Below are 50,375 nucleotides of genomic sequence, written 5' to 3'. Positions count from 1 at the left end.
CTTCTTCCCCACGACACGCGTGCTGACAKCTGACCTGCCACTGAACTTTCATCCAGCTGCGACTAAAGTCCCCGCGGTTCTGAATACGCCAAGTGGCGCGGTGGGAGCAACCGGCGGAAACGCGAAGCTTTCAACTTGCGCAGCGTTGGAGCCGGTTGCGGCGATGGACCCGGCATAGTCTGCCGGGGTCTGGTATCCGATCGATGAGTGCGGCCGGAAATGGTTATAATCCTCCGCCCACTCGGCAATGGAACTGCGGGCATGATCGAGGCCGAAGAACAGACTCTCGTTGAGCAGCTCGTCCCGCATGCGCCCGTTGAAACTCTCTACATAGCCATTCTGCATGGGCTTTCCCGGCGCAATGTAATGCCATTGGATCTTGTGATCCTTCGACCAGGCGAGGATGGCGTTCGAGGTGAACTCCGTGCCGTGGTCAGAAACGATCATGCCGGGTTTGCCACGGCGCTCGATGAGTGTCGTCAGTTCCCTCGCCACGCGACGCCCGGAGATCGAGGTGTCGGGGATGGCGGCCAGGCATTCGCGCGTCACATCGTCGACGACATTGAGAACACGGAAGCGCCTGCCACAGGCGAACTGGTCATGCACAAAGTCCAGAGACCAGCGAGCGTTGACTTTCGCCTCGACCAGGATCGGCGCACGCGTGCCGACGGCACGCCGCCGGGCTTTCCGCTTGCGAACGGAAAGTCCTTCCTCGCGATAGAGCCGGTAGATGCGATTGACCCCGGACGGTTCTCCGTCCCGCCGAAGCAGGACAAACAGCCGCCGATAGCCGAAACGCCGCCGCTCATTGGCGAGGTTGCGCAGCTTCGTCCGCAACTCCACCTCCGGGGGTCGGCACGACCGGTAGCGGATCATCTTGCGGTCGGCGGATATGATCTGGCAGGCCCGACGCTCCGACAGACCCATGACGGCCTTCAGATGCGTGACGGCTTCACGCTTGGCAGCGGGCCCTACCATTTTTTTTGGAGAAGCTCGCGAAGTGCGGCTGCATCCAGCATCTGTTCGGCCAGCAGCTTCTTCAGCCTCGCATTCTCGTCCTCAAGCGCCTTCAGCCGCTTCGCCTCGGAGACTTCCATGCCGCCATATTTGGCTTTCCAGTTATAAAACGTCGCTTCTGAAATCCCGTGCTTGCGGCAAAGATCAGCGGCCTTTGCGCCTGCCTCCTGCTCCTTCAGCACCGCAATAATCTGCTCTTCCGTAAATCTCTGCTTCTTCATTCGTCCGTCCTCTATGGGCCGGACTTTAATCCATTCTGGAGGGAATTCTCAGTGGCAGGTCANCAATAATCTGCTCTTCCGTAAATCTCTGCTTCTTCATTCGTCCGTCCTCTATGGGCCGGACTTTAATCCATTCTGGAGGGAATTCTCAGTGGCAGGTCACAGCTAGCGGAAAGTGGCCGAGGTTCATGCCAGGCATGATCGATGAGACAGATTACATCGTAGGCCGGAACACTTACGACATCCGACTTGACGTGATTGACCGTATGACGCCGAGCACCGATCGGTCAGTGCTTTATGAATCAACCTTCTATGTCGGCGAAAAAGACGATCCGCGAGCATCCTGGCGTATCCAGAACAAGGTCTTGGACAAGCAGAACAAGGCCGCCGGCACACGCGATCATTTATCTGAAGACAAGAAGCGGATTCGGATCGAAGTGACACTCGGTCCTGATGGCTGCCGGGAAACAGGACTTCACGCATTCGATGGCCTGGCCGACTTCAATTTCGCCAGGCTCCAGAAAAACTTCTTCCAGTTCATGAAGCCGACATTCGGGGTGTTCCCGCCTTATGGAGCTCGCGCGCAATCGTCGGCTGTCAAAATGCGTATAGAAGAAACCAGGAGGCAAAGATTCCTGAACGCCGGCGTGCTGGGTCTCCAGATTAGAGAGGATGCCAAGGAGGATTTTAGAAAGTTGGAGATGCCGAACTTCAAGAGCTGGCACAAGACGAAAGGCAGCAAGATGCCACGGAGAAACCGGACCGGCGTCGGACCATACGGAACGATGGTAGCTTATGAGGAACTGACGCGCGTAGTCGAGTGGGCGCTTGCTGGTCTTCAAAGGAAGGTGAAGAGGGAGATGGGGAAGTAGGAGAAAGGCACAGTAAGCCTGAACCTAGGTCCGTGCTAAGGGTCTAAAGACAAGTTATTAGGTCGGCTGCCCGGTCTCAAAGCAGATTTCCTGCACCACAGGCGGTCCGGACGATTTTCGCGCCTGTGACTTCGGGAAAAACTTGTTCCGCATGGACACCTGGGCGCAGGGTATTGCGCGTATGCTGAGAGAACACTGTTGCGGTCTGACCGCTGATCTACTCGATTTCGATTTCGTCTTCAGCGGACACAAGCCAAGTCGAGAGGCACTCGACCGTGGCTGAAATCTTCTCTGGCTTTCGTAATGCACACTCCCAGACCGTCGCCACCCGCCATCCGTTCGCGAGTAAAGCCGTGCGAACCATATTGTCGCGAACTACATTAGCATCGAACTTCGCCATCCAAAAATCGGAGCGTGTTGACGGGTTTGTAGTATAGCGACAGCCTTGGTGGCGATGCCAAAAGCAGCCGTGTACAAAAACGACAGCATGGTATTTGGCAAGGACAATGTCCGGCTGCCCGTAGACATGCTTTGAATGAATCCGAAAGCGAAAGCCGCGGGCATGAAGTGCACGCCTCAGAGCGAGCTCGGGCTTCGTGTTCTTTCCCCCTATGGCCGACATCATTCGGGAACGGGTCTGCTGGTCTACGATATCGGTCCTCTGGGCCCTGGTATTCGTCCGCGAACCTAGTATACACCCGCAGGTAAAAATCGTCAGGAGTCTAGTTTGCCTTCCACTTTCGGCATAGTTGATCTGTTCGCTGGCCCGGGAGGGCTCGGTGAAGGCTTTGCATCGCTCGTCGAGAACGGGCATGCGCCGTTTCGGATCGGCATCTCGGTCGAGAAGGAGGCATCGGCCCATCGGACCCTGAAGCTGCGATCTTTCCTGCGCGAATACCAGTCTCGCCACGATACACTGCCCACCGAATTCATTGAGTTCCATGCAGGGATTACGGCGGAACCAGACTGGTCAGCCATCGACGCCGAAGCGTGGCGACATGCAGGCAATGAGGCTCGTGCACTGGAGCTCGGAAGCGAGGCGGCTGCTACCGCAATCGATGGCGCCATCGCGAAGCTGAAGGATGAGTACGATGACACAATTCTGATCGGCGGCCCCCCCTGCCAGGCATACTCCCTTGTCGGGCGCGCTCGAGCCAAGGGCAAGATCGGCTATGTTCCCGAGGAGGATGCACGGCACTACCTTTTCCGCGAGTACATCCGGGTGCTGGACCGGCTCCGCCCTGCTGTCTTCGTGATGGAAAATGTCAAGGGCATGTTGTCCTCGACGGTCGAGAGCCGCCTGGTCTTCGAGATGTTGCTGGAGGACCTTTCGTCGCTCGGCACTGGCAAGGACCACCACTATGAACTGCGGGCGATCAGGGTTCAGAATGGAATGGCCAGCCTGCAGGAAGCAACGCAGCCATCTGACTTCATCGTTCGTGCAGAGCAGTTCGGGGTTCCACAGCGACGCCACCGGGTTATAATTGTCGGGGTCCGCTCCGATCTCGCAGACAATGCCGCCACGGCCAAGATAGCTCTTTCCGACTCGACGCGAACGGTCAGCGACGTCATCGCGTCGCTGCCTGCCCTTCGAAGTGGCATCAGCCGCGGCCGCGACGACGCGGCATCATGGCAGCGGGAGGTTGCCGACGCTGCGAGGCGACTGGGCGACATCTATCGGGATCGCAGGGATGACTCGCTGCACGAAGCGTTTGCGAACTTGCCGAGGCGGCTGACGCAAGATTTTCCGTACCCTAGAATGGCGTCATCGTTGCCAGAAGGATACGGCAGATCGAACGATGAGCTGCTGCGATGGCTCGACCGGTCGGATCTGAGGGCGTTTGCGCAGCACGAGACACGTGGACACATGGTTTCGGACCTTGGAAGATACCTGTTTGCCGCGGTCTTCGGGGCTGTCCGCGGCTACAGCCCGAAGGCTGCCGATTTTCCCTCGGCTCTCAGCCCCGATCATCGAAACTGGGATAGCGGCGTCTTCAATGATCGATTTCGCGTACAGCTTTCCAACGAGGCGTCAACCACCGTGACGAGCCATATATCTAAGGACGGCCACTACTTCATCCATCCTGATCCAATGCAGTGCCGAAGCCTAACCGTGCGGGAGGCTGCGCGGTTGCAGACGTTCCCGGACGACTACCTCTTCCTGGGAAATCGGACACAGCAGTATGTCCAAGTTGGAAATGCAGTGCCGCCGTATCTCGCAAGGCAGATTGCAAAGTTACTTTTAAGTTCTTTAACGCAGTTCCAATGAGCAACTTGAGGTTTGGCAGGTCTTAGGCAGCTGTTCTTTTGACGGGCATTTAGTCTAGAGTTGGGAGGCGAATCGTTTTTCAACTCTAGGGATTGCAATGGCCTCTCCTCAAATCGACACCTTCGCCACTCAGCTCCGCCAGAGACGTGCAAATTATGGCACCCTAGAAGACACCGCAGCGTCGTGCCGGCGCGAGATGGAAGGTATGTTCGGCCCCTTCGGGCCGGAGATGGTCGCGAATCTCGAGGCTGCTTTGGAGATAGTGAGAGCTGAGATCCAAGACGTCGAAGTTCTGCGCAGACACTCGATCGTCGATGCGCCAGAGGATTGGTATCGGGGGCCAGGCGCCAACAGCCACCATTGGTCCGCGCTGCACGAGTATCTCAAGACCAAGAATTGGGACCTCGACACGATCGGCTCTTTGGACCGGGCCTCGACTGAAGTTGTCTCGCTGCTGGGCAACCCCGGAAAGGACAAGTTCGCTTGTCGCGGCCTTGTGGTGGGATATGTGCAGTCTGGGAAGACTGCCAACATGACCGCAGTCATGGCGAAGGCCGTCGATGCCGGCTACAACATGATAATTGTCCTGGGCGGCGTGACCAACAAGCTGCGCAAGCAGACTCAAGATCGCTTCGAAAAGGATGTCCTGCGCCATCGCACCCTCTGGCAACTCTACACGACGAGCGATCCCGCTGGGGATTTCGTCCAGCCTGCAAATGGGGGCTTCGTGATGCCGGCAGAGGGCCATGCCCAGTTGATCGTCATGAAGAAGGAGGGGAGCCGTCTCAAGCAGTTAAGGCGTACGATATCCAACACCCCCGCGGTGGTCCTGCGGAAACTCAAAGTGCTCCTGATCGACGACGAATGCGATCAGGCCTCGGTGAACTCCGCACGCGGCGAGTTTGACATGACCCGGATCAATGCCGAGATACGGCATGTCTTGGCAGCTCTGCCAGCGGTCACCTATGTCGGCTACACCGCGACGCCGTTCGCCAACGTCTTCATCAACCCCTATCCTTACGGTAACGACAAGGATCTAGATGATCTCTATCCGCGCGATTTCATCACCGCGCTGGAGCGACCGATCGGCTATTTTGGTGCGCGCGAGGTCTTTGGAAGCGACAGCGCGGAGGCGGATAGCGAAGAGCGGGACATGATCCGCACCCTCTCAGAGGACGATCCAGATGTCCTGAGACCGACTTCACCGAAGGACAAGGAGAGCTTCCGTCCCGAGATAACGCAGAGCCTCGAGGACGCAATCCTATGGTTCCTCACCAGCTGCGCAATTCGCCGAGCCCGTGGTCAGGAGGGCGAGCACATGTCTATGCTGGTGCATTCCTCACCATTTGTGCGTCAACACGAATACATGTCCGAGCTTATCAGAAACTGGGTGGAGCAAAGAAAATCCGACCTGATCTCAGGGGTTGGCGGCCCCACCGCGAGATTGCGAGAGGTTTTCGAGCGTGAACGGGAGCGCACTGCCCCGGCCGGCTATAATCGCATTCCGGAAGATTTCGACGTGGTCCTCGCTCATGTCCCCGCGGTCCTTGATGCGCTCTGCTATCCGGTAGAGAATGGCGAAACGGACGAAGCCCTGCGCCTTGATTATACCGGTGATCCGATCACCTGCATCGTGGTCGGGGGCACAGTGCTCGCCCGCGGCCTCACGCTCGAGGGGCTCTGTGTCTCGTTCTTCCTTCGGACGTCAAAGCAGTACGACACCCTGCTGCAGATGGGGCGCTGGTTCGGCTATCGCCGCGGCTACGAAGATCTCCCACGGCTTTGGACGACCGAGGACCTGGCCTCCAAGTTTCGTTCTCTCGCCGTGATCGAGGAGGAGATCCGCGAGGACATCGCAGTCTATCGCGAAAGCAAGCTCACGCCACGCGACTTCGCGGTGAAGGTGCGTTCGATACCCGGCATGGCCATCACGGCGGCGACCAAGATGAAGCACGCCTTCCGCACCAGCATGAGCTTCTCCGGGAAACACGTCCAGACCATCCGCTTCGACCATCACAACAGCGAGATCGTGGGCGGCAACTGGGGCGCCGCGTCGCAGCTCGTGGATGCGATGCTGGCAACGACTGTGCCCGATCCGAAGGCCCGGGGGCTGCTGTTCCGAGGAATTTCCTTTCAGGCCGTACGGCGCTTCTTGGCCGCAACCGAAATCTCGGATGAGCACATGGACCTCAAGAAATCCCACCTCATTCGCTATCTGGACGAGGCGGGGGGCTCTCTTGGCGAGTGGAATGTCGCGATCATTCAGACGAAGTCGACTACACAATCCGCCAAACCGCTCGGCGATCTCGGCAAGGTTCCGACAATGCGACGTTCTCGGCTGGGGGAGGCATCGCCCCGGTATGCCGACATCAAAGCCCTTATGTCCAAGGACGACATCCTGATCGATGCCGCCCAGAAGCCGGACAAGGAGGACTGGACGGCTTACAAATCATGCAGGCCCACAATCCCGTTGCTCCTCTTGTATCTGATCGATGCGAAATCCGAGCCGCAAGAGCAGAGGTCGGGTGGTGACAAGCCCTCGTCCCGTGTTGCACTCGATGCCGTCTCGGATGTGGTCGGGTTCGGAATTGTGTTTCCCGGTCAGAAGGATCGCTCGGGCGGCTATTTCTCGGTTGATATCGAGGCCCCTGCGGTTGAGGAAACTGAGGAGAGCCAGGACCAGATCGAGGAGGTGGAAGGCGCAGATGCCTGATACCGGCAGAATTGAGAGGGAATGGATCGAGATACGCGCCTCGGGCCGAGGCGATGGAGTTTTGGAGGTTCCAAGCCGGGCTACGGCGGTCACGACCGGCTACGGTCAGGTCCGTCTGGCAATCGGCCCGCTTGGCGAGCCGCGGCTCCTGGTCCCTGTCGGACGTCCGGCTGGAGGTTCGGCGACCGCAAGCGGCCACAATCTCCTCCTCACGCGGTCCTCGTTTCGGTCGGGTGGAAAGCTCGAACATTTTATTGACATCACCCTCCGCAACCCACGGCTGACCCGTGTCTTCACGGAATTGGTCGAGGAGATCCTGAAACGACTGGAGAGTGGCGACGGCCCGGAAACCGCTGTCCACGGGACCATCCAAGACTTCCGAAATCTTCTCGCGCGCGCTCCAGACGGAGAAATCCCCCTGACGAAGCTCTGCGGGCTGATCGGCGAACTCGTCATTCTCGAGAGATTGACAGCCATACTGCCCGCGGCACTCGACGGATGGACCGGCCCGGCTGGACAGCGCCATGACTTCCGGCGTCACGATATAGCTATTGAGGTCAAGACATCGCTCCGCTCCGACGCCTCGCGCGTTACCATTCATGGGCCGGAACAGTTGTTGCCTCCGCTGAATGGTCGCTTGCACCTCGCGCACGTTCGGATCGAGCCCGTAGGCGACGGTGAGCTTTCCATTGCCGCACTCCGTCGCGCCATAATCGAGCATGGCGTAGACGAACTCGTACTCGACGAGCGCCTAGACGAGCTCGGGTGCCGTGATCCGGAAGCCGAAGAATGGAATGCCAAGAGTTTTGCGCTTGAGGGGATCGACATGTACTCGCTATCGGCCGGATTCCCGTCCATAACTCCAGCATCCTTTCCTGGGGGCGTCCTGCCCACTGGTATTGTCGCACTGACCTACGAAATCGATCTCGCGACGGCTCGCGCGCATCTTATGGACCAGAGACAGGCGCAGGCCCTCTTCCTGGAGTTCGCCGCATGATCCCGCTCGATCTGCATAGCGAGAAATTCGCCCGCACGGGGAATATGGCCGGCGAGGGTTTCCGTCGCCTCCTGGGACGCCCTGCACTCGGCCTCTTGCAGACCGTGATACGGGAAGCCTTGCAGAACTCGGTTGATGCCGCCCCCAAGGGCAACGGGGTCGAGATCCTGCTGCGCTTCAGGACCCTCGAGGGAGAGGAGCTTGTCCGACTGCGCGATCTGTTTTTCCAGGCACTGCCGCCGAAAGAAGCCGATGCAGCAAACGGGGACGAACAGAGCGCGAACTTGCGCGACATCCTTCAAGAGGACCAGGTTTCCCTCCTCGAGATTGCCGATTTCAACACATTGGGGCTTGCCGGGCCGACCCGTGCAGATGTCGCAGCTGGCGATCAGAGGCTGGATTTCGTCAATTTCCTGCGCAATATCGGTGCCGCACGCGACACTCATCACGGAGGCGGAACCTACGGATATGGCAAGACCTCGCTCTATGCGCTGAGCCGCGCCTCCACCATCATCACCGACACTCAGACCACCTGCGACGGGATTCCCGTTCGTCGGGTCATGGGGTGCCATCTCGGCGATGCATTCGAAGCCGACACCGACGGAGAGCGTGGCCGTTTCACCGGGCGTCACTGGTGGGGCCGCCACGATGCCGAAGGTGGGGTCGAGCCGCTTGAGGGCGCAGAAGCAGTCGCACTTTCCGAAACGCTGGGGCTTCCGCCGCGTGACGAGAGCCGAACCGGCACAACGATAGCGATCGTGGCTCCGCATGTCGATCGGGGGGAGGATCTGCGCGCCGAACTGATGGAGTCCGTTCTCTGGAATTTCTGGCCAAGGATGTGCGGGTTCACGCCTGCGGAACGGAAGATCAACGTGCGGCTCGTATTTGAAGGCGAACAGGTCGAAATCCCTGCGCCTGAGGACTATCCGCCGCTAGACCTTTACGCCGCAGCACTGCGGAACGTGCGCGGTCAAGGAAAAGGGGAAGTCACGACAATCCGCGGCGGCAGACCGATCGCCGATCTCGGCCTCCTCTCGATTGTCCGAGGTCTGCGTGCATCTCGCAACCTTATGGCATTGCGCGATGGAAGCCCCATGCGCGAACAGGCGCATTCCATTGCACTTATGCGTCCCGTCGAGCTGGTTGTTCGATATCTACCTGGCGAGGCCTTCGTCGACCCGCACTTCGAATGGGCAGGTGTCTTCATTTGTTCGGAGGAAGACGAGATAGAAAAGGCTTTTGCCGTGACCGAGCCACCGGCCCACGACGACTGGATTCCGGACATGCTTCCGAAGGGGCGAGCCAAGACCTACGTCAACGTGGCGCTCAGGGAACTAAAGCTGACGGCGGCAACCTACGTCCAGCCGAAGGCCGCATTTGGTACAAACGAGGATCGTGGACCATCCATCGCCAGGACTGCCGCCAAGCTGGGAAGACTTCTGTCCAGGAGCTCCGGAAGGGGACCAGGGCGGCCGACTTCCCCGGGCGGTGTCGCGAGCAAGAAGAAGATCACGATTTCCGCCCCCCGCTTTGCGGGCTTGGAATATCGCGAAGGCCAGCGTGTCGCCAAGTTCGAGGCGGAACTGATAAATGATGGTAGCCAACCCGATCTCGTTCTACATGCCAGCCCGCAGCTGGTGCTGGACGGCTCCTTCACCTCGGTCGACGATCTGCCCGGTGACATCAGGATCAACCTCGTGGACCTCTTCCTCAACGACAAAATAGCCGGATCGAACGGGATCAGAATCGGGAACACCCAAGGCATGGTCTCGTGTCGGGTCACCATGCCGGACGATGCAGCCGTGGGAATTCGCTTCAGTTTCGAAGAGGAAGATTCTGTATGACCGCAACTTTTGCCCTTCCCTTTCTCTGCCTGCCGGACGAAGCAGTGACGCTCGGACGCTGGATGATCGGCCAGCCCGGAGCCTTGCTTTTCCCGATGAAGCTCATGCTCGACGAATGGGACTATGCAGCCGACATCGAGCTCCGTGGCTCCATTTCGGTTGACGTGCGGGCCGCCGCGAAGATGCTCGCGATCCCCGAGGACGAGCTCAAGCTCGCGGTCAATTTCAAGATCGGCACGGGACGTGGGCGCTTTCCCAGAATCGTGACGCGCGTGAGTTCTCAGCTTGTCGATGCTGCAACCGATCAACCGACAGAGTTGCATGCAGTCATTCCAGGAAACACCCTGTCTGGGCGCCTGCATGCTCGGATCGACGTGGTGCTGGCGACTCCTGCCGCAAACGGCTCGGTGCTTTCTCCGAGCCGCGTCGGGTCTCGCCTCTGGTCGCACGAAGGCTCTGTCGAGCTCGAGGATGGTGGAGACAATCGTTTTCCGATCGAGGTCGTCTCCTTTGCAGAGACCTTCGCCAACCACCGTCATGTCTCGGCGCCCTGGTACCTGTCATGGCGACCGGGCGGGCTCTCCGCGGATTTCGGTGGCTCGATCCGCCTCTATGTCAACTCCGATCATCAGGGACTGGCGGAGCGGGTCGTGAATGGCGACGTGCCCACTCTCCAAGCTATCCTCGGTGATGTGATGGTTCAGATGGTCGGGTCCACCCTCGACATGGAGGATCTTGGCGAACAGCTAGATGGATCTGAAGAGGGTTCGGTCGGCGCCCAGATCGCGGGCTGGCTGAATCTAGCCTTCCCGTCGCGCGAGCTGGCCGAGGTCCGGAGCATCCGACGTAGTCTTCCCGGCCAATTCCACGCCAGCATTCATGCCGCCGCCGAGCTGAGAGATTTTGAATGAGCAATGTCAGGCTTCTCCCCCGGTTGAACGACGTCGGCGTGATGCGGTTCATGGAAGATCTCGAGCGTCTTACGCTCGAAAATTCGGAGCTCATGGACGTCGACAGACGCCGGAGCGAGTATGAGGCATGGATCTGGTATGCGCCGAGCGGCGGCTCGGTTTCGCCCGAACTGGTCGAAGATATTCTAGCTCAGATGACGGCGATCGCTCAGCAGCACGGCTATCCAGGTCGGGCATCAGACAAGCAGAAGAACGGTTTCGATGTCGACGCGGCGAAATGGCTCGCCGGGCATCCGCGACTGTCCTCTCCGGACCTGTTGCGCGATGACACCTGGGCGTTCCTGTCCTGCATCTTGCTGCAAGAACTCGTCGTATGGCGCTATTCGGCGAGACAGAGTGCCCGCTTCGCCGGAGGTGTCCGCAACACGTTTCAGAGACTCTGGATCCGGGGGCGCACCCTCGATCTGGGCGAAACTGCCGGCAAGAAACGCTGGCATCTGCTTGAGGGCCTCAGCGAGGATGCGATGGTTCAGATCTTCGAGCGCGCCTCCATTGCGTCGGATGTGCAGCTCTCGAAGGCTATCGCGATCGGCTGGCTCGACACTGCCGACCGTATCGGTCGAGCGCAGATGGAGGATGTCATGCGGCGCGCCACAAAACTTCTGCGGTTGCGCAATCAGATCATAGATCTGACTTTCATGTCCGTGGAAGACCTTGGCAAGGAGGTTGAGGCCGTATTTGCAAGATCATCCGAAGGTATTACAGAACGGGAGCATCTCGGTGATGGTTCGGGACAGAAGGACTCCGTCATGTCCTGGATCACACGCGCTATCCGGAGCGCCAAGAAGGGCGGTTCGATGGTGCAGAACCAATAATTTTGTTTAGTGTGAACGGCAGTTACTATGCCGCGACTCATGATTTATTAGAAATGACCGAAATAAAGCGACCCTCAGTCGGGGTTCACAAACTCTTGCAAGAAGATCGATTGATCCGGCCTCCACCAGAACTCCTTCATACTGAACTACGTAAGAACCCATGGCTGCTGAGTGCCATTTCACACAGGAAAGAGGTGTTTCAAAACAAGTCCAGGATAGGCAATTGCATTCACGAGCTCAGATCGCTGGTCCAGCATGCCTTGCGTCAAGACGCCATATCCTCGGGTCACGCGATTGCCGCTGACATGGCCGAAGATGAAATTGAACTGCTCATCGAGGTATCCGGCACGCCTCAGCGCATCAAAGGCCCCATGTCGGAAGGAGTAGAGGGAAAGCCCCCTGCCCTTCTTCAGGCCAATCTTCTCCAGGTATCGTCCAAAATCGCGACTGAAATCGGAAATCATCTGACCGCGTGAGTTGCGAGTGGCGAATGGGAAAACGCGCGAATGCCCGGCTTTCCGGATGTCCGTGAGATAATCCAGGAACCCGAGTCTGACGAGCTCATTGTGAACCGGGACCACACGACGCGATCCGTCGGTCTTGACGCTCTTGATGTCCTCATCGCTATCGTCGCTTGTTTCGGTGATATCAAATATCCAGGTGTCGCCCTCCTGGCGAACATCTGTGAGGAGCAGTTGTGCGATCTCCGCCGGCCGAGCACCGGAATAGAGCATGATCAGCGGAACCCAGAAACGATGATCTCTGATTAGAGCCGTCCCTGGCTTATTCCAGAAACGGGGAGTTTCGTCGCTCTCGCATCCGGTGAAGAGCGGGGATCGAAAGAGAATATTCATCTGATCCGTCGTGAACGGAAACACCTTCTTTCGCTTATCCTTTGCGAGGAACATCCCTTCGGTCGGATTGCTCTCAATGTAACCGTGGGCTGCGAGCCAATTGCAGAAAGCCGCGAGGCTGGACAGATATCGGTTCACCGTGCGCGGGCTCAGCACCGGCTTCCCCACCGTCTTGTTATGCTCGACGATCTGATCGATTTTCATACCCTCAAAAGCCTTGGTCTCTGTAGCTTTGACGGGATAGAGCATCAGTAAGGCTTTCCATTCCCGCACTGCCTTTTTATCGACCCGTGATACCGGAAAGGTAACGCCGACATGCTGGACAAAGGTGCCAATGTCGCGTCGCGCCTGGGCAATGGTGTCCGCGGTGATGCTCTTCGGATTTTCGCGGGCGTAGATCTCGAAGAGCTCCATGATGCTTTCGCCAGGTGCTGCAAGTTCCCGCCGTTTCGCGATCACCGGCTTGACGATCGAATCTGTAGGCACACCGGAATAGTCGCCGCCATCTCGCTCCAACGTGCGTTCAAGTGCCTGGATTTCGGCTCGAATCATTAGAGACGCGAGCTCTCGGAATTCCCCGGAGCCATCATCAATCAGCAGGCGATGTCGCTCGATGAATTCACGAGTCGCACCCTCGATCAGTTTATCGTCGCCACTGCCCAGGTCGCGCTTAAGGGCCGCAAGACGGCGCCTCCTCAGGTTCGCATCGTCCTCACGCGCTCGCTTCATTAGCTCGAGATCGGCATATCCATTGATCATGCCGACCATGTCGCCAGAGTGAATCTCACCGAGGTCGATGCGTCGCCAGATTCGGGCAACCTCCTCTTCCATCGCGGAGGCGGTCGGCATGGCACGGCGTTTCTCCGCATCCTCAAGAAGCTTGGTCTCGTAGTGCTCCCAGACGGCAACGGCCTTGTCCTCGTCGGTGACATTCCGCCGCGCTCGGAGTTCCTCGAAGAGCGCCTCCCACTTCTGCAGTTCCGGATAGAGCCGCTGCTTGGCGACAGCCTCATCTTTGGTTCGCAGCGACACTTTTTTGTCCTCGCCAGGGAAGTGGTCCTTCAGGTCGACAGGGAAATAGATGCGCGCATAGTAGGTGCCGCCTTCGCGACGGATGAGATTGGAGCGTCGGGCCATTGAGAAGCTCTCGGAACAGGGAACCGGAACACGTTACCGGAACACCTCTAGACGGGAAATGTTAGTTAATGCAATATGTTGAGCAGGAACAAGGCACTAGGAAAAGTTGGATTATGTTCCAGGTTCCCCAGCCAATCTTCTCTCTTTAAATCCTTGATTTTCAGATCGCGCTGGATGTCGCTTTGACGCCATTGGCGGCCCGATACGGCGCCGAAATCCCTGCCCACCGTAAGCTCCGTCACCTCTGAGGTAGGAATATTAGGATATTCTGCCCCATGGTCGCTTGCCTATGCGTGGCAAATGGAGTGGGATGTGGTCAACTCGGCTGACGTTGGGCGATGGCGAGAATGAAGGGGTCCGATTCGCGAATTCAGCTCGGCGGCGAAAGGCGCCAGGTGACGGCGGTTTTCTACGATATCGTCGGTTCGACCGAGCTGTTGCTCAGCAACGACCCGGAGAAATACCTCCGCTCCATCGCCAGTCTCCACAACAGTTCGGAAGACATCATTCGTCGCCATGGGGGCAATCTTAGCCGGCGGCTTGGCGACGGCGGATGCGGCTACTTCGGCTATCCGGCGCAGGTCGAGGACGCAGCCGAAATGGCCGTCCAGGCGGCTCTGGAGCTCATTGAGATGGCGACCCGGCAAAGCCACCGCCCGCGCACGGTACCCTTCAAGTTGCGCGTCGGCGTCGCAACCAGCGTCGTCGTCCTCTCCTCCGACGGCAAGGATATTGTCGGCACCGCACCGATACTGGCGGCGCGGCTTCAGGCGGAAGCGCAGCCTGATACGGTCCTTGTTGCCGAGGCAACCTACCAGCTCACCCGAAACAGGTTCGACTATACTTTCTTGCGCGACGCCGCTCTCAAGGGCTTCTCTGAACCGTCGGCGTTGTGGCAGCCTCTTGCCAGAAGCCCTGGATCTCTCCGCGACCGGTCGAACCCGGCGCGCGGCGCGCCGATGGGCGGGCGCGAGAAAGAGCTGGCGCGGCTCACGATCGAGTGGAACGCCGCATGCAGCGGCACTGGCAGATCGGTCGCCGTGACCGGTGAAGCCGGTATCGGCAAGTCCCGGCTCGTCGCCGAACTGCGCCGCTCGCTCGGGCGCGAAAACGATGCCGATATTCTTCTGCAATGCGATGCACGGATGACCGGCGAGCCCATGCAGCCGCTGATCGGCTTTCTGGAAGCAAGCGTGGGAAAGGATGTCCTGCAGCGCGGCAACGCACCGCAGCTGCGGGAGGCCCTGCACGGCATCGGGCTTCCCGTCGACGAGCGCGCGGCGCGCGCGATCGCCACGTTTACCGGCGGCGATTCGCGACGCAAGGCCGGCAATATCCAGGTTGCCGATCTCTCCGGCGAGGCGTTCCGAAAGGATGTCATCCGGGCGGCCGTGCAGATCCTGTGCGCCGGCGAGGCGGCCAAGCTCATCGTGATCGAGGACGTGCACTGGGCCGACAGCATGACCCTGACGATGCTCGAGCACCTGGTGAGCCACGCTCGCCATCGTCCGGTTCTCGTGGTCCAGACCTCGCGTGGACCGACGGCGGTTGCAGCCGCCGAAAGCCTGCCCCTCCAAGGCCTCGGAACCGCGGCGATGAAGAGCCTGGTCGCCTCCGTATGGGGCGGCGCGCCACCGGCAGGCCTGGTGTCCTTCATTCTGCAGCAATGCGACGGACTGCCGCTTTATGCCAAGGAACTCGCGCTTCTGCTTCGCAGCCGGCATTCCGTAGCGCCCGCCGCCGCCAGCTGGACGAAGCTGCTCGTCGAAGAAGGCGTTTCGTCGCTGAACGATCTCCTAGCCGTCAAGCTCGCGAAGGTTGGAAGCGCGCGCCGCGTTGCCCAACTGGCAAGCGTCATCGGCAGGGAGTTCAGCGTCAGCCTGCTCAATCGGCTGCTCGATGGCGCAGCGGCAGCCTCGCTCGAAGCGGACCTTGCCGCACTCGTCGCGCATGGCGTGATCGAACAAGGCGCCACCTCCAACGACGCCTTCCAGTTCCGCCACGTGCTGCAGCACGAGGCGACCTATGGCAGCCTGCTTCGCACCGACCGGCGCAGGTTCCACAAACGCATCGCCCAATTGCTAAGCGAGGAGGACGTGCCGAGCGTGCCGCCAGCCGTGGCCGCCTGGCAATGCGCCGAAGCTGGCCTCCATCTCCAGGCGGCGCAATTTGCAATGAAGGCGGCGGAGGCGTGCGTCCTGCGATCGGCGATGCGCGAGGCCCGCCAGTCGCTCGATCTTTGCGCCCGCGAGATTGCGGCGATGCGGCGGCACGTGGATCGCCGTCCGTTCCTGCTGGACCTGCTGCAGCTTCAGGGCGTCGTGGCGACGGCGCTCGAGGGCGAAGGGTCGCAACTGGCCCGCCGGACCTACGCGCGCGCCATTTCACTGCTCAAGCGCGACGGCTCCGCCAACCGCGAAGAGCGCCTGCCGCTTTATTGGGGCTGGTGGTTCACCGCTCCGAACATTTCTCTGCAACAATCGCGGGCGCGCGTGCTGGTGAGCGACATGGAGGGCGCCCGGGATCCCGAAACGCGGCTTCAAGCTTATCATTGCGGCTGGGCGACGAGCTTCCATGCAGGCCATCACGACTACTGCCTGGACTGCGTCGGCAAGGGCATCGCCCTATATGACGCGGAACGGGCGCTTCGCAATCGCGCCTTCTACGGCGGCCACGACGCCAAGGTCTGCGGCCTTGGCGAAAGCGCCTTGTCCTACCTTCTGACGGACGCACACGAACCGAGCGAGGCGGCCATCCGGCAATGCCTGGAGTGGGCCGACAGGACGGAGCATGTCGGCAGCATGGTGCATGCGCTCTACTACGGAATCGTGTTGCGTCGCTGCCAGCAGCGATATGAAGACGTGCACAGCCTCGGCGAACGCATGCTGGCGCTCGCCGACGAAAATGGCCTGGTGGCGAGCCAGGCGCGCGCCAATATGTACTGCGGCTGGGCGGAAGCCATGGCCTCGTCACCGGAGCGGGGCGCTGCGCGCTTCGAGGAAGGGCTGCGCCTCCAAAAGCTCACGGGGACCGACGACAATCTGTCGATCCACAGCGACATGCACTCCGAGATCCTGGAACGCATGGGAGATCCCGGAGCGGCGGTCGTCCCGATCGAGAACGCCATCGCGCTTGGCCGCAAGAGCGGCCAATGGTTCTGGCTTGCGGAGCTCTACCGGCGAAGGGCGCATCTGCGGCTGGCGCTCGGCGACGCTCCTGCGCGGGCACGGCGCGACCTGCGATATGCCTTGCAATCGGCCGAGACGCAGGGCGCCGAATGGCTGGCCAAGCGCGCCGGGCACGATTTGCGACATCACTTCGGCTAGTCGGCGATGGCGAGCGTTTCGTTCCAGGACCGATCGCTCGAGGGCGTGCTGAACGCCCCCTCCCCAGCCCCTCCCGACACCTGGCAAACCGTGGAGAAAATTCTCGCCCTCCGACGGGATTTCGGGATCACCCGCCTCGGATCGGTAACCGGGCTCGATCGGATCGGCATACCGGTCGTGCAGGTGGTCCGCCCGGCCTCGCGCTCGGTTTCGGTCAATCAGGGCAAGGGCCTCAGCTATGCCCAAGCCGCCATCTCCGGCCTGATGGAATCGCTTGAAGGATGGGCATCGGAGCGCATACCGGCGGAGCGCGTGTGGCGGGCCAGCCTTGCGGACATGAATGCCGACGGGATGTGGTCGCATCTCCATCCGGCTGCAACGCCGCCGGCCGACAGCAACGATCTCGCCTGGATTTCAGGCTGGGATCTGATCTCCGGCTCTTTCCGGCCCGTGCCGCTGGCGGCGGTCGACACAAATTACGTCATCCCCTCTCCGCATCCGCACTGGCTTCAACGCAACACCACCGGGCTTGCCGCAGGCACGAGCCTGCAGCAGGCACTGATTCACGGCTGCCTTGAGATCCTCGAACGCCACGCGCATCATCTGGCCACCCGGCGGCCGCACTTCTTCGACCGCTACCAGATCGGTGTCGACACCATTGGCGGAGGCAAATCCGGCGAAATCCTTGGCCGGCTGCGCCAGGCGGGGCTGGCTGCGGGCGTATGGGCGTTACCAAGCCCGAGTGGCCTGCCCGCCTATTGGTGTCATGTCATGGAAGACCCGGCGCGGGTTCCGCTGGCCCCCTTGCCGGCGTCTGGCTTCGGCTGCGACATCGATCATGACCGCGCCCTTGCCAAGGCTCTTATCGAGGCGTGCCAGTCGCGCCTCGGCGCCATCGCCGCGACCCGGGAAGACGTGATTGGCCGCTTCTACGCCCCACCGGAACGAAGCGAACTGATCGCCTGGTTCGAAACCCTGTCGCGCGGCGGTCTGCCCTTTCCCGAAAATGAGCCTGCGCACGGGGGCGAAAACCCGTTACCGGCCATTCTCGAGGCGATGGTCGCCGCTGGTGTCAAAGCGGTCGTCGTCGTGGTCCTGTTCTCGGACGAAGCGCTCCCTCTGCATGTGGTCAGAGTGGTTGCCCCGCCCCTGGAGGTGAGCATTGAGGAGTGAAACGATCGTCTTCCTCGGACCAACGCTGAGTGCCGCCGAGGCGCGAGCACAGCTCGATGCGACCTATCTTCCGCCAGCCGGGCAAGGGGACGTCGTGCGCGCCGTGCTGAAACATCGTCCAGCGGTGATCGCGATCATCGATGGCGAGTTTGCGCAGCGGCCGGCGGTTCGGCATAAGGAGATCCTCTGGGCCTTGGCAAAGGGCGTGTATGTCTGCGGCGCATCCAGCATGGGCGCCGTCCGCGCGGCGGAACTCAGCGACGAAGGAATGATCGGCTATGGCTTCGTCTACCGTTGGTATCGGCGCACGAGGCTTGCCGACGACGCCGACGTCGCTGTGGCGATGGCGCCGCCCGAACTGGGTTCAAGAGCTCTCACCGAAGCCCTCATTGACATCAGACTGACACTGAAACAGTCTGAACGAAGGGGCATCATCACACACGAACTGCGCGTTGCACTCGAACAGGCGGCACGATCGCTTCATTATTCCGAGCGCAGCTACAGCACCATCCTCGACAGTGTCAGGAATAATAACAACGACCCTGATATTGAGCGATTAAGACGTCATCTCGCAATCGGATTACCGAGACAGAAGAAACTTGACGCAATCGAACTACTAAAGGCGATCTCCACCTTTAAACTTCGGCGCAAAGGCCCGGACAAGAGCAACGCGTTCGAGATGACCGAGGCTTTTGCATACGATCTTCAATACGCTGAGCTGCTCGATGAAATATTCCGAGCGGATTAGTACGAACAAGTTAATCGAATTTTACAATCACAGGTGATATTGAAACCGCGAGAGAGGCCAACATGGATGCCGCCGCTCACACGTCCGACGCCGACCCGGGCAGAGCCGCTTCACCGCGTCTCGGAACGCGCTTTCTTGTCTTTCCGCAACCCCCATACATTCCAGGTTACGAGAAACCCGAGGTGGTCTGGCTCGCCCCTTCGGCAGGCGGGATTACGGCCGGCCCGTCCGACCGGCGCATGTATGTCGCCGATCCGCTCGAAACCAAGAGGCCCTATGCCTACCCTATCCTGCCGCCCTATGCCGGCGCACTCTGCCCGCCGGTGGAACCGGACGCTGACGGACATTTCGATTACATCACGCCGGACTCGCCTGCCTTTCTGGCGACACACAGCTTTGCCTGCGCACGGCGCGTGCTGGATATCTTCGAGGGCTATGTCGGGCGCGAAATCAGATGGTTCTTCGAACCGACCCTGAGCCGGCTGGAGATCATTCCGCACATTGCCGACTGGGACAACGCACAATCGGGCTTCGGCTTTGTGGAATTCGGGGAAAGCGAACCTGCGAGAGTGACGTCGCGATTCGCGCTCAATTTCGATTCCGTCGCCCATGAGATGGGCCACCTGATCCTTCTCAGCGAACTGGGCCTGCTTGAGGGCGACGGCGCCGGCAGCGAGTTTTTTGCCTATCACGAAGCGGTCGCCGACTTCGCATCGCTGCTCGGCTTGCTGCATTTCGATACAGCCGCGGATCGCATCCTGCGCCGCACCGGCGGCAACCTTTTGATCAACAACGAACTCGATCGCTTCGCCGAGCTCAGCGACGAAAGGCAGATCCGCACCTTCAACAATTCGCTGCGCGCGGGCGACGTCAGCCATGAAGTGCACGATCATTCCAAGCCATTTGCCGGAGGGCTCTTCGACTGCTTGGTCGAGGTCTATCAGACACTGCTCTTCGAGCGAGGACTGTCCGACCTCGATCCTCGCCAGTTCGGCAACCTGCGCCAGCAACTGGCGCCAGAGCTCATCGAAGCGACGTTGCGCCCATCAAGAGCGGACTACGAGCTGAAGCACTTTGCCAGCAAGGCTGCCCTAGAAGAGGCGCGAGACATCGTCGGCGAGAGCGTCGTTCGCTCCTGGCGGTTTCTGGAACCCGACGACGTCACCTTCGAAGCGGCAGCGGAAGCCTTTTTGACGGCCGCCGATCGGGGACGTGGTCGAGCCTATGTCGAACAGTTTGAAGATTGCATGCGATGGCGCGAAATTCTTTGGTGAAACAGAGGGAGAACGAGATGGACTACGAACATGTACCGGCACCGGCAACTGGCAGATACAAAGCGGACGAGCTTGTTCTCTACGGCGTCAAGCTCAACGCAAACGATGACTATGGCAGGTTCGATATCGGTGAAGGCCATAGTACCGAGCTTCGGGTCCAACTGTTTAAGGACGGTGGCGGCCTCAAGGCGGGCGACTACTCTATCGTCTTGGCCTACGGCTACGCATTCGACGGGCATTGCTACAGGCTGGATTCCCATCGAATCTTCATCGTGACAGGCCCGAAGGCCGAAGCAGCGGTCGGTTGCGGCTTCGATTCGATCGCAGGTGCATCCTATCAAATGTGGCGCATTCGGGCATCGACAGAGTTGATTGAAATCGCGACTAGCTTTGGCGATGCGCAGACGCTCATTCTAGACGCGAACCTGCCCGGAAAGCGGTCGCCGACCTCATATGCGATCACCCAATCGATGGCGCATCGCGACCGCCGACTAAACCGCGACTAGCCGGACTCTCTAACGGAGAATGTCATGTCGATCACCTCAACCGTGAAATTTAAGCAGGACTGCAACAATTTAACGATGATAGACGAATTGCCCGGCAGCTACTGCGTGGACGACAAGTTGGAACCTATCGTCGGGCGCAGCGTCAAAAAGGACACAAGCCTCAAATTCTCGGCTGATACAAACAACGGCATCGCAGACGTGAGGATCACTGGGGACATCAACGGAACGCCGCATGACGACAGGTACGATCTGGAGGACCTAAGTAAGGGAATCACTTTCCCCAAGTAGGTGTCGGTACGCACTCGGTCGAAAGCAGCACGCTATTCATCAGGTGGCTAAGGTCGACATTGGCGGCCTCGGCCAAACAAGCGCATGATCACACCTCTCCCGAAACGATCAGGCGGAGGAAGACTCATGCTCGATACCGATAGAAAAGCGGATGCAGCCTATGCGATCGAGTACATCCAGGAACATCCGGAAGCCGGACTTTGCCAGGAGGGTCGGCGCTGGTGGATTACCCCAAACGCCAACGAGACGGATGGGCGGGTTTTTTCCATGGATACGGTGGAGGCCATACGGCTCCGGGATGATGCGCGCCTACGGGCCGTGCCTGACATTGCGCATGCGGGTCGGTCGCTCTGGGTTATGCGGGACATGACATAGTGACCGTGCAGACGCGTTCGGCCGTGAGCTTGCTCCTTACAGCAGCCGCCGTCCTGCCAGATTGCGCATCAGCGCCGCTGCGCCAAAGCTCCAGGGCGCACATTCGGTCGAAAGCCTGACCGTGTTGGTCAGCGACCCGAGTTCGGCACTGGCGATCGTCACCACGTCGCCGAGCTTGTGGGTGAAGCCCTGGCCGGGCTCGTCGCGGTCTTCGACGGGCGCAAAGAGGGTGCCCATGAACAGCATCAGGCCATCAGGATACTGGTGGTGCGGGCCAATCGTCTGAGCGACGAGGTCGAGCGGGTCGCGGCTGATTTCGGCCATCGAACTGCGGCCGGTCAGGCGGTAGCCGTCCTCGCCTTCGACCAGGAGCGTCAGTTCGGCCTTGCGGACATCGTCGATCCCGTAGGTTTCATCGAAGAGGCGGATAAAGGGACCGACGGCGCATGAGGCGTTGTTGTCCTTGGCCTTGCCGAGAAGCAGCGCCGAGCGCCCCTCGATGTCGCGCAGGTTGACGTCGTTGCCGAGGGTGGCACCCCTCACCTGGCCGCTCGAGGAAACCGCAAGCACGATCTCCGGCTCCGGATTGTTCCAGCGTGAGGCCGGGTGCAGGCCGACATCGGCGCCCGGGCCGACCGCCGAGAGAACCTGCGCCTTGGTGAAGACCTCCGCGTCCGGGCCGATGCCGACCTCCAGATACTGCGACCAGACGCCCTCTTCGATGAGGGCTGCCTTGACGCGGGCCGCCTCCGGCGAACCGGGCTTCAGGTTTCGCAGACTGTCGCCGATGACGGCTGTGACGCGGGCGCGGATCGTTTCGGCGCGCGACGCATCGCCCGCCGCCCGCTCCTCGATGACGCGCTCGATCATCGAGCGCGCGAAGGTGACACCACAGGCCTTCACCGCCTGCAGATCGCAGGGCGCAAGGAGATGCAGGGCGGACGGATCCGCCTTCTGTCCGAGGCAATCCTCGAGCGCGACAAGCCGCTCGCCCTGGGTGGAGCGGACGTGCGCAACGGGATCCGGGTGTTCGAGGAGGTCGCGCATGGTGGGCGCTGCCTTCGAGGTGATGTCGAAGAGCGCGCCGTCACGGATCACAACTACCGACGGGCCGCCGACATCGGCTCGCCAGGCGCGACCGACAAAGGTGCCATTTTGAAATACCGGATCCGCCATGCCGTTCTACCCTCCCGTGAGCGCTACCATCATGCAGCGGAAACCTCCGCTGTAAAGCGGGCGACGACGATCGAACGTCCCTTGGGTTGTAGCGGTCGGAACATTGCAAATTTTCACGCGTTTACGGTTACGGCGCGCCGATCCGAGCGCGCCCCGCCGCTCTGTCTCGCGAGCGCACGAAATCCGGCGCCCACCGCTGCCCCGGGAAGGTTCAGGAGCAGCCGGCCGAGGCCACGAGGAGATCAAGAAAGGATCAACGCAATGAACCAGCACGAAGAGTTCAAGGAAAAGCCGGTCATCGACCCCGTGACTGGGCAGCCGCTGCCCCAACCCACTGCGCAAACGCACCTCAGCGACGTACCTGTCGAGCCCCCCAGACGCAGCAGCTGGCCAATCATCATCATCCTGCTCGCCGGCTTGGTGCTGGCGTTGATCGCCTGGCTGCCGGCCGAACTGAGCCGCGACACCGCCAACACGGTAGCGCCGCCGTCGACCACCGACCAGCCGGCAACCGGAACGACGGGCCAGGCCACACCGCCGGCCGATACGGGCACGGCTCCCGCCGGTGGAACGACGACCCAGCCGGCCCCGGAAGCAACGCCGCAGCAGGGAACACAGGGCGCTAGCCCGAACTCGACCCCTGGCACGACACCCGAAATGACGCAGCCGGCGCCGTAAGCAGGACGGAGCACGCGCAAACCGGTGGGCCGGAGGCTTTTGATCTCCGGCCCTCGCGTCGTCGTTCACCTGAACAAAAATCATGAGGCCGAATGACGGATCGGCTGTGTCCGTTAGACGTCGTTCGTCAGTCCGGCCGGATGTTTGCGGATATCATCGCGTCCCAGCCGGCTGCGGCGCAGTCGGCGATCGCGACCAGGGTTTCCCGCGTGGCGCCGTCGCGCGCCTGGATCGACATGCCGTGCTGCAGCGAGGCGACGTAGGCGGCAATCGCGGCGCAGTCGACACCCACAGGCAGTTCGCCTTCCTCGACTGCGCGCTCGAAACGCTGCTCCAGAGCCATCTGCTTCTCCAGCCGACGCAGCTTCAGTGCGTCACAGACCTCCGCATCACCACCCGCCATCTGCGGTGCCGACAGAACCACCATGCAGCCTCTCGGCTCGCCACGCTGTGTAAAATTCTCGGCCGTGCGTCTCAACAGGTCGTGCACCGCCGCCTTTGCGGTCGGAACCGTCTCCAGTTCATCCCAGATGCCGGCACCGTCGGTGCGGCCGTAAAGGTCCACGGCCTCGATGAAGAGCTGCGCCTTGCTGCCGAAGGCAGCGTAGAGGCTCGGCGGGTTCAATCCCATGGCCCGAGTCAGATCCGACAGCGAGGTATTGTCATAGCCCTTGTCCCAGAAGAGCTGCATGGCGCTTGCAAGCGCCTCGTCTCTCGAAAAATTGCGTGGCCGCCCGCGGCTCATCTCGGCTGATCCTTTTTTTGTATCGATCAATACATAAATCGCTTGACAGCGGATGGCAAGTCGTTTCCCCTTATATGTATCGATCACTACAGATTTGGAGAAACCAGTGACGAGTTTGAAAGACAAGGTGGCCCTGGTGACGGGCGGCAGCCGCGGCATCGGTGCAGCGATCGCAAGGCGCCTGGCGAGCGACGGCGCAACCGTGGCGGTGACCTACAGCCAGTCGAAAGAAAAGGCCGAGGCGCTCGTGGCGGAGATCACGGGGGATGGCGGCAGCGCACTGGCGATCCAGGCGGACAACCGCGATCCGGGCGCGGTTGAAGCCGCCGTCAAGACGGTCGCGGAAAAACACGGTCGCATCGATATCCTCGTCAACAATGCCGGCATCTTCGACGCCGGAACGGTGGACGAGGTGACTGAGGAGGATTTCGACCGGACGATCGACGTCAATGTGAAGGCGGTGTTTCTCGCCACGCGCGCCGCTTCGGCGCACATGCCGGATGGCGGGCGCGTCATCAACATCGGCAGCAACCTCGCCGCCCGCGTCCCATGGCCGGGCATGAGCCTTTATGTGCTGAGCAAGAGCGCGCTGATTGGCTTCACCAAAGCGGTGGCGCGCGATCTCGGGCCGAAGGGCATCACCGTCAACATCGTCCATCCTGGCTCGACCGACACGGACATGAACCCGGCCAACGGCGAACATGCCGGCCCGCAGCGCGGACTGATGGCGATCCCGCGTTTCAACGAGGCGAGCGACGTAGCAGGCGTCGTCGCCTGGCTGGCGGGGCCTGACGGCCGCAGCGTAACGGGCGCCGAATTCACCATCGACGGCGGCACCAACGCCTGATCAGGCAAGGAACAAGGCCGGAAACGCAGCGTCCGGCCTTTTCCTACTTCGTGATGCTATGGCTTCGGACCGTGTCAGGCCAGGAAACGCTCCGGCCGGTAGGGCGCGATGTCGATGACCGTCTTTTCGCCGGTCATGGCTTCCGCCAGCGCCCGACCGGTGACCGGCCCAAGCGTCATGCCGTGATGGGCATGGCCGAAGGCAAACCACAGGCCCTCGTGGCGCGGCGCCTTGCCGATAAGCGGCATCATATCCGGCGTGCAGGGACGCGCGCCCATCCAGGGTTCTTCGTCGCGACGTTCGGCAAGCGGGAAGAATTCGCGCGCCACCCGCTCGGCCCGCGTCAGCTGCACCGGCGTCTTCGGCGCATCGCGCCAGGCAAATTCCGCACCCGTCGTCAAACGGATGCCGCGCAGCATCGGCGCCAGGAAGTAGCCCTTTTCGGCATCGAGCACCCAGTTGTTGAGCTGCGCGCCGTCCTGCATGCCGTAGTGCATGTGGTAGCCACGCTTCACAGCCAGCGGGAAATGATAGCCGAGCTTGCGGGTAACCGTATCGGCCCAGGGGCCGAGCGCCACGACGACTTCGCGGGCTTCCAGCGGCCCTTCCGGGGTGGCGACGCGCCAACCGGGACCTTCGAGTACGTGTTCGGTCGTCGCCGCATCGCCGGAAATCAGCCGTCCGCCCAGGGACTGGAAGTAGGCGAGATAGGCCTTGTTGAGGCTGTGCGGATCGCGGATCGACCAGGGATCGCTCCAGCGCAGACCGCCGACGAGATCGGCCTTGATCGACGGCTCCAGCGTCTTCAGCTCGCTCGTCGAAAGCTTCTGGTGGTTGACGCCGAAGCCCGCCGAGAGCTTTTCCGCTTCCTTGTACGCGGCGTCGCGTTCCTTCTCGGTGCGGAACACCTTCATCCAGCCGTCCTTACGGATGAGGTCGCCGGCTCCGGACGCCTCGATCAGATCCTGATGTTCGGTGATCGAATGCTCGATCAGCGGCGCATAGAGCTGGGCGATGCGCCGGTGCTGGGTAAAGCCGGAATGCCACCAGTAGCGGGCGAGGAACGGCACCAGGCCCGGAAGGGCGCGGAAATGGTAATGGGCGTCGATGGTGTTGTTGAGCGCGTAGCGGAAGAGTGCGCCGAAATCATGCGGGAAGCCGTATGGAAAGACGCCTTCGCGCTGGATCAGGCCGGCGTTGCCGTAGGAGGTTTCCTCGCCGGGGCCACGACGATCGAGCAGCACCACCGACTTGCCGCGGCGGGCGAGATGGATGGCGGTGGAAATGCCGACGATGCCGGCGCCCAGAACCACTACGTCAGTCTTCATCTCAGGCTGCCCCGTTGCTCGATCAAGACAAACCGCGGCTTTGCTGAAGCCGCGGCACCAATATCACTTCTTCTTCAGCGCATTCATGATTTGCTCGAGATAGCCGAGCAGTACGGCCGAGACGACAAAGGCCAGATGTATGATCGTCGCCCACATCAACTGCTCGCTCGAATATTGCTGCGCGTTTAAGAAGATCTGCAGCAGGTGGATCGAGGAAATGGCCACGATCGACGACGCAACCTTGATCTTCAGGCTGCCGGAATCGAGCTTGCCGAGGAAGGAGACCTCCGCATCGCCTTCGTCGAAGCGGCTGACGAAGTTCTCGTAACCGGAAATCATCACCATCACGATCAGGCTGGCCACGAGCGCTGCATCGATCAGGCCGAGCATCGCCAGAATCATCTGCGCATCGTCATAGACGAAGACCATGCTGGCGATCTTCAGCAGCTTGAAGGCGAACGAGATGCCGTAGAGGGCAAGTGCCGCGACCAGGCCAAGGTAGAAGATGACGAGAAGCCAGCGGCTGGACAGGATGATCCGCTCGACGAGCAGTTCCAGCGATTTCATGATGTTCGATACCCCGGGGCGAAAACGACAATTGGGGCATCAATAGCCAAGCGGACCAGCAAGGGCAAGCAAGACGATTCGGCCACCAAACACATCGAGGGCGGCTGTGACGCCGCCCGTTTCCTGTTTATGCCTAACAACTCAAATAGGGCCGCTCAGCCGCGGCGCACCAGGCCGGCAACGAGCGAAATCACCAGAAAGACCAGGAAAAGGAAGAAGAGGATCTGCGCGATGCCCGCGGACGTGCCGGCAATACCCCCAAACCCAAGTACACCCGCTATGATTGCCACAACGAGGAAGACAAGCCCGTAGTATAACATAGCAATTCTCCTTGCCTAAATCACTGCAATGCAAACGCGATAGCTTTCAATTTGTTCCAGTTCTCGATCAAAATCGGCGCGCGGAATTCCGTGGCGTCACTCGACATTAATATTCTGTTTACGATGAAAGACGAAAGAGTCCCAAATCGGCACGGTTTGCACCGGAAATGCCCGGAACCTTCGCAATACTCTGACGTTCTTCATCCATGGAACGCAGGGTCGAAATGAAGATGCCGACAGCACATATCTGGAAAACGGCGACCGAAGCCGGACGGGAGCGGACGCATCTCTCCGATAGAAATCTTCACATCGGAAAGACGATGCGCGACCTGTACACGGACGGCGAAAAACAAAGCGCCAAGCTTCAGTCTCTGCTTGAAGAACTTCGCAGGCGAGAGGCCAAGGCAAAGAAGAAATAAGCGCGATGCGCATGACAAACAAAAAGCCGCGCGACAGGTGTCGCGCGGCTTTTGTCTTGGCGTCGTTCTTCCGGGGAAGCAAGACTGACTGCTTGCCGCGAACCGCCTAGCGGCGCGACATCCATTCGTCGATCTGCCGCTCCGCCTCGTCACGTGCAACGCCGTATCGCGCCTGGATCCGCCCGGCGAGTTCTTCCCTGCGACCATCGATGATATCGAGGTCGTCGTTGGTGAGCTTACCCCACTGCGACTGAGCCTTACCCTTCAACTCGTGCCATTTGCCTTCAACAATGTCCCAGTTCATTTCCGATCCTTTCGGTTGATGCAGTCGCCCTAGCGCAATTGCCCAAGAGCTACCGGTGAAATCAGTTACGAGCCTTGGCGCCGCTTTCGCTTCGCGCGGCAACGGCATAGCTGCCGTCATCGACCTTGACCTCGACCTGCAGACGGCCAGGCGCCTTCACCTGCCACTCGATGGTCGCGTCTTCTACGAACAGCGCCGGATCGACTTCCGCGCAGGCGCCATAAGCGTGCTTGAAGCTCGTCGATGTCGCCTCGATCGCAGGCGAAAGCAGTTCGCGGCATTCGTCTACGGTCTCGAAAGCCACGGTGGGCGCCGGCACTTCGCGGCAGGCCTCTGTCGTCTGCATGCAGCCGACCAGGACCATGATGGCGGCAATGTGTTCCATTCGCATGCTCCCTTGCGTCAAACTCCAACAGCAAACGGAAATGTGCGATCTGCGGTTCCGCGAATGGGCGCGAAATATTTCCTGGAACCTTGGCGTCAGCTGCGCGTTTGAGCGGCCCAGAGACGGTCGGGAGGCGTCATTCGCCCACAGCGTTCAGCGGGCGACCACGGCCCACAACCGGGACGGCCATCGACCGTCGGCCACCCCAACAATGGAACAAAAATGCCCCGGTCTCGTTTTCGCAACGATAACAAGCGCTGCGACCGCGGCCGAGCGACGGAGGAGATACTGGCGAGGCAAGGACACACCACAAGCGGCTCGCTCATTGCGAGCGCCGAAAGGTAACATCAAAAGTCGATCAGGACGGCGCGGCATCGGGTACGGGCTATGCCTCATTGTCGTCATTCTGTTCGTCACCAGTCGCGGGCAAATCGATTTCACCGAAAATTGATTCTCAGTTCAACAAAGCAACCCTCGGATAGGAACGCGTCATGAAGAAGATACTTATCGTAGCAAGCCTGATCCTCCCCCTCGCGGCATGCACGCAGACAGAAAAGGGCGCGGCGATCGGCGCAACCGGCGGTGCCATCGTCGGCGGTGCGGCGACGGGCAATGTCAGGGGTGCGGCCGTGGGCGCGGCCATCGGCGGCGTCGCCGGTGCGCTCATCGGCAACGCCAACGAACCGGGCCGCTGCATCTATCGCGACCGCTACGGCCGCCGCTACGAAGCCGCCTGCTGATCGGCGCATCTCATGAAGAAACGGGCAGCCGCCCGTTTCTTCCCCCCTCAAAGCGGAACCCCACCCTTCGACGGGACTTTGGCCGCAGCCTCCGCTTCATCGAGTTTTTCAAGAAGATTGAGAAAGAGTTCCGGAACGGGCTCCTGCTCCAGCGACCGATAGAGCGCCCTCAAGCTGGTGCCGATCGAGCCGCCGATGTCGAGCGTTTCGGCAGTGCCTCCGCGCTGTTGGCCTACGCCGCCGTGCTTTCCGGTTTCTTCATCCATGCTGCGTCCCACCACCGCTTAGTCCTTCACGGCTTTTGCTGCCCTTGCGAAATCGCCGGCACACCGTTTCGAACACGTCCCCCATTTGCTCTAAGCCGAAAAACGTGTTCAAAACATCCATCTATTCCGCCCCATACCCCCTATCCTCAGAAATCAAACGAATCGCATTGCACGTAAGGAAGTCGTTGATGTCACTTTCGACCCGGATTGCGCCCCACCTGCCCTTTCTGCGCCGTTACGCGCGGGCCGTCACAGGCTCGCAGGCCGCAGGCGACGGCTATGTGGCCGCCGTTCTCGAAGCCCTGATCGAGGATATCAGCCTCTTTCCGGAAGCCTCGAACGACCGGATCAGCCTCTACAAGCTGTTCTGCTCGCAGTTCGAAAAGATCTCGATCGACCGCAGCGAAAATGCCTCACCGTTCGCATGGGAAAAACAGGCGGCCGCCAATCTCTCGCTGATCGCGCCGGCGCCGCGCCAGGCGTTTCTGCTCGTATCGGTCGAGGGTTTCTCCATCGCCGATGCGGCCGAGGTCATGAACCTCAGCCAGGCCGAGTTTTCGAAGCTCCTGACAGTCGCCTCGGAGGACATTTCGCACCAGGTCGCAACGGACGTCCTGATCATCGAGGACGAGCCGCTGATCGCGCTTGATATCGAGGATATGGTGACCAGCCTCGGCCACCGCGTCACCGGGATCGCCCGCACCCACGGCGAGGCGCTCGATCTCTACCGCAAGACCTCTCCGAAGATGGTTCTGGCCGACATCCAGCTTGCCGATGGCAGCTCGGGCATCGACGCCGTCAACGAGATCCTCACGCAGGCCGCTGTGCCGGTGATCTTCATCACCGCATTCCCCGAGCGGCTGCTGACCGGCAAGCGGCCGGAGCCAGCCTTTCTCGTGACCAAGCCGTTCAATCCGGACATGGTGAAGGCACTGATCAGCCAGGCGCTGTTCTTCGACGAGCACGCACGCTCTGCCCGGCGCTAGGCCGGGCAACACATCCCCTTATCCGGGCAGCTGACGTTCAGGCGGCTGGTCGCTGATTTCCTCGACGATGGCGAGGACGATGAGAGAGAGCGGCAGCGCCAGCATGGCGCCGACCGCCCCCCACATCCAGGTCCAGAACACGATCGCCAGGAAGATCAAGAACGGGTTCACCTCGAGCTCGTTGCCGAGGATGGCCGGAATGGCAAGGTTTTCCATCGCAAGGTGAACGACGAAGAAGGCCACCGCCGGCGCCAATGCCAGCCACAGCACCTCGTGCGTCATCAGCCCCGCCACCAGCAAGCTCAGCGTCATCGCCGTCACGCCGAGATAGGGAATGAAGCTGGAGACGAAAGCGAACAGGCCCCACAACGGCGCCATGCCCAGACCCCCGACAAAAGCGATCACCGTCGTCACGAGGCCGAGCGAGAAATAGATGACGCTGGCGATCGAGAAGTATCGCGCCAACGCATCCTCGATGCCGTTCATGATGCGAATGGCGCTAAGCCGCCGCTCACGGCTGGCAAAGGCAAGGATGACCGCCTTGCGCAGTTGCAACCGTCCGAGCAGAAACAGGCCGAGTGCTGCGAGGAAGATCAGTGTCTGCACCAAAGCGGGTGTCAGCCCGGCGGCGGTGGCGGCAAGCATCGGGCCGGCATTCTTCATGACGGTATCGGCAATCGCATCGTTGCCGACGCTGCGCGCGACGGCCAGACGCAGCCACTCGAACCGGTCAATGAACGGCATCACCCGCGCCACCACGCTTTCGGCAAGCTTCGGCGCCTCCGAGGCGAGCGCCGTCAACGGACCCAGGAGGGCGTTGACGAGCCACGAGAGGCCGGTGACGAAAATGATCGCCAGCAGTAGCCCTCCGAAAATCGGCGGCAGACCATAACGCGCCAGTCCGTCGGCCGTCCGGCCGAGCACGACGCCGACGACGATCGCAAGCGTGATCGGCAGGAGGATCGTTTCCATGGCGTAGATGCCCGCGCATGCGGCAATGGCGAAGAGGCCAATGATGCTCCAGGCGACCATCAGATCGATGCCGTCGCGCCGCGGGGCTGTCGATGGCGCCGCCGTCGCCACAGCAGCCTCTTCCTCGACGATCCACCGCGCACGCTTGCGCTGCTGGGCGGCACCCGCCCGACGCAGCGTATTCGCGATCATGCCTCGCCGTCCTTCAGCCAGGGCCGCGCGCGGTTCGTTCGCGTTTCCGGTCAACAGATCAGGCCGCCCTGCCTTTTGCTCCGGCCCGGCTTGCGGCACATCGCGTGAATGATCTTGCACGGTCAATGGTGTTCCGGCGGGAAGACATGCAGGGTCAGCGACAATAGGCCAAGCCCCAGAATGATGACGAGCAAGGTATGGGCGACACCTGCGGCGGTGTAGGGAACAAGACCGAAACCGATCATGACGCCCGCCAGGAGAAGGACACAGACACGGGGCAGCCAGTAAAGCATAGACAGTCCTCCCAATCGTGGCGGCCGGTTTTGGCCTGCTTCTTCGGATTGGACACTTAACGTGCCGGTGCGCCGTTTGGTTCCGCGCAAGGGAACTGAAATGGGAACGAAAAACGCCGCCGGACGGCAGTCCGGCGGCGCAGGAATAAGAAGACGAGAAATCCCGTAGCGCAGGCCTTAGGCGGCAGCGGCGACGACGATGACTTCGACGAGGTAGTCCGGGGTCGCGAGCTTGGCTTCGCCGGTGGCGCGAGCCGGGGTGTGGCCCTGCGGTGCCCAGGCGTCCCAGACCGAGTTCATCTTCGGGAAGTCTGCCATGTCGGCGAGCCAGATGGTGGCCGAGAGGATGCGGGTCTTGTCGGTGCCGGCGAGCGCCAGAAGACGGTCGACTTCGGCAAGCGCCTGCTTGGTCTGCGTCACGACATCGTCACCGGCGTTGCCGACCTGGCCGGCGAGGTAGACGGTGTTGTTGTAGACCACGGCCTGGCTCATACGGGGGCCGGTTTCGAAACGCTTGATTTCCATGAACGTGTTCCTGAGGTTGGGCCGAACGATCGGTCCGGCCAAAAAAGCGGCTGCCCGCCGCCAAGAGGCGAGAAGTGAAGGCGGCGCGACACCTCTACACCATCAAGCCCCCAAGTCAAAGAAGCCGGGCATTGGCTGCCCGGCTTCTCTTGTTTCTTCAGCAAAAATCAGCAGCGGCGGGTCAGGCCGCCTGCTTCTTCTTGGCAAGGCGCGCCTTGATGCTCTCGACATCCGCACGCGGCGTCGCTGCGAACAGCGTCTTGGTGTAGCTGTGCTTCGGGTCGGCAAAGACCTCGTCGCGGCTGCCGTATTCGACCGCTTCGCCGAAATACATCACCATGACATCGTCAGCGATATAGCGCACGACAGAGAGGTCGTGGCTGATGAAGACGTAGGTGAGCTTCAGTTCGTCCTGAAGGTCGGCGAGCAGGTTCAGCACCTGTGCCTGGACCGACAGGTCGAGCGCCGACACCGGCTCGTCGAGCACCAGCAGCTTCGGGTTCAGCATCAACGCGCGCGCAATGGCGATACGCTGGCGCTGGCCGCCCGAAAACATGTGCGGATAGCGGTTGAAGTGCAGCTCGGTGAGGCCGACCTTCTTCAGCATCGTCATCGCCCGGTCGCGACGTTCGTCGGCCGGCGTGTCGGTGTTGATGACCAGCGGTTCCATCAGGATGTCGCCGATCTTCTGGCGTGGGTTGAGCGAGCCATAGGGGTTCTGGAAGACGATCTGCACCTTGCGGCGCATCTCCGGCGTCATGTCGCCTTTGGAGATATCGATCTTCTTGCCCTCGATCAGCAGTTCGCCGGAGGTCGCCGGGTCGATCAGGGTGAGGATGCGGCCCAGCGTGGACTTGCCGCAACCGCTTTCGCCAACGATCGCCAGCGTCTTGCCCTGTTCGACGGAAAAGCTCACGCCTTTCAGCGCATGAACCGTCTTTGCCTTTTTGATGAGGCCGCCGGGGATATGGTAGTCGCGCACCAGATTGCGCGCTTCGAGGATCACGCTCATTGGGCCGCTCCTTCGTCGACGAAGAGTTCGGAAATCGTCGGCAGACGATCGCCGGTCGCGTTGTCAGGCAGCGCCGCCAGAAGTGCGCGCGTGTAGTTGCTCTTCGGGTTTTCGAAGAGCGTCAGCACGTCGGCCTCTTCCATCTTGCGGCCCTTGTACTGCACGACCACCCGGTCGGCAGTCTCGGCGACCACGCCCATGTTGTGCGTGATCATGATCAGGCCCATCTTGTGCTCGGCCTGCAGCCTCATCAGGAGGTCCAGGATCTGCTTCTGGATCGTCACGTCGAGCGCGGTGGTCGGCTCGTCGGCGATCAGGAGCTTCGGGTTGCAGGCGATCGCGATCGCGATCATCACGCGCTGGCACTGGCCGCCCGACATCTGGTGCGGATAGTGGCCGAGCCGCTCGGCCGGATCGGGAATGCCGACCGCCTCGAACAGTTCGATTGCGCGCTTGCGGCGACCGGCCTTGTCGAGGCCCATGTGGATGCGCAGCACTTCCTCGATCTGGAAGCCGACGGTGAAGCACGGGTTGAGGCTGGCGATCGGCTCCTGGAAGATCATGGCAATATCCTTGCCGACGATCTTGCGCCGTTCGTTTGCCGACATGCCGAGCAGGTCGCGGCCGTTGAAAGTGAGCTTGTCGGCGGTCACTTTCGCCGTCCAGCGCAGAAGCCCCATGGCGGCCAGCATCGACACGGACTTGCCCGAGCCGGACTCGCCAACGATCGCAAGCACTTCGCCTTCATGGACCTTCATCGACACGCCGTTGACGGCGCGGAAGGGACCGGAGGCCGTCTGGAATTCGACGACCAGGTTTTCGATTTCGAGAAGCGCCATGATCAGGACCTCTTCAGCTTGGGATCGAGCGCATCGCGCAGGCCGTCACCCATAAGGTTGATCGCCAGCACCGTGATCAGGATCGCGATACCCGGAAGGGTCACCACCCACCAGTGGCTGCTGATGAACTCGCGGGCTTCGGCGAGCATCGTGCCCCATTCCGGTGTCGGAGGCTGTGCGCCCATGCCGAGGAAGCCGAGGGCCGCAGCGTCAAGGATCGCGCTCGAGAAGGAGAGTGTCGCCTGTACGATCAGCGGCGCCATGCAGTTCGGCAGGATCGTCTTGAACATCAGACGGCCATGACCGGCGCCGGCCACCTTGGCGGCAACGACATAGTCACGGGTCTTTTCGCTCATGACGGCAGCACGCGTCAGGCGCACGAAGTGCGGCTGGAAGACGAGCGCGATGGCGATCATGGCGTTGACGAGGCCCGGGCCGAGGACGGCGACCAGCACGAGGGCGAGCAGCAGCGACGGGAAGGCGAGGATGATGTCCATCACGCGCATGATGACGGTATCGACCCAACCACGGAAGTAGCCGGCGATGACGCCAAGCGCGATACCGCCGACGAGCGACAGGGTCGTGACGATGACACCGACGAACAGCGAGAAGCGCGTGCCGTAGATCAGGCGGGACAGCATGTCGCGGCCGACGGCGTCGGTGCCGAGCAGGAAGCCGGCGCGGCCGCCCTCCTGCCATACCGGCGGTACCAACACCGCATCGCGGTACTGTGCCACCGGATCGTGCGGTGCGACCCACGGTGCGAAGACCGCGAGCAGAACGAGGAACACGAAGAACACGAGACCGATCACGGCGCCGCGGTTCTCGGAGAAGTAATACCAGAACTCGGCCAATCGCGCCCGGCGGGACGGATCGGTCGAAACGGTGCTTGTTGCAGCAGCTTGAGACATGACGCCCTCCTTAGTGCCGGATGCGCGGATTGATGAGACCGTAGAGCAGGTCGACGATGAGGTTGACCAGCATGATCACCGCGGCGATGACGAGCAGGCCGCCCTGGATGACGGCGTAGTCGCGACGCGACACCGAATCCACCATCCACTTGCCGATGCCCGGCCAGGAGAAGATCGTTTCCGTCAGGATCGCACCGGCGAGCATGACGCCCACCTGCAGGCCGATGGTGGTGACCACCGGGATCATCGCATTGCGCAGCGCATGGACGCCGACGACCCGGAAGGTCGAAAGGCCCTTGGCCCGTGCCGTGCGCACGTAGTCTTCGGAGAGAACTTCAAGCATCGCCGAGCGCGTCTGGCGCGCGATGACCGCAAGCGGAATGGTTCCAAGCACGATCGTCGGCAGGATCAGGTGGCTGACGGCCGACTTGAACGCGCCGGCCTGACCGGACAGGAGCGAGTCGATCAGCATGAATCCGGTTACCGGCGGGAAGAAGTACATCAGCGAGATGCGGCCGGAGACCGGCGTCCACTGCAGCATGCCGGAAACGAGCATGATGAGCAGCAGGCCCCACCAGAAGATCGGCATGGAGAAGCCGACGAGTGCGGTGCCCATCATCGCCTGGTCGACGGCCGAGCCGCGCTTGATCGCAGCAATCACGCCAGCCGGAATGCCGAGAATGACCGCAAACAGGATCGCACAGAGCGAAAGCTCGACGGTTGCCGGAAACAGTTCGAAGAACTGATCGATGACCGGCTTCTTGGTAACGATCGAGGTGCCGAAATCACCCTGGAGCACGCCCCAGAGATAATCGAGGTATTGCACCACGATCGGCCGGTCGAAGCCGAGTGCGTGTGAAATTTCCGCATGTCGCTCCGGCGACATGACGCGCTCGCCCGAAAGCAGCGCAACCGGATCGCCCGGAAGCAGGCGGATGAAGGAGAAGGCGATGATGGAGACGCCGACGAAGGTCGGTATCAGGACAGCCAATCGCCCCAAGAGAAATCGGAACATGTTAAACCCCGCGCCATGTTGCCGCGGCATTGTATCCCGCCGCTGGCACCACCGCATGCTTTCCCACTTAACGGCCAAGCATACAGCAAGTCGAAATGCCACAGCGACCTTTTGCGCTCCAGCCGGAACTCAGGGTCGCTATAGTGGATGCAAAGAGGGGCGCTTGCCCTTGGCAAACGCCCCCTTAAGGATCAGTTAACTAAATTACTCGGTGATGTCCACGCCGTCGAAGGCAAAATCACCAAGTGGGCTCTGAACGAAGCCCTCGACGTTCTTGCGCATCGGCACGACCGAGAGCGAGTGGTCGATCGTCGCCCACGGCGCTTCGCGCTTGAAGACGACCTGCGCCTCTTCGTAGAGCTTGGTGCGCTCTGCGGGGTCAGAGGTTTCCTTCGCCTTCTTCACGAGAGCGTCGAATTCCTGGTTGCACCACTGTGCACGGTTGTTGCCGCCGACAGCGTTGCAGCCGAGAAGCGTGTCGAGGAAGTTGTCCGGGTCGCCGTTGTCGCCGGTCCAGCCGAGGATGACGGCACCGTCACGATCCTTGGCCTTGGACTTGTCGAGGTATTCGGCCCATTCGTAGGAGACGATCTCGACCTTGACGCCGATCTTGGCGAAGTCCGACTGCATCAGTTCAGCTGCGCGACGGGCGTTCAGCATGTACGGACGCGAAACCGGCATTGCCCAGAGCTTCATCGACAGGTCCTTGACGCCTGCGTCTTCAAGCATCTTCTTGGCGACTTCGGGCTCGTAGGTGTCGTCTTCGATCTTGTCGTTGTACGACCACATCGTCGGCGGGATCGGGTTGACGGCCGGCTGGGCAGCACCCTGGAAGACGGCATCGACGATCGCCTGCTTGTTGATCGCCTTGTTCAGCGCCTTGCGGACTTCCGGCTTGTCGAACGGAGCCTGGGTCGTGTTGTAGGCGAGGTAGGAGACGTTGAGGCCGGCCTGTTCCATGACCTTCAGGTTCGGGTCTGCCTTCATCTTCGAAACGTCGGCAGCATTCGGGAACGGCATCAGGTGGCATTCGCCAGCCTGGAGCTTCTGGAAGCGAACCGAAGCGTCAGACGTGATCGCGAAGACGAGGTCGTCGATCTTCTGCTTGCCACCCCAATAGTCCGGGTTTGCCTTGTAGCGGATGACGGCATCCTGCTGGTAGGCGACAAAAGCGAACGGACCGGTGCCGAGCGGCATCTGGTTCATCTGCTCCATCTTGCCGTCAGCCTGCAGCTTGTCGGCATACTCCTTCGACAGGATCGAAGCAAACGGCATCGCGATGTTGGCGAGGAACGGCGCTTCCTTGCGCGTCAGGGTGAACTTGACGGTCAGGTCGTCGACCTTCTCAACCGACTTGATGACTTCCGGGAAGCCCATGCCGGCTGCGTATTCCCACGAAGCGCCAGCAATGTACTTGTTCCACGGATTGTCAGCCTTCAGCTGGCGCTCGTAGGAGAACACCACGTCGTCGGCAGTGAAATCACGCGACGGCGTGAAGAATTCGGTGGTCTGGAACTTGACGCCCGGACGCAGCTTGAAGGTGTAGACCAGGCCGTCGTCGGAGATCGTCCAGCTTTCGGCGAGGCCCGGCTCAACTTCGGTCGTGCCCTTCTTGAACTCGAGCAGGCGGTTGTAAACCGTGTGCGCAGCCGCGTCGAAGGTCGTGCCGGCGGTGTACAGGCCCGGGTCAAAACCCTCTGGCGAACCTTCCGAGCAATAAACGAACGTCTTCGACCAGGCGGAGCCGGCCATCAGCGTGGCAAGCGCCGTCGCTGCAAACAGAGTAGTGAGCTTTTTCATGAGCTTTGCTTCCCAGATTTGTTTTTGTTCTCGTGTTTTCCTGACGCGGAATGCCGTTGCCCCCGGTCAAGGCCGGATGGAACGACATTTGGCGTCGCATTGCAATAAGTCGCCGCAGAAATTTGTCTATGCGAAAAATTCGTCCGCAGGTAGAGCCGGGATATTCGTCCACTGTTTTAGAATCGCCTGACAAAACAGTACACCGCGGCACCTAAAATCCACGACGTTCCGGCCGCTTCCACAGGGTCTGCAGCCTCCCCCGCCAGCCCCTTGGGCGGCGCGATGCCACACCGGGGAAGCCACCTTGGTTCCGGGTGAATACCCCTACCGAGAATGCCGTGATCGTTGGCCGCACGAACACGCGATTCGGCCTCGACAGGTTTTCGTCAATCCCAAGATACTATGGTAGAAATCCCGAACGGGATTGTGCAATAAAATGTATACAAATTCGGGGGAGATATTCGACGTGCCCAGACGTCCTTGGGAGGGACCGGCAGCCGCCTTTTACAGCTTTCAGTCGCTCGGTGGGCTTGCCGAGGGACGCGCATGACCCTGCCTGTCGGCAATACCGGCAACGCACTTTGCCGATTGATCGCTGCGGCTCGCGGGATAAACTGCCGCACGACGATAAGGGGATAGCCAGTCCGTGGCGGCTTTGCTGGAAAATCACAGGCGATACGACCTTCGCGACGAGCTAGAGAAGGCGCTCAACCGCGTCGATTTCTTCCGCATTTTTCATACCATGGCATTGCGCTACGGCTTCAGCCATTTCGGCATTCTGCAGCTCGGCAACGAGAACGACGCCTGCATGCTGTCCACCCGCCTAGTATTGCACGACCTGCCATCCGGGCTCGCGGAGGAATACGACAAGCGCCATCGCTTTGGCGACTCCGTGTTTTACAAGACGCTGCACCGCTCGGCGATCTCGTCGGTATGGCGGGCGGACGACCCCGGCTGCGACGCCAGCCAGAACCTGCTGGTGCAGCTCGGTTTCGAACTGCTCGTCAGCGTACCGGTGCACGCAGCTTCCACCGGCGCGCGCTATGCCGTGCTCTTTCTCGGAGACGGGGAGGATATCGGCCGGGCCGAGCATGTGGCGCTCGCCTATGACGCGATCGCCGCCTTCGACTATTTCTATCGCATCGCGCTTGCCAATAAGGCCGGGATGGGACTGACGCCGCGCGAAACCGAAATCCTCAAGTGGATCTCGCACGGCAAGACGGCAAGCGAGATTGCGCTCATCGTTTCGGTGTCGGAGCACACGGTGAACTCACACACCGCAACGATCCTGAAGAAACTCGACGTCGTCAATCGCACCCAGATGGTGGCGAAGGCAATCCGAGAGCAGATCATCCAGTAGCAGCCGATGCGTGGCCGCGTTTCGCACCGCCACGCCCAACGAACGGGACGCCCGCCATCAGCAAGGGTATTCGGTCATGACGCGAAAAGCACACATCCTGCTCGTTGACGACGACCCGGCAGAAAACCTGATCCTGCGCGCGCTCATCCGCAAGGTGAGCAGCATCGACATCGAGCTGCACTACTGCCAGACGATCGATGATGCGCTTGCATTCCTGCGCTCGGGCAAACCCGTATCGATGATCCTGCTCGACAACCGTCTGCGGCCGCAGCTCGATTTCCGCGAGACGGTCCCGGCCCTCCGGCATCAGGGCTATATCGGCCCGATCGGGGTAATCTCAGCATCGCTCGCCGATGCCTATTTTCAGAATCTGGAGGATTACGGCGCCGATTTCCGCATCGACAAGGCTGAAATCGACCCCACTGCGATCGACTTCATATTGCGGGAATATCTACCGCAAGAGTAACACCCGGCGGCACTTCAGCCGCCAGGTCATGCCGCACCATTTGCGCGGGCGTTGCTCGGAGATATCAGGCCGCCGAGGTCTGCGGACGCTTGGTTTCTTCCAGGCCGAGCAGGAAGTTGATCTGCGGGCGCGCCTTGACCAGGTCGTCAATCGTGTAGCCCTGCAGCACTTCGAAGAAGGCGTTCAGCGCCTTGCGGAGCGCCGAGTTCAGGCCGCAGCTGTCGACGAGCGGGCATTCGATCTCGCCCGCCTCGAAGCACTCGGCCATCGCGAAACTGTCTTCCGTCACCTTGACGACGTCGAACAGCGTGATCGCCGAAGCGGGCTTCGGCAGGCGCACGCCACCGTTACGGCCACGCACCGTTTCAACGAGGCCGGCCTTGGTCAACGGCTGCAAGATCTTGAAGAGAAACAACTCGGAAACACCGTAAGCCCTGGCGATTTCGGGAATGCGGCTGAGCTTTTCCCCGTTGGCGGCGCAGTACATCAACATGCGAACCGCGTAGTTCGTTTGCTTCGTCAGACGCATCATTCACTCCGGCATCGAGAGGTTCACGAACTCATCATATAGGACGGATCGTAGTTTGGAACAATTCCAAAAAGCCAGAAAAGTCACTTCTTGTTGAGCGTTTACGGTTTCCTGATTGACTGTTTTCAGCGCTCCGGTCAGAAAGATGAGGAATTTTGTTAACTTAGCTCAAACAAGAAAATGGAGGAAGCGATGTCCGTTTCAAGAGCAGCGATGGGCGTTCTGTCCCTGACGGCAACCCTGCTGGCAACGAGCGCCGCCTGGGCCGATGGTGAAGTCAATATCTACTCGTACCGGCAGCCCGACCTGATCAAGCCGCTGCTCGACGCCTTCACCAAGGAAACCGGCATCACCACCAATGTGCTCTTCCTAGACAAGGGCCTCGTCGAGCGCATCCAGGCCGAAGGCGCCAACTCGCCGGCCGACGTGATCCTGACCGTCGACATCAGCCGCCTGACCGAAGCCAAGGATGCAGGCGTAACCCAGCCTGTCGTCAACGAGACGATCAACAAGGATATCCCGGCGCATTTCCGCGACCCTGAAGGCAACTGGTTCGGCCTCACCACCCGCGGCCGCGTCGTCTACGCATCCAAGGAGCGCGTCGCCCAGGACGACATCACCTATGAAGAGCTTGCCGACCCCAAGTGGAAAGGCAAGATCTGCACCCGCGACGGCCAGCACTCCTATAACATCGGCCTCTTCGCCTCGATGATCGCCCACCATGGCGAAGCCGAGACCGAGAAGTGGCTGACCGGCCTCAAGAACAACCTCGCCAAGAAGCCTGACGGCGGCGACCGCGACCAGGCCAAGGCGATCCTGGCCGGCGAATGCGACCTGGCACTCGGCAACACCTACTATGTCGGTCTGATGATGACCAACGAGAAGGAGCCGGAACAGAAGGATTGGGCAGCGGCGATCAAGGTACTCTTCCCGAACGCCAAGGACCGCGGCACGCACGTCAACATTTCGGGCATGGCACTCGCCAAGAATTCCCCGAACAAGGACAACGCGCTGAAGCTGATGGAATTCCTGTCGGAAGGCGAAGCCCAGAAGATCTACGCCGAGCAGGTGTTCGAATATCCGGTTCTGCCGGGCGCCGAGCCGTCTGACGTCGTGAAGTCCTTCGGCACGATCAAGCCGGACGAACTGCCGCTCGCCGACATCGCCGCAAACCGCAAGAAGGCTTCGGAACTGGTCGACAAGGTCGGCTACAACGACGGTCCGCAGGACTGATCAACAAGGCAATTGCTTGAATGCGAACAGCGGGCCATCGGCCCGCTGTTTTCGTTTCAACAAGCGAAATTCAAGGAGGCTCATTGCGCCTTGGCGCGCAACTCCGCGGCGTAGTCGAGGATCGCCTTGCGCCGCTCCGGCGTCCCTGGATGCGTTGAGAGAATGCTGGTGTCGCCGTGATCGTCTAGCTTCTTTTCAAGCAGGTCGAAGAAGCGCGCGGCCGCCGTCGGATCTCGCCCTGCCTTCTGCATCAGCTCGACCGAGTGTCGGTCGGCAGCAGTTTCTGCGCCGCGCGAATAGGAAAGCGACAAGAGACCAGCGCCCTGCACCAGGACGTCGTCCACGCCCGAACCGATATCGCCGCCGATCATCATGATGAGGCCGGCAACGCCGGCAGCACGGTAGATCTGCCGCAGACTATGTTCGAGCTCGACATGGCCGATCTCGTGCGCCAGCACGCCAACGATCATTTCGGTATCGTCCCCGGCAAGTTCGATGAGCTCGTCGGTGACGACCAGCGTGCCATCCGGAAGCGCAAACGCATTTGGTCCGACCACACCGCCCTTGCGGAAATTGAGCGTGTAACCGGCCTCGCCGCGGCCTGATCGGGCGGCGATTGCCTTGAAGCCGTCGCGGATCCTTTCCTGCCGCTCAATCGCCAGCTGCGTTTTGTCGAACAGTGTCTGATCCATCGTCTCCATCGTGCCCTTCGACATCATCTCCGGCACGATCGGCGGGGTCACGAGGACGGCGACCTCAACGAGCGCAGGAACCGCATAACGATAGATGGCAACGCCGCACAGCACGGTGGCTGCGACGACGGCGATGAGACGTGGACGAAAGCGCTCCCATTCGTGGATGTGGTTGACCCTGCCATTCAGCTTCAGAAAACGATCGACTGCCTCGTTGTCCGGCGTTTCGAACAACGAGCCGTCTGCAAATTCGACGCGACGCGGTATCGCTCCGACGCGGTCGGAAATATCGACACTTGCCAAGGTGCCACGGGCAAGTTCGGTGCTCGCATCGTCTACGGCCCTAAGGCTGCCCCCCTCTTCCAACAACCGCGAGGGCACCGACCGGCTGGAACCGGCCGGATGCCACTCGCCACGTGCGATCTCGATGCTGCTAGAAGCCAAAATCGAACCCTTCGAAATCCATGAATTCCGCTCCAACCGCCGACGCTTCCGCTTCGATTTCGCTCATCAGCGTTCCGACGGCGCCAAAGACGGTTACGCCCGTCAGGGTCCATTTGTAACGGGCCATGCGGACAGCCGCCCAAGGTCGCAGCAGGCCCAGCGTCAGGATGGTGACGACGAAGTTCGATATGGCGATCCACGTGTAGCGGCCCCGAGAAAGACCGCTGAGGAACCGATGTTTTCCGTCAAAAACCGTCGCCCCCCAAACGGCGTTGCGCACGGCTGCACTGTAGAACAACGCGATGACTGCGTAGAAAGACATGGACGCCACATATCCTGCGCCCAAGCCTACCCATCCCCACCTCGGATCGTTCAGCGATTGGAGCAAACTTGGCGATGCGCGAAGCGTTCCCATCAAGATCGCGAAGACAACAACGCCAAGAACCAGCGCAAGCCCCACACCCAGGAACATGCCGCGATAGAGCGGGCCGAACGGCGGGTTGGTCTCAAAGGCCCTGCCGCCAAAGCGCAGGTTCGATCCGACGTAGCGCCCAACCCATCGGCTTGCGAGCGGCGTCAGTAGGCCCAAGGTGATAATGGAAAGGAACCCGCCCAGAATGAACGCCTTGAAGGCACCGCCCATCGTGCCGACGAAGTCGAAGCGGACGTTGCGGTAGCTCGTCACCCGTGCGCTGAAGCGCAACCCGCGTGCGGCCAGCCAGGGAACGAAGAAGAGCGAAAGCAACAATAACGCGATGCCGACGATCGGAACGAATGTCAGCAGAAGATTGTAGAGGATCAGATAGCCGAAAACGATCACTCGCCCGATCAGGATCTGCTTGCCCTTGGCATGGTACTCGAAGGTACGGCCGAGCAGAACCGTGTTTCCGTAGAAGTATCGGTTGCGCCGGACTTTTGCCCAGGCGGAATAAATGCCAAGCGTGACGATCGTCAAAAACACGTTGACGATCCAGATGCCGAAATATTCCTTGCCGCTCCCCATGAACGAGAAACGGTGAAAATCGATCGACACGTCGCGTGTCGGCGCTGCTTGAAACGACGTCGCTTCGGCCACGACCATGATGGGCCCCTCCGTCCATCCTTTGTGCATCGGACGCGCCGCAAAGCGCTCCGGAGCACATGATCAAACACAAATCGTCTGGTGCGCCCCCGCCCGCCAGACTGCCGTTGGAGCAGCGATCAATTCACGACCCTTGCCCACGGTTCGCAAGTTAGTTGTGCCGTATTGCCGAATGCAACAAAAAAGGGCCTCCCGAAGGAGGCCCCGAGGCGGGAGGATCTTTATCCCGTTGTTACTTCATCGTCGGCATGACGAACTCGGCACCGTCCTTGATGCCCGAAGGCCAGCGCTCGGTAATGGTCTTGGTGCGGGTCCAGAACTTGATCGAGTCCGGGCCGTGCTGGTTGAGATCGCCGAAGGACGAGGACTTCCAGCCGCCGAAGGAGTGGTAGGCGAGCGGAACCGGGATCGGAACGTTGACGCCGACCATGCCGATGTTGATGCGCGAGGCGAAGTCGCGGGCCGCATCACCGTCGCGGGTGTAGATCGCGACGCCGTTGCCATACTCGTGCTTCATCGGCAGGTCGAGGGCTTCCTCGTAGGTCTTGGCGCGGACGACCGAGAGAACCGGTCCGAAGATTTCCGTCTTGTAGATGTCCATGTCCGGCGTGACGTTGTCGAACAGGCAGCCGCCAATGAAGTGGCCCTGCTCATAGCCCTGCAGCTTGAAATCGCGGCCGTCGACGACGAGCTTGGCGCCTTGCTCGACACCGCTGTCGATCAGGCTGCGGATGCGCTGTTCGGCTTCCTTGGTGACGACAGGGCCCATATCGGCCTTCTCGTCGGTGTAGGGGCCGATGCGCAGGCTTTCGACCATCGGGGTCAGCTTGCTGATCAGGCGGTTGGCGGTCTCTTCACCGACCGGGACGGCAACCGAGATCGCCATGCAGCGCTCGCCGGCCGAGCCGTAGCCGGCGCCCATCAGGGCGTTCGCGGCCTGGTCGAGATCGGCGTCGGGCATGATGATCATGTGGTTCTTGGCGCCACCGAAGCACTGGGCGCGCTTGCCGTTCATCGCCGCGGTGCCATAGACGTAGCGGGCGATCGGGGTCGAGCCGACGAAGGAAACGGCTGCGATATCCGGATGCGTCAGGATCGCGTCGACAGCCCCCTTGTCGCCGTTGACGACGTTGAGGATGCCTGCCGGCAGGCCGGCTTCGATCATCAGTTCGGCAAGGCGGATCGGAACGGACGGATCACGCTCGGACGGCTTCAGGATGAAAGCGTTGCCGCAGGCGATGGCCGGGGCGAACATCCACATCGGGATCATGGCCGGGAAGTTGAACGGGGTGATGCCGGCGCCGATGCCGACGGCCTGGCGGATCGAGTACATGTCGATGCCGGGACCGGCACCTTCGGTGAACTCGCTCTTCTGCAGATGCGGAATGCCGATGACGAATTCGCAGACTTCGAGGCCACGGATGAGGTCACCCTTGGCGTCTTCGATCGTCTTGCCATGCTCGCGCGACAGGATCTCGGCGAGCTCGTTCATGTTGGCGTTCAGAAGTTCGACGAACTTCATGAACACGCGGGCGCGGCGCTGCGGGTTGGTGGCCGCCCACTTCGGCTGTGCTGCCTTGGCGCTTTCGACGGCTGCCGAAAGTTCCGCGTCGCTTGCCAGCGCCACGGTGCCCTGCACTTCGCCGGTTGCCGGGTTGAAGATGTTGCTGACGCGGCCGCTCTTGCCGGCGACGCGCTTGCCATCGATGAAATGACCGAGTTCGTACATGAATGGTTCCTCCAGATCTTGATTGTGGCGGCATGATCGCACTACGATTTCAACAAATCAATTTCCGATATTCAGCAACCGTTGTGCAAAAATTGAAGTCCAACGGTTTTGTATAGGATTGTCGCACTGTGAACTGGGACGATGTCAGAATGTTTCTAGCCGTCGCGCGGACCGGACAGATCCTGGCCGCATCCAAGCGGCTCGGCGTCAATCATGCCACGCTCAGCCGTCGGGTGACTGCGCTGGAAGAGGCGATGAAGACACGGTTGCTCGTTCGTCGGCCGAACGGTTGCGAACTGACCGCCGAGGGCGAAATCTTCCTTGCGGCAGCCGAGCGCATGGAAACGGAAATGCTGGCGGCGCAATCGCAGATCGGCCGGATCGACACGGCGATCGCCGGCACGGTGCGCATCGGTGCACCCGACGGTTTCGGTGTTTCTTTCCTCGCACCCCGGCTCGGCCGGCTGACGGCGCGCTATCCGGAATTGAAACTGCAGCTCGTGCCGGTCCCTCGGTCGTTCTCGCTGTCGCAGCGCGAGGCCGATATCGCGATCACCATCGAACGTCCGGAACAGGGGCGCCTCGTTTCCTCGAAACTCACCGACTATACGCTCGGCCTCTACGCCTCGGCCGACTATCTCGAAAAGCACGGCACGCCGCAGACGATCGACGACCTCAGGGAGCACCGCCGCATCGGCTACGTCGAGGATCTGATCTTCACGCCGTCGCTGAATTTTTCCGCCGAGATCATGCGCAGCTGGGATGCCTCGTTCGAGATATCGAGCGCCACCGGCCAGACGGAGGCGGTGCGTTCCAGCGCCGGCATCGGCATTCTGCACAATTACATTGCCCGCCATGCGCCGGAACTAAAACGTATCCTGCCGGAAACGACCATCCGCCGTGCCTACTGGACCACCTATCACGAAAGCGCGCGCGATCTCGTGCGCGTTCGCACCGTCGTCGCCTTTCTGCAGGAACTGGTGACCGCGGAGCACCAGATCTTCATATGAAGCGCTCAAACGCCTGACGTCGGCGCCGCACCTATAGCGAAATCCCGGCCTCCCGCAGGCCGTCAATCAGCCGCGGAATGACGGCCGGATCCTCGTAAGGCATCGCCCGCTTGAAGTGGTCGATGGAAAAGTCCGGATTGACCTCGAAGACCTCGTGCCAGTAGCGCCGCGCCTCCTCATGGCGTCCGGTGCGGCCATAAAGACAGGCGAGATAGAAGCGCGTCATGTCCGAACGCGGTGCCAAGGCCAGGCGCCGCTTGAAGGCAATCTCGGCTTCGTCGAAACGGCCGAGATTGAGCAGGGTCCGGCCGAGGAAATGCAGCGCCAGGTCGAACTGCGGATCGAGCCTGTGGGCGCGGGTATAGAAGGGCAAGGCCTCCTCGAACTGGCCCAGGAAATCTCTGATCGTGCCGAGCTGCGTGTGGCCGCCGGCGGAGTTCGGGTCGAGCTCGATCGTGCGTTGGGCGGCCCGCTCGGCCTCGTCGAAGCGGCGCTTCCAGCAGAGCGCAATCGCGAGCGCGTGGTGGCCGTGGGGTTCATGCTCGTCGGTCTCGACGGCCTTCTGTGCAAGCTTGAGAGCGCGCTCGATATTGTCGACGGTGCCACCGTTCCACCGGTTGATGTAGTCGGTCATGGCAATGATCGCGAGCGACCCATACGCCGCGGCAAGCGCCGGGTCGATGGCGATCGCACGTTCGAGCATGCTGCGCGCCTCCGCAGACGATACCGCGTCGAACCGCAGGATCGCCTGGCGCGACCGTACGAGCAGATCATAGGCCTCCGGATCGACCTTGCCGCGCCCCTCGCGCCGCTCCGTTTCTCCGGCCGTCAGCTTCACCTTGAGCGCCGTCACGATGGTGCGCGTCACCTCGTCCTGAACCTCGAAAATATCCTCGATGCCGCGATCGTAGCGCTCGGCCCAGAGATGGCCCCCGGTGGTGCCGTCGATCATCTGAGCGTTGATGCGAATGCGGTTGGCGGCGCGGCGCACGCTGCCTTCGAGCACATAGCGAACGCCGAGGTCGCGGCTCACCTGGCGGATATCCGCCGACTTGCCCTTATAGGCGAAGGAGGAATTGCGGGCGATCACGAAGAGACCGGAGACCTTCGAGAGATCGGTGATGATGTCCTCGGTAATGCCGTCGGCGAAATAGCCCTGCTCCGGATCGCCGGACATATTGTCGAACGGCAGCACGGCGATCGACGGCCGGCTCGGAAGCTGCGGTGGCACCTCGGCGGCGACCTTGATGGGCGCGTCGGCATACTCGTCCGGCGACCAGCTCCAGATATGCACCGGCCGCTCGATGTTCTTGACCTCGTGATGGCCGCTGTCGACGAAAATGAGATCGATGCGGCCGTGCACATATTCGTGCACCCCGTCCGAAATCGCCACGCCGCCGGGCCTCGCAAGCGCCTCGATCCGGGCTGCGACATTGACGCCGTCGCCGTAGAGGTCGCTGTCGGCGACCATGATGTCGCCCATGTTGATGCCGACGCGCAGCACGATTTGCTGATCGTGGGGCACGTCCGCATTGGCGGAGATCATCGCCCGCTGCAAGGCAGCCGCACATTCGACCGCATTGACCGCGCTGGAAAACTCGACCAGCACGCCGTCGCCCGTTCGCTTGAACACCCGGCCCTGGTGGGTTTCGACGAGCGGTTCCAGCACTTCGCTCCAGCGCGCCATGAGCTGCGTATAGGTGGTTTTCTCGTCTCGCTCCATCAGCCGGCTATAGCCAACGACATCAGCAGCCAGGATGGCGGCAAGCCGCCGTGTGATGGATTCTTTGGCCATGGATTGCGACGCCTTACTGGGAATCCTCTTGGCGAAATTTTACCGGCGGATGAGCCCTATGTCCATTCGAACCGGATCCGACCCGCGCCCAAGCGCTAGCCCGAATTGGGTATTGCCGCGACAGGAACCTGGCGCGGTATCCCGACGTTGCCTTCACAGGGAATTGAGCTGCTTGCTCAAGGCGATGGCTGCGAGCACGCCGGTCGCAATCGGCTCGCGCTCCCATTTCGACAAAGGAGTGTGAAAGGATGCTTGTGTCCATACCGGGCCCGCCGATCCTGCCGGGTGAACTCACCAAGATCGACGATGTCTTCAAGGAAACACTAAGAGAGCGAGAGCTGTCGCGCCAGTCGGGAGAGGCAACGGCGCTCGCCGCCCGGCTGATCGAACTTTATCAGAATGGCGTACAGGACGTGGTGGCGCTCAGAGCCTTGGCCAAGCTGTTCTGAAGAAGCAAGGCGCCCCGCAAATCGCGATACCTATCGTATAGGGAAGAAATGGTACGGTTGGTGGGAATCGAACCTACGACCTCAGGTGCCACAAACCTGCGCTCTAACCAACTGAGCTACAACCGCACATAAAGCGACATCAGTCGCTTGGCGGCTCACATACGGAGACTTCCGTCGCTTTGCAAGCCTTAACTTGAGATTATCCTGGAAAAAATCCGGATGGCAAGCCATCCGGATTCTTGGTTTTGGGCGCAGATGGCAGAATTCGGCGACAGCAGTCTGTCGCCATCGTTCAGCCGGCGCGCTCGGTTGACTTTAGACCTTCTTGAAGGACGACATCGCTTTTTCAGCGGCGTCCTTGCCCGGCTTGGTGACGTTTTCGGCAACCTTCTTGGTGGCTTCCTGCATCGACTTCGCCTGCTCGACGGCGAGTTCGGCCTGCTTGCGGACAAAGCTCGTCTGCAGTTCGACGAATTCCGACAGCGACTTCACGCCGAGCAGCGCTTCCATGTGAGACAGCGAGTTTTCGGCATTGGTGCGCAGTGCGTCGATGGCCTTGAGACCGAGTTCGACGGAGCCGGTCTGGGCGCTTTCGAGCGTTGCTTCAACGGTCTTCGTTGCCTCTTCGGCAGCGGTCTTCATCTTGGCATAGGCTTCCTTCGACTGGACGGCACCCTTTTCCGCGAAGTCGCGGAAGCTGTCGGTGAACTTCGCCGGGTCGAAAGAGGAAAGGGAAAATACGTCGTCGGTCTTCTTGGTAGCCATGAAAGCGCTCCTTGGTGTCTGGCCCTCTTCAGAGGCGCCGTTGATTGATGCGCATTATATAAACTACTTGCTTGTGCATTGCAATAAAATTGTGCAGTGCACAAAATCCGGAGAATTAACCTTTCGCGCTGAAAGCCGTGACGAAGCTCCGGCCCTCGCTGGACCCTTGCGGGCCTGCCGGGTATTAATAGAGTGTTAACCCGCAAGCGATCCGTCAATAGGCCCCCTTTATGCCCGCGAGACAGTATCCCTTCATTGATATCGCCGTGCATGCGCGGGTGCGGGAGCATTTTGCCCGCGGCGACGCGGCGATCCTGTTTTCGCGGGACTTTGCGCGCATTCTCTGGGCCAACGACCAGGGCGCGGCCTTTTTCGGCGCCGGGTCGATCTATGATTTCATCGATGCGGGACCGGACCAGGGCGAGCTGTCGCTGCGTCAGCTCAAGGCCGCGGGAGCGCAGCTCGTGCGCGCCGGCGACCGGCGCCAGCTTTCGATCCGGAAGTTCTCGGGTTTCCGCGGCACACCGCTGAATGTGAGCGTGGAGATGATCCGCGTGCGCCCGGACGAGGACGCGGTGCTCTTTACTGCACCGCATTCGGGCACGCCGCTGTCGCTTGAGGATCGCGCTGCGCGCATGATCGCCGGCCTCGACGGCCCGGACACCCACATGGCCGTTCTCGATGGCAACGGCGGCATCATCGCACACTCGCCGGGCTTCATCGATCTCGGCATGTCGGACGAGACGCGCAAGCAGCTCGTCGATACGGTCGGCCGAGACCACGACTGGCTGATCAAGCGCCCGGTCGCAACGCGGAAGGGGCACCTGCCGGCCGCGGTCGGCAAGATCGCCGACGAACCGTCGCTGCATCTGCTCTTTGCTGTCGAGACCATTCTCGGCACGCTCGATCCGGACGAAGAGACCCCGGCAGCGCAAGTGTTGCCGATCTTGCCGCTGGCCGAAGAGCTGGAACCGACCGCCGAGACACCGGCCCCGGAGGCAAAGGATATCGTCGAACCGGCCGAAGCGCTGGTCGAAAGCGCTGCACCAGCCGAAGACGCTGCCCTGGCCGACGCATTCGAACAGGCGGAGTCCGTCGAACC

General features: G+C 61.0%; 49 protein-coding genes and 1 tRNA gene (1 of these 50 running past the window's edge). 24 read left to right on the top strand and 26 right to left on the bottom strand.

The genetic code is table 11. From position 1 onward, the window contains the following. Positions 1-48 precede the first annotated feature (48 nt). Both ASD63_RS16805 and ASD63_RS34245 read right to left on the bottom strand, forming a co-directional pair. Positions 49-1,238, bottom strand: a protein-coding gene (locus ASD63_RS16805) for an IS3 family transposase (protein WP_156624148.1) whose coding sequence is annotated in 2 segments (ribosomal slippage) — positions 49-986 and positions 986-1,238 — 1,191 coding nt in all. Because the reading frame shifts where the segments join, the coding sequence is not laid out codon by codon here. Positions 1,239-2,327: 1,089 nt separating this feature from the next. Then, a complete protein-coding gene (locus ASD63_RS34245; protein ID WP_082572904.1) occupies positions 2,328-2,924 on the bottom strand; it encodes a very short patch repair endonuclease in 597 nt (198 codons plus the stop codon). On the opposite strand from ASD63_RS34245, the gene ASD63_RS16790 reads away from it, so the two are divergent. From ASD63_RS16790 to ASD63_RS16765, 6 genes are all read left to right on the top strand, one after another. Then, positions 2,838-4,379, top strand: coding sequence for a DNA cytosine methyltransferase (locus tag ASD63_RS16790; protein ID WP_060529528.1), 1,542 nt, complete (start codon positions 2,838-2,840; stop codon positions 4,377-4,379). The genes ASD63_RS34245 and ASD63_RS16790 overlap by 87 nt on opposite strands. A 97-nt stretch (positions 4,380-4,476) precedes the next feature. Beyond that, positions 4,477-7,092: a Z1 domain-containing protein gene (locus tag ASD63_RS16785; RefSeq protein ID WP_060529527.1), complete on the top strand. Its 2,616-nt coding sequence runs from the start codon at positions 4,477-4,479 to the stop codon at positions 7,090-7,092. Next, entirely contained in the window at positions 7,085-8,089 is a 1,005-nt protein-coding gene (locus tag ASD63_RS16780; protein ID WP_060529526.1) for a PD-(D/E)XK motif protein, read from the top strand. The genes ASD63_RS16785 and ASD63_RS16780 overlap by 8 nt, the downstream gene beginning before the upstream one ends. Continuing rightward, positions 8,086-9,933 carry a hypothetical protein gene (locus ASD63_RS16775; RefSeq protein WP_060529525.1) on the top strand — a complete coding sequence of 616 codons (1,848 nt, stop codon included), beginning with the start codon at positions 8,086-8,088 and terminating at the stop codon, positions 9,931-9,933. The genes ASD63_RS16780 and ASD63_RS16775 overlap by 4 nt, the downstream gene beginning before the upstream one ends. Continuing rightward, positions 9,930-10,844, top strand: a complete 915-nt coding sequence (locus ASD63_RS16770) for a hypothetical protein (RefSeq protein ID WP_060529524.1) — start codon at positions 9,930-9,932, stop codon at positions 10,842-10,844. Before ASD63_RS16775 ends, ASD63_RS16770 begins: the two co-directional genes overlap by 4 nt. Beyond that, positions 10,841-11,719, top strand: coding sequence for a hypothetical protein (locus ASD63_RS16765; protein ID WP_060529523.1), 879 nt, complete (start codon positions 10,841-10,843; stop codon positions 11,717-11,719). Before ASD63_RS16770 ends, ASD63_RS16765 begins: the two co-directional genes overlap by 4 nt. A 179-nt stretch (positions 11,720-11,898) precedes the next feature. On the opposite strand, the gene ASD63_RS16760 is transcribed toward ASD63_RS16765, so the two are convergent. Further along, entirely contained in the window at positions 11,899-13,710 is a 1,812-nt protein-coding gene (locus ASD63_RS16760; RefSeq protein WP_060529522.1) for a site-specific integrase, read from the bottom strand. A 347-nt stretch (positions 13,711-14,057) separates the two neighbouring features. Here ASD63_RS16760 and ASD63_RS16755 point away from each other — a divergent pair, with 347 nt between their 5' ends. From ASD63_RS16755 to ASD63_RS16725, 7 genes are all read left to right on the top strand, one after another. After that, positions 14,058-17,036, top strand: coding sequence for an AAA family ATPase (locus tag ASD63_RS16755; RefSeq protein ID WP_034800888.1), 2,979 nt, complete (start codon positions 14,058-14,060; stop codon positions 17,034-17,036). Positions 17,037-17,042: 6 nt separating this feature from the next. Further along, positions 17,043-18,209 carry a YcaO-like family protein gene (locus tag ASD63_RS16750; RefSeq protein WP_060529521.1) on the top strand — a complete coding sequence of 389 codons (1,167 nt, stop codon included), beginning with the start codon at positions 17,043-17,045 and terminating at the stop codon, positions 18,207-18,209. Beyond that, entirely contained in the window at positions 18,199-18,957 is a 759-nt protein-coding gene (locus tag ASD63_RS16745) for a TfuA-like protein (RefSeq protein WP_034800884.1), read from the top strand. The genes ASD63_RS16750 and ASD63_RS16745 overlap by 11 nt, the downstream gene beginning before the upstream one ends. 62 nt (positions 18,958-19,019) lie before the next feature. Next, positions 19,020-20,231, top strand: a complete 1,212-nt coding sequence (locus ASD63_RS16740) for a hypothetical protein (RefSeq protein ID WP_034800881.1) — start codon at positions 19,020-19,022, stop codon at positions 20,229-20,231. Between the two features lie 17 nt (positions 20,232-20,248). Then, positions 20,249-20,737 carry a hypothetical protein gene (locus tag ASD63_RS16735; RefSeq protein WP_034800879.1) on the top strand — a complete coding sequence of 163 codons (489 nt, stop codon included), beginning with the start codon at positions 20,249-20,251 and terminating at the stop codon, positions 20,735-20,737. Positions 20,738-20,761: 24 nt separating this feature from the next. Continuing rightward, positions 20,762-21,025: a hypothetical protein gene (locus tag ASD63_RS16730; protein WP_034800877.1), complete on the top strand. Its 264-nt coding sequence runs from the start codon at positions 20,762-20,764 to the stop codon at positions 21,023-21,025. A gap of 126 nt (positions 21,026-21,151) precedes the next feature. Next, positions 21,152-21,400 (top strand): hypothetical protein, encoded by a 249-nt coding sequence (locus ASD63_RS16725; RefSeq protein ID WP_034800874.1) that lies wholly within the window; start codon positions 21,152-21,154, stop codon positions 21,398-21,400. Between the two features lie 36 nt (positions 21,401-21,436). Here the strand turns inward: ASD63_RS16725 and ASD63_RS16720 are convergent, their stop codons facing one another. Beyond that, positions 21,437-22,576 (bottom strand): fumarylacetoacetate hydrolase family protein, encoded by a 1,140-nt coding sequence (locus tag ASD63_RS16720; protein WP_034800872.1) that lies wholly within the window; start codon positions 22,574-22,576, stop codon positions 21,437-21,439. Between the two features lie 252 nt (positions 22,577-22,828). Here ASD63_RS16720 and ASD63_RS16715 point away from each other — a divergent pair, with 252 nt between their 5' ends. Further along, positions 22,829-23,254, top strand: coding sequence for a hypothetical protein (locus ASD63_RS16715; protein ID WP_034801410.1), 426 nt, complete (start codon positions 22,829-22,831; stop codon positions 23,252-23,254). 127 nt (positions 23,255-23,381) lie between these two features. Here ASD63_RS16715 and ASD63_RS16710 read toward each other — a convergent pair whose 3' ends face one another. Continuing rightward, positions 23,382-23,999, bottom strand: coding sequence for a TetR/AcrR family transcriptional regulator (locus ASD63_RS16710; protein WP_034800870.1), 618 nt, complete (start codon positions 23,997-23,999; stop codon positions 23,382-23,384). A 106-nt stretch (positions 24,000-24,105) separates the two neighbouring features. Here ASD63_RS16710 and ASD63_RS16705 point away from each other — a divergent pair, with 106 nt between their 5' ends. Beyond that, the gene (locus ASD63_RS16705; protein WP_034800868.1) at positions 24,106-24,846 is read left to right on the top strand and encodes a 3-oxoacyl-ACP reductase family protein; all 741 of its coding nucleotides are present in this window, start codon (positions 24,106-24,108) and stop codon (positions 24,844-24,846) included. A gap of 74 nt (positions 24,847-24,920) precedes the next feature. On the opposite strand, the gene ASD63_RS16700 is transcribed toward ASD63_RS16705, so the two are convergent. The 3 genes from ASD63_RS16700 to ASD63_RS34240 form a co-directional block, all read right to left on the bottom strand. Continuing rightward, positions 24,921-26,174: an FAD-binding oxidoreductase gene (locus ASD63_RS16700; RefSeq protein ID WP_034800866.1), complete on the bottom strand. Its 1,254-nt coding sequence runs from the start codon at positions 26,172-26,174 to the stop codon at positions 24,921-24,923. Positions 26,175-26,237: 63 nt separating this feature from the next. Beyond that, a complete protein-coding gene (locus ASD63_RS16695) occupies positions 26,238-26,741 on the bottom strand; it encodes a TIGR00645 family protein (RefSeq protein WP_082566270.1) in 504 nt (167 codons plus the stop codon). 155 nt (positions 26,742-26,896) lie between these two features. Continuing rightward, positions 26,897-27,061: a DUF1328 domain-containing protein gene (locus ASD63_RS34240; protein WP_082572900.1), complete on the bottom strand. Its 165-nt coding sequence runs from the start codon at positions 27,059-27,061 to the stop codon at positions 26,897-26,899. A 224-nt stretch (positions 27,062-27,285) separates the two neighbouring features. Between ASD63_RS34240 and ASD63_RS16690 the strand changes: the two genes are divergently transcribed. Next, entirely contained in the window at positions 27,286-27,480 is a 195-nt protein-coding gene (locus ASD63_RS16690) for a hypothetical protein (RefSeq protein ID WP_034801404.1), read from the top strand. A 106-nt stretch (positions 27,481-27,586) separates the two neighbouring features. Here the strand turns inward: ASD63_RS16690 and ASD63_RS16685 are convergent, their stop codons facing one another. Together ASD63_RS16685 and ASD63_RS16680 are read right to left on the bottom strand one after the other, a co-directional pair. After that, positions 27,587-27,784, bottom strand: a complete 198-nt coding sequence (locus ASD63_RS16685) for a CsbD family protein (RefSeq protein ID WP_034800861.1) — start codon at positions 27,782-27,784, stop codon at positions 27,587-27,589. 61 nt (positions 27,785-27,845) lie between these two features. Further along, positions 27,846-28,169 carry a hypothetical protein gene (locus ASD63_RS16680; protein ID WP_034800858.1) on the bottom strand — a complete coding sequence of 108 codons (324 nt, stop codon included), beginning with the start codon at positions 28,167-28,169 and terminating at the stop codon, positions 27,846-27,848. A 491-nt stretch (positions 28,170-28,660) separates the two neighbouring features. Here ASD63_RS16680 and ASD63_RS16675 point away from each other — a divergent pair, with 491 nt between their 5' ends. Beyond that, positions 28,661-28,909: a glycine zipper domain-containing protein gene (locus ASD63_RS16675; protein WP_034800856.1), complete on the top strand. Its 249-nt coding sequence runs from the start codon at positions 28,661-28,663 to the stop codon at positions 28,907-28,909. Positions 28,910-28,956: 47 nt separating this feature from the next. Here the strand turns inward: ASD63_RS16675 and ASD63_RS16670 are convergent, their stop codons facing one another. After that, positions 28,957-29,175, bottom strand: coding sequence for a NepR family anti-sigma factor (locus ASD63_RS16670; RefSeq protein ID WP_034800854.1), 219 nt, complete (start codon positions 29,173-29,175; stop codon positions 28,957-28,959). 188 nt (positions 29,176-29,363) lie between these two features. Between ASD63_RS16670 and ASD63_RS16665 the strand changes: the two genes are divergently transcribed. Next, positions 29,364-30,161, top strand: coding sequence for a response regulator (locus ASD63_RS16665; RefSeq protein ID WP_034800852.1), 798 nt, complete (start codon positions 29,364-29,366; stop codon positions 30,159-30,161). 18 nt (positions 30,162-30,179) lie between these two features. Here ASD63_RS16665 and ASD63_RS16660 read toward each other — a convergent pair whose 3' ends face one another. The 8 genes from ASD63_RS16660 to ASD63_RS16630 all read right to left on the bottom strand — a co-directional run bounded on the left by ASD63_RS16660 (position 30,180) and on the right by ASD63_RS16630 (position 37,720). Further along, positions 30,180-31,325 (bottom strand): AI-2E family transporter, encoded by a 1,146-nt coding sequence (locus tag ASD63_RS16660; protein ID WP_034801402.1) that lies wholly within the window; start codon positions 31,323-31,325, stop codon positions 30,180-30,182. 122 nt (positions 31,326-31,447) lie between these two features. Next, on the bottom strand, positions 31,448-31,618 hold the full coding sequence (locus ASD63_RS35690; protein ID WP_090425577.1) for a hypothetical protein: 171 nt from the start codon (positions 31,616-31,618) through the stop codon (positions 31,448-31,450). Positions 31,619-31,795: 177 nt separating this feature from the next. Further along, positions 31,796-32,143: a RidA family protein gene (locus ASD63_RS16655; RefSeq protein ID WP_034800849.1), complete on the bottom strand. Its 348-nt coding sequence runs from the start codon at positions 32,141-32,143 to the stop codon at positions 31,796-31,798. 181 nt (positions 32,144-32,324) lie between these two features. Beyond that, positions 32,325-33,155: a dipeptide ABC transporter ATP-binding protein gene (locus tag ASD63_RS16650; RefSeq protein WP_034800847.1), complete on the bottom strand. Its 831-nt coding sequence runs from the start codon at positions 33,153-33,155 to the stop codon at positions 32,325-32,327. Next, the gene (locus ASD63_RS16645) at positions 33,152-33,994 is read right to left on the bottom strand and encodes an ABC transporter ATP-binding protein (RefSeq protein ID WP_082572899.1); all 843 of its coding nucleotides are present in this window, start codon (positions 33,992-33,994) and stop codon (positions 33,152-33,154) included. Before ASD63_RS16645 ends, ASD63_RS16650 begins: the two co-directional genes overlap by 4 nt. Before the next feature lie 2 nt (positions 33,995-33,996). Continuing rightward, on the bottom strand, positions 33,997-34,905 hold the full coding sequence (locus ASD63_RS16640) for an ABC transporter permease subunit (protein ID WP_034800846.1): 909 nt from the start codon (positions 34,903-34,905) through the stop codon (positions 33,997-33,999). A gap of 10 nt (positions 34,906-34,915) precedes the next feature. Continuing rightward, positions 34,916-35,920 carry an ABC transporter permease subunit gene (locus tag ASD63_RS16635; protein WP_034800844.1) on the bottom strand — a complete coding sequence of 335 codons (1,005 nt, stop codon included), beginning with the start codon at positions 35,918-35,920 and terminating at the stop codon, positions 34,916-34,918. A gap of 204 nt (positions 35,921-36,124) precedes the next feature. Beyond that, the gene (locus ASD63_RS16630) at positions 36,125-37,720 is read right to left on the bottom strand and encodes an ABC transporter substrate-binding protein (protein ID WP_034800843.1); all 1,596 of its coding nucleotides are present in this window, start codon (positions 37,718-37,720) and stop codon (positions 36,125-36,127) included. Positions 37,721-38,366: 646 nt separating this feature from the next. Here ASD63_RS16630 and ASD63_RS16625 point away from each other — a divergent pair. Both ASD63_RS16625 and ASD63_RS16620 read left to right on the top strand, forming a co-directional pair. Beyond that, the gene (locus ASD63_RS16625) at positions 38,367-39,080 is read left to right on the top strand and encodes a helix-turn-helix transcriptional regulator (protein WP_051659566.1); all 714 of its coding nucleotides are present in this window, start codon (positions 38,367-38,369) and stop codon (positions 39,078-39,080) included. Between the two features lie 10 nt (positions 39,081-39,090). Further along, positions 39,091-39,546 (top strand): response regulator, encoded by a 456-nt coding sequence (locus tag ASD63_RS16620; protein ID WP_089044704.1) that lies wholly within the window; start codon positions 39,091-39,093, stop codon positions 39,544-39,546. Positions 39,547-39,610: 64 nt separating this feature from the next. Here the strand turns inward: ASD63_RS16620 and rirA are convergent, their stop codons facing one another. Further along, positions 39,611-40,075, bottom strand: coding sequence for an iron-responsive transcriptional regulator RirA (gene rirA, locus ASD63_RS16615; RefSeq protein ID WP_034801384.1), 465 nt, complete (start codon positions 40,073-40,075; stop codon positions 39,611-39,613). A gap of 192 nt (positions 40,076-40,267) precedes the next feature. Between rirA and ASD63_RS16610 the strand changes: the two genes are divergently transcribed. After that, positions 40,268-41,308, top strand: a complete 1,041-nt coding sequence (locus ASD63_RS16610) for a Fe(3+) ABC transporter substrate-binding protein (protein WP_034801382.1) — start codon at positions 40,268-40,270, stop codon at positions 41,306-41,308. 80 nt (positions 41,309-41,388) lie between these two features. Here ASD63_RS16610 and ASD63_RS16605 read toward each other — a convergent pair whose 3' ends face one another. The 3 genes from ASD63_RS16605 to ASD63_RS16595 form a co-directional block, all read right to left on the bottom strand. Further along, positions 41,389-42,444, bottom strand: coding sequence for a M48 family metallopeptidase (locus ASD63_RS16605; protein ID WP_034800842.1), 1,056 nt, complete (start codon positions 42,442-42,444; stop codon positions 41,389-41,391). Further along, a complete protein-coding gene (locus ASD63_RS16600; RefSeq protein ID WP_051659565.1) occupies positions 42,434-43,525 on the bottom strand; it encodes a DUF898 family protein in 1,092 nt (363 codons plus the stop codon). Before ASD63_RS16600 ends, ASD63_RS16605 begins: the two co-directional genes overlap by 11 nt. Positions 43,526-43,757: 232 nt before the next feature. Then, positions 43,758-45,254 (bottom strand): CoA-acylating methylmalonate-semialdehyde dehydrogenase, encoded by a 1,497-nt coding sequence (locus ASD63_RS16595; RefSeq protein WP_034800841.1) that lies wholly within the window; start codon positions 45,252-45,254, stop codon positions 43,758-43,760. Between the two features lie 128 nt (positions 45,255-45,382). Between ASD63_RS16595 and ASD63_RS16590 the strand changes: the two genes are divergently transcribed. Next, positions 45,383-46,264, top strand: a complete 882-nt coding sequence (locus ASD63_RS16590) for a LysR family transcriptional regulator (protein ID WP_034800840.1) — start codon at positions 45,383-45,385, stop codon at positions 46,262-46,264. Between the two features lie 31 nt (positions 46,265-46,295). On the opposite strand, the gene ASD63_RS16585 is transcribed toward ASD63_RS16590, so the two are convergent. Further along, positions 46,296-48,059 (bottom strand): adenylate/guanylate cyclase domain-containing protein, encoded by a 1,764-nt coding sequence (locus ASD63_RS16585; RefSeq protein WP_034800838.1) that lies wholly within the window; start codon positions 48,057-48,059, stop codon positions 46,296-46,298. A 248-nt stretch (positions 48,060-48,307) separates the two neighbouring features. Here ASD63_RS16585 and ASD63_RS16580 point away from each other — a divergent pair, with 248 nt between their 5' ends. Continuing rightward, the gene (locus tag ASD63_RS16580) at positions 48,308-48,508 is read left to right on the top strand and encodes a hypothetical protein (RefSeq protein ID WP_034800837.1); all 201 of its coding nucleotides are present in this window, start codon (positions 48,308-48,310) and stop codon (positions 48,506-48,508) included. Between the two features lie 49 nt (positions 48,509-48,557). Here the strand turns inward: ASD63_RS16580 and ASD63_RS16575 are convergent. After that, positions 48,558-48,634: transfer RNA gene (locus ASD63_RS16575), tRNA-His, on the bottom strand. Positions 48,635-48,823: 189 nt separating this feature from the next. Next, positions 48,824-49,273, bottom strand: a complete 450-nt coding sequence (locus tag ASD63_RS16570; protein ID WP_034800834.1) for a phasin — start codon at positions 49,271-49,273, stop codon at positions 48,824-48,826. Positions 49,274-49,503: 230 nt separating this feature from the next. On the opposite strand from ASD63_RS16570, the gene ASD63_RS16565 reads away from it, so the two are divergent. Next, a protein-coding gene (locus ASD63_RS16565; protein ID WP_034800832.1) for an ATP-binding protein crosses the window boundary here: on the top strand, positions 49,504-50,375 show its 5' portion. Its footprint extends 2,827 nt past the window's final position; only the first 872 of its 3,699 coding nucleotides appear in the window; the start codon lies at positions 49,504-49,506; its stop codon lies beyond the right edge, outside the window.

The organism is Ensifer sp. Root558 (genome assembly GCF_001427045.1).
In the GTDB taxonomy this organism is placed as follows: Bacteria; Pseudomonadota; Alphaproteobacteria; order Rhizobiales; family Rhizobiaceae; genus Ensifer; species Ensifer adhaerens.
This window is presented reverse-complemented; position numbering and strand designations above follow the sequence as displayed.

Bases quoted from the DNA above. Each gene is read 5' to 3' on its own strand.
- ASD63_RS16785 (WP_060529527.1), top strand. From the start codon at position 4,477: ATGGCCTCTCCTCAAATCGACACCTTCGCCACTCAGCTCCGCCAGAGA.
- ASD63_RS16695 (WP_082566270.1), bottom strand. From the start codon at position 26,741: ATGAAATCGCTGGAACTGCTCGTCGAGCGGATCATCCTGTCCAGCCGC.
- ASD63_RS16650 (WP_034800847.1), bottom strand. From the start codon at position 33,155: ATGAGCGTGATCCTCGAAGCGCGCAATCTGGTGCGCGACTACCATATC.
- ASD63_RS16660 (WP_034801402.1), bottom strand. From the start codon at position 31,325: ATGATCGCGAATACGCTGCGTCGGGCGGGTGCCGCCCAGCAGCGCAAG.
- ASD63_RS16775 (WP_060529525.1), top strand. From the start codon at position 8,086: ATGATCCCGCTCGATCTGCATAGCGAGAAATTCGCCCGCACGGGGAAT.
- ASD63_RS16670 (WP_034800854.1), bottom strand. From the start codon at position 29,175: ATGGATGAAGAAACCGGAAAGCACGGCGGCGTAGGCCAACAGCGCGGA.
- ASD63_RS16680 (WP_034800858.1), bottom strand. From the start codon at position 28,169: ATGGAACACATTGCCGCCATCATGGTCCTGGTCGGCTGCATGCAGACG.
- ASD63_RS16655 (WP_034800849.1), bottom strand. From the start codon at position 32,143: ATGGAAATCAAGCGTTTCGAAACCGGCCCCCGTATGAGCCAGGCCGTG.
- ASD63_RS16635 (WP_034800844.1), bottom strand. From the start codon at position 35,920: ATGTTCCGATTTCTCTTGGGGCGATTGGCTGTCCTGATACCGACCTTC.
- ASD63_RS16765 (WP_060529523.1), top strand. From the start codon at position 10,841: ATGAGCAATGTCAGGCTTCTCCCCCGGTTGAACGACGTCGGCGTGATG.
- ASD63_RS16735 (WP_034800879.1), top strand. From the start codon at position 20,249: ATGGACTACGAACATGTACCGGCACCGGCAACTGGCAGATACAAAGCG.
- ASD63_RS16760 (WP_060529522.1), bottom strand. From the start codon at position 13,710: ATGGCCCGACGCTCCAATCTCATCCGTCGCGAAGGCGGCACCTACTAT.
- ASD63_RS16570 (WP_034800834.1), bottom strand. From the start codon at position 49,273: ATGGCTACCAAGAAGACCGACGACGTATTTTCCCTTTCCTCTTTCGAC.
- ASD63_RS34245 (WP_082572904.1), bottom strand. From the start codon at position 2,924: ATGCCCGTTCTCGACGAGCGATGCAAAGCCTTCACCGAGCCCTCCCGG.
- ASD63_RS16610 (WP_034801382.1), top strand. From the start codon at position 40,268: ATGTCCGTTTCAAGAGCAGCGATGGGCGTTCTGTCCCTGACGGCAACC.
- ASD63_RS16710 (WP_034800870.1), bottom strand. From the start codon at position 23,999: ATGAGCCGCGGGCGGCCACGCAATTTTTCGAGAGACGAGGCGCTTGCA.
- ASD63_RS16640 (WP_034800846.1), bottom strand. From the start codon at position 34,905: ATGTCTCAAGCTGCTGCAACAAGCACCGTTTCGACCGATCCGTCCCGC.
- ASD63_RS16740 (WP_034800881.1), top strand. From the start codon at position 19,020: ATGGATGCCGCCGCTCACACGTCCGACGCCGACCCGGGCAGAGCCGCT.
- ASD63_RS35690 (WP_090425577.1), bottom strand. From the start codon at position 31,618: ATGCTTTACTGGCTGCCCCGTGTCTGTGTCCTTCTCCTGGCGGGCGTC.
- ASD63_RS16780 (WP_060529526.1), top strand. From the start codon at position 7,085: ATGCCTGATACCGGCAGAATTGAGAGGGAATGGATCGAGATACGCGCC.
- ASD63_RS16685 (WP_034800861.1), bottom strand. From the start codon at position 27,784: ATGAACTGGGACATTGTTGAAGGCAAATGGCACGAGTTGAAGGGTAAG.
- ASD63_RS16600 (WP_051659565.1), bottom strand. From the start codon at position 43,525: ATGGTCGTGGCCGAAGCGACGTCGTTTCAAGCAGCGCCGACACGCGAC.
- ASD63_RS16580 (WP_034800837.1), top strand. From the start codon at position 48,308: ATGCTTGTGTCCATACCGGGCCCGCCGATCCTGCCGGGTGAACTCACC.
- ASD63_RS34240 (WP_082572900.1), bottom strand. From the start codon at position 27,061: ATGTTATACTACGGGCTTGTCTTCCTCGTTGTGGCAATCATAGCGGGT.
- ASD63_RS16630 (WP_034800843.1), bottom strand. From the start codon at position 37,720: ATGAAAAAGCTCACTACTCTGTTTGCAGCGACGGCGCTTGCCACGCTG.
- ASD63_RS16585 (WP_034800838.1), bottom strand. From the start codon at position 48,059: ATGGCCAAAGAATCCATCACACGGCGGCTTGCCGCCATCCTGGCTGCT.
- ASD63_RS16645 (WP_082572899.1), bottom strand. From the start codon at position 33,994: ATGGCGCTTCTCGAAATCGAAAACCTGGTCGTCGAATTCCAGACGGCC.
- ASD63_RS16725 (WP_034800874.1), top strand. From the start codon at position 21,152: ATGCTCGATACCGATAGAAAAGCGGATGCAGCCTATGCGATCGAGTAC.
- ASD63_RS16700 (WP_034800866.1), bottom strand. From the start codon at position 26,174: ATGAAGACTGACGTAGTGGTTCTGGGCGCCGGCATCGTCGGCATTTCC.
- rirA (WP_034801384.1), bottom strand. From the start codon at position 40,075: ATGCGTCTGACGAAGCAAACGAACTACGCGGTTCGCATGTTGATGTAC.
- ASD63_RS16730 (WP_034800877.1), top strand. From the start codon at position 20,762: ATGTCGATCACCTCAACCGTGAAATTTAAGCAGGACTGCAACAATTTA.
- ASD63_RS16770 (WP_060529524.1), top strand. From the start codon at position 9,930: ATGACCGCAACTTTTGCCCTTCCCTTTCTCTGCCTGCCGGACGAAGCA.
- ASD63_RS16595 (WP_034800841.1), bottom strand. From the start codon at position 45,254: ATGTACGAACTCGGTCATTTCATCGATGGCAAGCGCGTCGCCGGCAAG.
- ASD63_RS16720 (WP_034800872.1), bottom strand. From the start codon at position 22,576: ATGGCGGATCCGGTATTTCAAAATGGCACCTTTGTCGGTCGCGCCTGG.
- ASD63_RS16755 (WP_034800888.1), top strand. From the start codon at position 14,058: ATGAAGGGGTCCGATTCGCGAATTCAGCTCGGCGGCGAAAGGCGCCAG.
- ASD63_RS16665 (WP_034800852.1), top strand. From the start codon at position 29,364: ATGTCACTTTCGACCCGGATTGCGCCCCACCTGCCCTTTCTGCGCCGT.
- ASD63_RS16675 (WP_034800856.1), top strand. From the start codon at position 28,661: ATGAAGAAGATACTTATCGTAGCAAGCCTGATCCTCCCCCTCGCGGCA.
- ASD63_RS16690 (WP_034801404.1), top strand. From the start codon at position 27,286: ATGAAGATGCCGACAGCACATATCTGGAAAACGGCGACCGAAGCCGGA.
- ASD63_RS16750 (WP_060529521.1), top strand. From the start codon at position 17,043: ATGGCGAGCGTTTCGTTCCAGGACCGATCGCTCGAGGGCGTGCTGAAC.